Below are 57,671 nucleotides of genomic sequence, written 5' to 3'. Positions count from 1 at the left end.
CGGGCCCGAGCGGTTCGGCGGCGCGTTTGTACGGACCGGTGACCTCTGGTTCTGTTTGTCGCGAATGAGGTGTGACTCGGGCCACGCGAATTGGGCGTAACACTCCTCGAAACAGTGCGATGACTTAAGAGGTGACCGCCGCGGAAGGAATACAGCAGCCACGAAGTGCGCTGTGCAGTTCTGAGGCCAAGCCCGCGCCGTCGGCGACATCCCCAGCCGACGGTCGTCGGTTCCAGCTCTCTCCAGGGCCGGGCCGGAAGCCGTTTCCATCGTTCCGAGAGGTTGTTCGTGTCGGCCAGCACATCCCGTACGCTCCCGCCGGAGATCGCCGAGTCCGAGTCTGTGATGGCGCTCATCGAGCGGGGAAAGGCTGATGGGCAGATCGCCGGCGATGACGTGCGTCGGGCCTTCGAGGCTGACCAGATTCCGCCAACCCAGTGGAAGAACGTTCTGCGCAGCCTCAACCAGATCCTCGAGGAAGAGGGTGTGACGCTGATGGTCAGTGCCGCGGAGTCGCCTAAGCGCGCCCGCAAGAGCGTCGCAGCGAAGAGCCCGGTCAAGCGCACCGCCACCAAGACAGTCGCGGCCAAGACGGCTGTGACGAGGACCGTCGCGGCATCTGCCGCCCCGGCGGCCGAGAGCGCGGACGTGACGGCCGACGACGCCGTTGCCGCTCCTGCGAAGAAGGCGGCAGCCAAGAAGACGGTTGCCAAGAAGACCGCCGCGAAGAAGACGGCGGTCAAGAAGACCGCCGCGAAGAAGACCGGCAAGCAGGACGACGAACTGCTCGACGGCGACGAGGCGGTCGAGGAAGTCAAGGCCGGCAAGGGTGAGGAAGAGGAGGGCGAGGGCGAGAACAAGGGCTTCGTCCTCTCCGACGACGACGAGGACGACGCACCTGCGCAGCAGGTCGCCGTCGCCGGCGCCACGGCCGACCCGGTCAAGGACTACCTGAAGCAGATCGGCAAGGTCCCCCTCCTCAACGCCGAGCAGGAGGTCGAGCTCGCCAAGCGCATCGAGGCCGGTCTCTTCGCCGAGGACAAGCTCGCCAACTCCGACAAGCTCGCACCGAAGCTGAAGCGTGAGCTGGAGATCATCGCCGAGGACGGCCGCCGCGCCAAGAACCACCTGCTGGAGGCCAACCTCCGTCTCGTGGTCTCGCTGGCCAAGCGCTACACCGGTCGCGGCATGCTCTTCCTGGACCTCATCCAGGAGGGCAACCTCGGCCTGATCCGCGCGGTGGAGAAGTTCGACTACACCAAGGGCTACAAGTTCTCCACGTACGCCACGTGGTGGATCCGCCAGGCCATCACCCGCGCCATGGCCGACCAGGCCCGCACCATCCGTATCCCGGTGCACATGGTCGAGGTCATCAACAAGCTCGCGCGGGTGCAGCGCCAGATGCTCCAGGACCTGGGCCGTGAGCCCACCCCGGAGGAGCTGGCCAAGGAACTCGACATGACCCCCGAGAAGGTCATCGAGGTCCAGAAGTACGGCCGCGAGCCGATCTCTCTCCACACCCCGCTGGGTGAGGACGGGGACAGCGAGTTCGGAGATCTCATCGAGGACTCCGAGGCTGTCGTGCCCGCGGACGCGGTGAGCTTCACGCTGCTCCAGGAGCAGCTGCACTCGGTGCTCGACACGCTCTCCGAGCGTGAGGCGGGCGTGGTCTCGATGCGTTTCGGTCTCACCGACGGCCAGCCGAAGACGCTGGACGAGATCGGCAAGGTCTACGGAGTGACGCGTGAGCGTATCCGTCAGATCGAGTCCAAGACGATGTCGAAGCTGCGCCACCCGTCGCGCTCGCAGGTGCTGCGCGACTACCTCGACTAGATCGGGGACGGACATGGGCCGGGCCCGGAACCTGAAGAGGTTCCGAGCCCGGCCCATGTCCGTCCGCGTGCGGCAGGCGCCGCGGAGCATGACGCTGAGTGGGCACTGTTCACCTCGGCGTCAGGAGCTCCCATGCCCCGTGTTCCCGTCCGTGCCCTCCCCGCTGCCCTCACCCTGGCGCTCGCCACGGCCGTGATACCCCTCGGTGCCTCGGCACCGGCCGCAGCGGACAGCATCATCGTCGGAGGGAAGCCGGTCGCCGTCGCGGACAGTCCCTGGGTCGTCGCCCTGTCGAGCCGTGACCGGTTCGGAGGAATCCGCGCGGGCCAGTTCTGCGGCGGGGTTGCGATCGCGCCCACCAAGGTTCTGACGGCCGCGCACTGCCTGAGGGAGGACGTCCTGGGGGCCGCCGTCCCGGAGATCCGGGATCTTCGGATCATCGCCGGACGCGACGAGCTGAGCGGGCCGGGTGGCCAGGAGATCCCCGTACGGTCGACGTGGGTCAATCCGGGCTACGACCCGCACACGAATGCCGCAGATCTCGCGGTCCTCACTCTGGCCCGGGCGCTGCCGAAGGGGAGCGTGATCCCGATGGCCGGGGCCGCGGACGAGGCGTACGAGCCGGGTACCGCGGCGAAGGTGTACGGCTGGGGGGACACGACCGGGTACGGCGCCTACGCCTCCGGGCTGCGTGCCGCCTCCGTGCGGGTGCTGCCGGACAACGACTGCCGCCGGGCGTACCCCGGCGGCACACAGGGCGCGTACGACGCCTCGTCGATGCTCTGCGCCGGTGAGAGCGCGGGAGGGCGGGATGCGTGCCAGGGGGACAGCGGAGGCCCGCTGGTGGCCCGTGGGCGCCTCGTCGGGCTCGTCTCGTGGGGGAGCGGCTGCGGGAGCCCCGGAAGCCCCGGTGTGTACACGCGGGTGTCCGCGGCGATCGGGTGGATGGCCGCCGCCGGCAGCTGACCCCGGCATCACCTCGAGATGTGAGAACGGGCGGCTTTCCCCTCGGGGGAGGCCGCCCGTCGGCCGGTCCTGGACCGTGCCCTTGGCTCGTCGTGGATGCGAGGTGTCAGTGTTGTTCCTCGTCGGCGGCACTGGCCTGCACGGCAGTGAGCCGATCTGTCTCATCCTGTATTTCCGCGGCGATCTTCTTGAGTTCCGGCTCGAACTTGCGCCCGTGGTGGGCACAGAAGAGCAGTTCACCGCCGCTGATCAGGACGACGCGCAGATAAGCCTGGGCGCCGCAACGGTCACAGCGGTCTGCTGCGGTCAGCGGGCTCGCGGGGGTCAGAACAGTAGTCACGTCGCCTCTTCTCTAGCTCGACGAGCTGTCGTACCAGGGTCAACATCCAACCAGGCCGAAAACGTTCCCGCTCGTGGCATTTCTTCGAAACTTCTTCTCAGGATGGCTGTCTGTTGCCGTTTGGCGGCGAATGTGCCGTATTGCGTAGCGCTACGGTTTCGCGTTGCTTGTGTGGGCCGGTCCCCCCGGCTGGCTTGCCGGTTGTTCATGAGGACGTGCCCGGAGCCTAAATGGTTCATGCCTCGAAGGGAACGTGATGTGCACGTCACCCCAACGAATGATCGAACGTGTATGCGAGGCTGGACTACCATAATGATTCCCCCTGGGTGGCGTTACAACCGCTCTACCAGGCCTCGGTAGGCTCTCAGCGGCTACCGAGGCCGAGCCCGCTACCCACTGGGCCCCAAATGAAATTCAGCGAGGAGCGAACCGCGTGACCGCCGATTCCGTGCCGTCCACTGCGCTGCTGACCGGAGCAGGCGGCGCAGACAGGGACAGCTCCAACTACACCGCGCGGCACCTTCTCGTCCTCGAGGGGCTCGAAGCGGTTCGTAAGCGCCCCGGAATGTACATCGGGTCCACGGACAGCCGCGGACTCATGCACTGCCTCTGGGAGATCATCGACAACTCCGTCGACGAGGCTCTCGGGGGGTACTGCGACTCCATCGAGGTCATCCTCCACGACGACGCGTCCGTCGAGGTCCGTGACAACGGCCGGGGCATCCCGGTCGACGTGGAGCCCAAGACCGGGCTCTCCGGCATCGAGGTCGTCATGACCAAGCTGCACGCCGGCGGAAAGTTCGGCGGCGGGTCCTACGCCGCGTCGGGCGGCCTGCACGGCGTCGGCGCCTCCGTCGTGAACGCCCTCTCGGCCCGGCTGGACGTCGAGGTCGACCGCAACAGTGCGACCCACTCCATCAGTTTCCGGCGCGGTGTGCCGGGCATGTTCACCGAACAGGGGCCGGACAGCCCCTTCGACCCCGCCAACGGCCTCCGCAAGGGCAAGCGAGTCCCCAAGACCCGCACGGGTACCCGCGTGCGGTACTGGGCGGACCGGCAGATCTTCCTCAAGGACGCGAAGCTCAACCTGGAGACGCTGTACCAGCGGGCACGCCAGACCGCGTTCCTCGTGCCCGGCCTGACCATCGTCGTCCGCGACGAGCGTGGCATCGACGGTGAGGGCAAGACCGAGGAGACCTTCCGCTTCGACGGCGGAATCAGCGAGTTCTGCGAGTACCTGGCGCAGGACAAGGCCGTCTGCGACGTCCAGCGCCTGAGCGGTACGGGAACGTTCAAGGAGACCGTGCCGGTCCTCGACGACCGCGGGCACATGACGGCGACCGAGGTGACCCGCGAGCTGGGCGTCGACATCGCCCTGCGCTGGGGCACCGGCTACGACACCAACCTCAAGTCCTTCGTGAACATCATCGCCACCCCCAAGGGCGGCACCCACGTCTCCGGTTTCGAGCGCTCCCTCACGAAGACGGTGAACGAGGTCCTGCGGTCCGCCAAGCTGCTCCGCGTCGCCGAGGACGACATCGTCAAGGACGATGCACTGGAAGGCCTGACCGCGGTCGTCACCGTACGGCTCGCGGAACCTCAGTTCGAAGGGCAGACCAAGGAGGTGCTGGGCACCTCCGCGGCCAACCGGATCGTGGCCAACGTGGTCGCCAAGGAGCTCAAGGCCTTCCTGACCTCCACCAAGCGCGATGCCAAGGCCCAGGCCAGGGCGGTGCTGGACAAGGCGGTGGCGGCGGCCCGCACCCGTATCGCCGCGCGCCAGCACAAGGACGCGCAGCGCCGCAAGACTGCGCTCGAGTCCTCCTCGCTGCCCGCGAAGCTCGCCGACTGCCGGAGCGACGACGTGGAGCGCAGTGAGCTCTTCATCGTGGAGGGCGACTCGGCCCTGGGCACGGCGAAGCTGGCCCGGAACAGTGAGTTCCAGGCTCTGCTGCCGATCCGCGGAAAGATCCTCAACGTCCAGAAGTCGTCCGTCTCGGACATGCTCAAGAACGCCGAGTGCGGCGCCATCATCCAGGTCATAGGAGCGGGCTCCGGACGCACCTTCGACATCGACGCGGCACGCTACGGCAAGGTCATCATGATGACGGACGCCGACGTCGACGGTTCGCACATCCGGACCCTGCTGCTCACCCTCTTCCAGCGGTACATGCGGCCGATGGTCGAGGCGGGACGGGTCTTCGCGGCCGTACCTCCGCTGCACCGGATCGAGCTCGTCCAGCCCAAGAAGGGCCAGGACAAGTACATCTACACCTATTCCGACAACGAGCTCCGTCAGAGCCTGCTGGAGCTCCAGCGGAAGAACGTCCGGTTCAAGGACTCGATCCAGCGCTACAAGGGCCTCGGCGAGATGGACGCGGACCAACTGGCGGAGACCACGATGGATCCGCGCCACCGCACCCTGCGGAGGATCAACATCGGCGACCTGGAATCCTCCGAGCAGGTCTTCGACCTGCTGATGGGCAACGAGGTCGCCCCCCGCAAGGAGTTCATCACCAGCTCGGCTGCCACCCTGGACCGCTCGCGCATCGACGTCTGAGCCTCTCCAGCCGTGGGTGGAGACATCTTCTCCACCCACGGTCAGTCCGTGAGCCGATCCCCTTGATCACCGCGTCTCCGGGGCGTCGAAGGCATCGAATCCTCACGCCCTCGGAGGCTGCCGTGTCAGAGCTCCTGAACGTTCGGGTGATCGTCGCGGTTGTCGCACTCGTCGTCGTGCGTCAGTTCTCGGCCCAGCGGGTCGGCGAGCGGAGGCGGTGGTGGCTGCTTCCCGTGATCCTCCTCATCGTCGCCCTGCGCAGTGACGGAGCGCTCGACCCCCGTCACGAGACGTTCTCGGGGGTGATGCCGGGCGCGGGCCTCGTCCTGGGTCTGGCCACCGGGGCTGGATGGGGACGGACCGCCCGGATGTGGCAGGGGCCGGACGAATCCGTCTGGAGCCGGGGCACCAGGGCCACGCTCCACGTACGGGTGGGCGGGATCGCGCTGCGTGTCGATGGCTGACGACGGTGATCACCACGGGCAGCCTGTGTCTGGGTAGGACACCTACTGCGGCTCGATGCCGAGGCCCGGGGCAGCTCGCGTCGGCTCCTCGCCCAGGAGTGGGCCGCGCGGGAGGCGGAAGCCGGTGCGGCCGCGCCGGCCGAGAGGTCCAGGATCGCCCGCGAGATCCGCGACGTGCTCGCCGGGCCACCTGACCAAGGACGCCCGGGGCGAGGAGATCGCCCAGGCCATCGAGGCCGTGATGTCCGGAGATGCGGGGCTCTCGCCGAAGGTGCGGAGCCGGCTGCTGGAGCGGGTCACCGCCCACGCCGTCGAGACCGGGGCACCGCTGCCCTCGGAGCTGCCCGACGGGCTCACTCCCCGGGAGGGCGAGTGCAGGCCCTCATCGCGGACGGTCTGTCCCACACGGAGATCGGGCGGACCCTGCGCATCTCCCGGGCCACGGTGAAGACCCACGTCAACAACCTCTTCGCCAAGACGGGGGCGCGCGACAGAACCGGGACCGTCCGCTATGCCTACGGCGCGGGGATCGCACAGCCGCCCGGCACTTCCGTCACCTGAAATGGTGAAGCAGCGCGAATGAAGTGCCCGGGATCTTCCCGATCTGCCCATTCTTGGCTACGCGCCGAAAAGGCTCGTGGACAAGGGAGTTGTTGGTGGAGAAGGAAGCAGGGCCGGGCGTCGCAGCGGTGCGGCTCGACGACCCGTGGTACGAGGCGCCGGCCACCGGGTGGGACGACCCGTACGGGGCAGGGGCCGACGCTGTCGAGGGGCGGCTCCGGACGGTGGAGCGGCGCAGCACCAGCGCTGCCGAGATCTATCTGGAGGTGCAGAGCAGCCCGGCGTTCCGCGAGGTGCGCCGCCGCTACCGGAGGTTCGTCGTGCCGGCGGCGGCCGCCTTCCTGCTCTGGTACCTCGCCTATGTCATCGTCGCCACCACCGCGCACGATCTGATGGCGCGTCCCGTGGCCGGTGTGCTGAACGTGGCCATGGTGGCCGGGCTCGGCCAGTTCCTCACCACGTTCCTGCTCACCTGGGCGTACGCGCGCCATGCGCGTCTGCACCGGGACCGTGCCGCTCTGGAACTGCGCTGGGAGACCCAGGAGATGACGAGAGGGGCCGGCCGGTGAGGGGAGATCACCAGACTCTGGCGCTGCTGCTCTTCAGCGTGTTCATCGCCGTGACGCTCGGCATCACCACGTGGGTCGGCCGTAACAGGCAGGGCTCCGCCGAGGAGTTCTACGCGGGCGGAAGGCTGTTCTCCCCCATGGAGAACGGATTCGCCATCGCCGGTGACTACATGTCCGCCGCCTCCTTCCTCGGCATCTCGGGACTGATCGCCCTCTACGGCTACGACGGCATGCTCTACTCGGTCGGCTTCCTCGTGGCCTGGCTCGTCGTCCTGCTCCTCGTCGCCGAACTCGTGCGGAACTGCGGACGGTTCACCCTCGCCGACGTGGTGGCCGCCCGCATGGCGGAGCGCCCGGTGCGTACGGCCCTGGGCACCTCGTCCGTCACCGTCTCCGTGTTGTACCTGGTGGCGCAGATGGTGGGCGCGGGCAGTCTCGTCGCGCTTCTCCTGGGCGGTACGAGCGACACCGCCCGGTCCTGGACCGTGGTCGGGGTCGGAGCGCTGATGGTCATCTACGTGTCGCTCGGCGGGATGCGTGCCACGACCTGGATCCAGATCGTGAAGGCGGTCCTGCTGATGGCCGGCGCCGTCGCGCTCACCGCCCTCGTCCTCGCCCGTTTCCACGGCGACGTCAACGCCCTGCTCACCTCCGCAGCCGAACGCAGCGGTAACGGCAGGGACTTCCTCTCGCCCGGGCTGAAGTACGGCGGGAGCTGGACGGCGCGCTTCGACTTCATCAGTCTCGGCCTCGCGCTCGTCCTCGGCACGGCCGGCCTGCCGCACATCCTGTCGCGCTTCTACACGGTTCCCACGGCCCGCGCGGCCCGGCGGTCCGTCGTCTGGTCCATCGGGCTGATCGGCAGCTTCTACCTGATGACCATCGTCCTCGGGTTCGGAGCGGCCGCACTCGTCGGCCCCACCGAGGTCCGGGCGTCCCACACGTCCGGGAACACCGCTGTTCCGCTCCTGGCGCTCGTCCTCGGGGGCGGCGAGGGCTCCACGGGCGGCACCGTGCTCTTCGCCGTCGTCGCCGCGATCGCCTTCGCCACGATCCTCGCCGTCGTCGCCGGGATCACCCTCGCCTCCTCCGCCTCCGTCGCCCACGACCTGTACGCCTCGTTCCGGCGGCCGGGTGCCGAGCAGTGGAGCGAGGTCGGTGTGGCGAGGGTGGCCGCGGCGGGTATCGGGGTGGTGGCCATCGCGCTCGGCCTCCTCGCCCAGGACCTGAACGTCGCGTTCCTGGTGGGGCTGGCCTTCGCGGTCGCGGCCTCCGCCAACCTCCCCGCGCTGCTGTACTCGTTGTTCTGGCGGAACTTCACCACCCGGGGAGCGGTCTGGGCCGTCTACGGCGGACTCGTCCCGGCCGTTGCGCTCGTACTGCTCTCGCCGGTCGTCTCGGGGAGTCCGACCTCGCTCTTCCCCGGAGTCGACTTCGCGTTCTTCCCCCTGGAGAACCCGGGCCTCGTCTCGATCCCCGCCGGTTTCCTGGCCGGCTGGATCGGCACGGTCACCTCACCCGAGCCGCCCGACCCGGCCAAGCACGCGGAGACGGAGGTGCGGTCGCTGACCGGCGCGGGCGCGGCGTAGGCGGCGCGGAGGGGCGGCGGCGGTTTCAGGAGCCGGTGGCCCAGGTGTACCGGTGTTCCGGGCGCCCTGTCTCGCCGTACTTGAGGGACAGCCGCACCCTGCCCGTGCGCTCCAGCAGCTTCAGATAGCGCTGGGCCGTCTGACGGCTCATTCCCGCGCTCTCCGCGATCTCCTGCGCGGAGAGCGGCCCGTCGGCGGCGCGCAGGGCCTGGCGGACCAGGTCCGCGGTCGTCGTCGAGTGCCCCTTGGGGAGATCGGAACCGCCCGTGGCCCACAAGGCCCCGAACAGCCGGTCCACCTCCGTCTGCTCGGCCTCGCCGCCGCCCTCGAACGTGCGGCGCAGTGCCGCGTAGGCCTCCAGTCTGGTGCGGAGCCCGGCGTAGGCGAACGGCTTCACCAGATACTGGAGGGCTCCGTGGCGCATCGCGGCCTGAACGGTCGCGACGTCGCGCGCCGCGGTCACCATGATCACGTCGGTGTGACGGCCGAGACCGCGCAGTTCCCGCACCACGGCCAGGCCGTTGCGGTCCGGCAGGTAGTGGTCGAGCAGGATCAGGTCGATGGGCATCCCGGCGATCCTGGCGAGGGCCTCGTCCGCGGAGTGCGCCAAGGCGGCCACCCGGAATCCGGGGACCTTGGACACGTAGGCCGCGTTGATGCGGGCCACCCGTACGTCGTCGTCCACGACCAGGACCTCGATCACGGGGCGTCTCCTGACGTGGCGGGGCGTACCGGGGCCGAGGAGCTGTGCGAGGCCGGGACGTCCGGCTGTTCCGGCCCGCCCGGGTCACGGCTGCTGGAGGGCGCCGGCGCGCTCAGTGCCTCCGGAAGGACGACGGTGAACACCGCCCCGCCGCCGGGGGAACCCGAGACGGACACGCTGCCGCCCTGCCGCTCGGCGAGCCGCCGCACCAGGGGCAGCCCCAGGCCGCGCTTGCCGTGGGCCGGGAGTTCCTTGGTCGACCAGCCCTCCATGAAGATGGACTCGTGGTCACCCGCCGGTACACCGGGACCGCTGTCGTGCACGCGCAGCACCACCGTACGGCTCTCGGCCCGCAGCCCGACCTCGATCCGCGCCCCGGTCGACCCCGCGGCCGCGTCCAGCGCGTTGTCGACCAGATTGCCGAGGACGGTGACGAGACCACGGGGGTCCACCAGCCGGTCCGGCAACAGAGTCTCCGGGGCCATCCGCAGGGCGACACCGCGTTCGGCGGCCACCGTGGCCTTACCGACCAGGAGCGAGGCCAGGAGGGGGTCGTGAACCTTCTCGGTGACCTGCTCCGCTGTTGCCCGGTGGACGCCGACGACCTCCGTCACGAACTCCACGGCGTCGTCGTGCATCTCCAGTTCGAGCAGCCCCAGGAGGGTGTGCAGCCGGTTGGCGTGCTCGTGGTCCTGGGCGCGGAGGGCGTCGATCAGACCACGGGTGGAATCGAGTTCGCGGCCGAGATACTCGAGCTCGGTGCGGTCGCGGAGGGTGGCCACGGCCCCGCCGTCGTCGGTGGGCATGCGGTTGGCGAGCAGCACACGGCTGCCACGGACGGTCACCAGGTCGTCGCCGACCACCCGTCCGGCCAGCACGTCCGCCGTCCGGCCCGCTCCGAGGGCCTCGTCGAGCCGCTTGCCCGCGGCGCCGGGCCCGAGACCGAGAAGGCGCTGCGCCTCGTCGTTCAGGAGCCGGATGCGCCCGGTGCGGTCGAGTGCGACGACCCCTTCACGGATGCTGTGCAGCATGGCCTCGCGCTCGGTGAGCAGCGCCGAGATGTCGGAGAACGCCAGGTCATGGGTCTGCCGCTGGAGGCGGCGGGAGATCAGATAGGCGGCCAGAGCTCCGACGGCCAGTGCCCCGCCCGCGTAGGCGAGCAGACCGGGGATCGCGGCGAGCAGCCGGGCGCGGACACTGTCGTACGCGATGCCGACCGATACGGCACCGACGACCCGGCCCGATCCGTCGAGCAGGGGGACCTTGCCGCGGGCCGAACGCCCGAGGGTGCCGCTGTCGATCTCCATCACGGACCTGCCGGCGAGCGCCGTGCTGGGGTCGGTGGAGACGACGTCGCCGATGCGGGAGGAGTCGGTGTGCGACCAGCGCACCCCCTGCTTGTCCATGATCACGACGTATTCGGCCCCGGTCGACCGCCTGATCCGTTCCGCCGCGGCCTGGACGGCACCGTCCGGGTGCGGATCGGTGCTGGTGAGCGAGTCGGCGATCTGCGGCTGTGCTGCCGTGCTCTGGGCGATCGCCAGGGCGCGCCGCATGGCCTGGTCGTCGAGCTGGGCGCTGAGCGGCGCCAGGAAGAGGCCCGTCACGAGGACGGTGACGCCGGTGACGATGGCCAGCTGCATCAGCAGGACCTGCGAGAAGACCCGTTTCGGCCAGCCGAACCGGCGCGGTCCCCGGGGGGTGGTCGGTGGGGCGCTCATCGTACGAACGGTAGAGGGCGAACCGTGCTGACCGAAATCACCGCCCGCCGCGGCCCGTGCGCCGGGGCTCTTGCCCTTGCGCCGTCCATCTGTGAGCGTTCTGTGGGTATCGAACACTCCGCAATCTTCTTGCGTTTCTTGCGCTAATCTTGCGTTCATGACGCGACGACTTGCTCAGGTTGCCCAGAAAGTTGGAGTCAGCGAGGCCACGGTCAGCCGCGTGCTGAACGGCAAGCCGGGAGTCTCCGACGCCACCCGGCAGGCCGTCCTCTCCGCCCTCGACGTGCTGGGTTACGAGCGTCCGACCCAGCTCCGCGGTGAGCGTGCCCGGCTGGTCGGACTGGTCCTGCCGGAGCTGCAGAACCCCATCTTCCCGGCGTTCGCCGAAGTGGTCGGTGGCGCGCTCGCCCAGCAGGGGCTGACCCCGGTGCTCTGCACGCAGACCAAGGGGGGAGTCTCCGAGGCCGACTACGTCGAGCTGCTGCTCCAGCAGCAGGTCTCGGGAGTCGTGTTCGCGGGTGGCCTCTACGCCCAGGCCGATGCCCCGCACGACCACTACAAGGTGCTCGCCGACCGCAAGATCCCGGTCGTCCTGATCAACGCTGCCATCGCCCACCTCGGCTTCCCCGCGGTCTCGTGCGACGACTCGGTGGCCGTCGAGCAGGCGTGGCGCCATCTCTCCTCCCTCGGCCACGAGAAGATCGGGTTCGTCCTCGGCCCGGCCGACCACATGCCCTCGCAGCGCAAGCTGGCCGCCGCCCGGGCGCTGGCCGGGCAGTCGGGGGCCACCGTGCCGGACGAGCGGGTGGCGCGGGCCATGTTCTCGCTCGAAGGCGGCCAGGCCGCGGCGATGCGGCTGCTCGACCAAGGAGTCACCGGCATCATCTGCGCGAGTGACCCGCTGGCCCTGGGGGCGGTACGAGCGGCGCGCCGCCGGGGGCTGTCGGTGCCCGGGGACGTCTCCGTCGTCGGCTACGACGACTCGGCGTTCATGAACTGCACCGAGCCGCCGCTGACCACGGTGCGCCAGCCGATCGAAGCCATGGGCAGGGCCGCGGTCGAACTGCTCTCGGTGCAGATCGGGGGGCGTACGGTCTCGTCCGACGAGCTCCTCTTCGAGCCGGAGCTCGTCGTCCGCGGGTCCACGGCCCGCCCGCCCCGCTGAGGGCTGTCCCGTGCCCCTGGCGTGCCCGACGACCCTTGGGGCCGGTGGGTTTTTGCGCAGGCTGTAGCTATTTTGCGGGACTCGACCCGAGGGTGGCGGTCCGGCTCGGGGACGGCAGCGGCCGGGGCGGGCGCGGGCCGGTGTACTGCCCGCTCGGCCGCATGCGCAGCGGCCGTTCGGCGTACTCCTCCATGGCGTGCGCGACCCAGCCCGCGGTGCGGGACACGGCGAAGACGGTCTCGCCCGCCTCGGCGGGCATCCCGCACGTGACCGAGAAGGCGGCCAGCGCGAGGTCGACGTTGGCGTGCAGCGGGGTGTGCCGAGCGGTGGTCGCGACCACGTCACGTGCCGCCGCCACCGCGGGGGCCGCCTGCGGCATCTCCTCCAGCAGGGCGAACAGCGCGCCCGCCCGTGGGTCCTCACCCGTGTAGAGGCGATGGCCGAGCCCCGGCACCCGCCGGCCGGCACGCAGGTGTTCCGCGACGACCGGAGCCGCCCCGCCCCGCCCGACGACCTCGGACAGCATGCGGTGCGCCGATCCGCTCGCCGCTCCGTGCAGCGGGCCCTCCAGCGCCCCCAGCCCCGCCGAGACCACGGCATAGGGGTGCGCGTGGGTCGACGCGGCGACCCGTGCGGCCAGGGTCGACGCCGCGAGATCGTGGTCGGCCAGCAGCCCCAGCGCGGTGTCGAGCACGGCCAGCGACGCCGCGTCCGCGGGCCGGTCGGAGAGCTTCGGCCACAGCCGGTGGGCGAGAGGGGCGCCGGCATCGGACTTCCCGTCCGCCGGAGGGGCCGCCGGAGAGGCCTCCCCGGCGGACGGCAGAGCGCCCACCAGCGTGGGCAGCAGGGTGCGGGCGCTGTTCAACACCCCCTCGGGAGAGAGGTCGAACCGCAGGGGATCGGCGGCAGCGGCGGCCGCGACGGCGGCCCGGAGCCGGTCCGTGGAGCTGCTGTGCCGCGGCAGCGCTGCCGCGGTGCGCCGCGCCGCGGCGAGGGACTCCGGCGCATCGGCGAACCGGATGCCCGGACGGAGCTCCCCGGTCCAGATCCACTCGGCCACCTCCTCGAAGCCGTACAGGCGCGCGAGCTCGGCGGCGTCGACCCCGCGGAAGAAGTAGCGGTCCGGCTCGATGAGCGTGATGCCGGTACGGAAGACCAGTTCGCCCGCGGTGGACGGCGAGGGGTCCCTGCGACCGGTGCGGCGGGCCAGGGCGTCCACCTCGGCGGCGTCGAACGTGCTGCCACGGCCCCCGGGGGTGCGCCTGCTGGTGAGCTGGCCCCGGCTCACGTACGCGTACACGGTCTCGGGCTTCACCCCGAGGCGCCCGGCCGCCTCACGGGTGGTGAGCCTGGGTGCGTCCGGAGCCCCCTCGGCACCCGCGTCTCGCGTGCCGGTCCCCTCTGCGAAGTCATGCGTCATGGCGCACACCGTATCCATATCCATGGCTCGTCCATGTCCTGCCGCATCCAGTAGAGCTTTTGTATTGACGCAATCAATATTGACACCTTTAAAGTCAACCATGGACAGTGGAATCAATATTCAGCTCATCGGTGGAGAAGAGACCTGCCATGCCTGCAACGCAGACGCACACCGCCCCGCTCGACGTACCCCGGGGCCTCTCCGGCGTGATCGTCACCGACACCGCGCTCGGAGACGTGCGCGGACGCGAGGGCTTCTACCACTACCGCCAGTACTCGGCGGTCGACCTGGCGCAGAGCCGCAGCTTCGAGGACGTCTGGTTCCTGATGTTCCACGGCGAGCTGCCCGGCCGGGCGGAGGGCGCCGCCTTCGCCGCCCGCACCGCGGGCCTGCGCGGGCTGCCGGCCGGGGTGCGGGCGGCGCTGCCCGCCATCGCACGCGCCGGGGCGGTCTCCGGACCGCTCGCCGGTCTCCGGACCGCGCTCTCGCTGCTCGGGGCCTCGGCGGGATTCCGTCCGGTGTACGACATCGACTCCGACCGCCGTCGTGAGGACGCGCTCGCCGTGTGCGCCGCGGTCCCCACGGTGCTGACCTCCCTGTACCGCCTGGGCCAGGGGCTGGAGCCGGTCGAGCCGCGCGACGACCTGCCGTTCGCCGCGAACTACCTGTACATGCTCACCGGCGAGGAGCCGGAAGCGGCACGGGTCGCCGCCGTGGAGCGGTACCTCGTCTCGACCGTCGACCACGGCTTCAACGCCTCCACCTTCACCGCACGCGTGATCGCCTCCACCGGCGCGGACGTCGCCGCATGCCTCGTCGGGGCCGTCGGCGCCCTCTCCGGGCCGCTGCACGGTGGCGCGCCCAGCCGTGCGCTGGACACGCTGGACGCCATCGGCACGCCGGACCGGATCGACGGCTGGATCCGTGAGCGGGTCCTCGCGGGGGATCGGATCATGGGGTTCGGGCACCCCGTCTACCGCACCGAGGACCCCCGCTCACGCATGCTCCGCGGGGTCGCGCAGAGCTTCGGCGGCCCCCTCGTCGACTTCGCCGTCGAGGTGGAGCGGCAGGTGGAGGCGATCCTTGCCGAGCTCAAGCCGGGACGCGAACTGCACACCAACGTGGAGTTCTACGCCGGTGTCGTCATGGAGCTCTGCGGACTGCCGCGCGCGATGTTCACCCCCACCTTCTGCGCCGCGCGCATGGTCGGCTGGAGCGCCAATATCCTGGAGCAGGCGGAGGACTCGAAGATCATCCGCCCGGCGGCCCGCTACGTCGGGACCCCGCCGCCGCACCCCGTGCCGGCACCCTGACCCACCCGAGGAAGGCCACCCGTTGACCGCGTCCCCCGCCCCGCAGATCCCGGTCGTCGTCCTGGCCGGCTTCCTCGGATCCGGCAAGACGACCCTGCTCAACCATCTGCTCCGCAACAGGGCGGGCAACCGGATCGGTGTCGTCGTCAACGACTTCGGCGCCATCGAGATCGACGCGCTGACCGTCGCGGGCCAGGTCGGATCCACGGTCTCCCTGGGCAACGGCTGCATGTGCTGCGCCGTCGACGCGAGCGAGCTGGACACCTACCTGGAGACGCTGACCCGGCCTGCCGCACGGCTCGATGTGATCGTCATCGAGGCGAGCGGTCTGGCCGAGCCCCAGGAGCTCGTACGGATGCTGCTGGCCAGCGACAATCCGCGCATCCGGTACGGGGGACTGGTCGAGGTCGTCGACGCCGCGGAGTTTCCCGCCACGCGGGAGCGCCATCCGGAGATCGACCGCCACCTCTCGGTCGCCGACCTCATCGTCCTGAACAAGACCGACCGGGTCGCGGAGGCGGACCTCCGGGCCGTCCGGGAGGCCGTCGTCACGGCGGGCGGCAGGGCGGCGGTCGTCCCCGCGGCGTACGGGAGGGTCGACCCGGAGCTGCTCATCGACCCCGTGCACCGGCCCGACGAGGACGATCCGGTCCGCCAGCTGACCTTCGAGGATCTGCTCCCCGAGGCGGACCGCATGCACGAGGAGCATCTGCACGCGGCGTACGAGAGCGTCTCCTTCACCGCCGACGTGCCGCTCAGCCCCCGACGGCTCATGGCGTTCCTCGACTCCAGGCCCGCGGGGCTCTACCGGATCAAGGGATTCGCCGACTTCGGGGCGGGCGACCCCGGCAACCGGTACGTCCTGCACGCCGTCGGCCGTTTCCTGCGCTTCGTGCCGGAGCCGTGGCCCCGCGACGAACCGCGGCGGACCCGGCTGGTGCTGATCGGATCCGGTATCGACACCGAGGCGCTGCGGAAGGAGCTCGAAGGCTGCCCGGACCCGTGGCAGGACGCCACCGAGGAGCTGGAGCGCAGCATGTGGGGCGTCCTGCGGTACGTGCGGCAGCCGGACGACGACGAGGCCTGAGGCCCGCGCCGTCGTCCGTACGGCGTCCTACAGAGGTCCGGCGACCACCGCGACCTGGCTCGTCAGCGGCGTGCCCGAACCGTCACGGCGAGGATCGGGGGCCGGCAGCTCGGCGGGCATGCCGTTCTTCTGCGCGGCCCGCGCGGGCGCCTCGCCCGCCCAGGCGAAGACCAGGACGTCCTCCCCCTTGAGGAATCGCTGGCAGCGCACCCCGCCGGTGGCCCTGCCCTTGCGCGGGTACTGATCGAACGGAGTGAGCTTCCACGTCCGCTCGGAGTCGTCCAGCGTGCCGTGCGACCCGGCGACGGTGAACACCACGGCGTCCGCCGCGGGGTCCACCACGGTGAACGACAGGACGGTCGAGCCGGGAGCGAGCTTGACGCCCGCCATCCCGCCCGCCGCGCGTCCCTGCGGACGCACCGACGCAGCCGGATACCGCAGCAACTGCGCGTCGGACGTGATGAAGACCAGGTCCTCCTCGCCCGTACGCAGCTGCGTGGCGCCGACGACGCGGTCACCGTCCTTCAGTGAGATGACCTCCAACTCGTCCTTGTTGGCCGGGTAGTCGGGCACCACGCGCTTGACCACACCCTGCAGCGTGCCGATGGCCAGGCCCGGTGCCTCCTCGTCCAGCGTGGTGAGGCAGACCAGCTCCTCGTCAGGCTCCAGCGTCAGGAACTCCGCGATCTGAGCCCCACCCGACAGGTTCGGAGCCGCGTGGGTGTCCGGCAGCTGCGGCAGGTCGATCACGGAGAGCCGCAGCAGCCGGCCCGCGGACGTCACCGCGCCGACGTCCCCGCGCGCCGTGGCGGCGACGGCCGAGACGATCGCGTCGTGCTTCGTGCGTTTGGCGTCCTCCGCCTGGACGACCGGCTCGGCGTTGGCCGTGCGGGCCAGGAGACCGGTCGAGGAGAGCAGCACCTGGCACGGGTCGTCGGCGACCTCCAGCGGCACCGAGGCGACCTGCGAGCCCGCGGACTCCAGCAGCACCGTGCGGCGGTCGGTACCGAACTTCTTCGCCACCGCCGCCAGTTCGGCCGATACGAGCTTGCGCAGCTCGGCGTCCGACTCCAGGATCGCGGTCAGCTCGGCGATCTCCTCGGTGAGCTTGTCGCGCTCGGTCTCCAGCTCGATCCGGTCGAAGCGGGTGAGCCTGCGCAGCGGGGTGTCCAGGATGTACTGGGTCTGGATCTCGCTCAGCGAGAAGCGCTCCATCAGGCGCTCCTTCGCCTGCGCCGAGTTGTCGCTGTCCCGGATGATGCGGATGACCTCGTCGATGTCGAGCAGTGCGACGAGGAGGCCCTCGACCAGGTGCAGCCGGTTGCGGCGCTTGGTCCTGCGGAACTCGCTGCGCCGGCGCACCACGTCGAAACGGTGGTCGAGGTAGACCTCCAGGAGCTCCTTGAGCCCCAGGGTGAGCGGCTGCCCGTCGACCAGCGCCACGTTGTTGATGCCGAAGGACTCCTCCATCGGCGTCAGCTTGTAGAGCTGCTCCAGCACGGCCTCGGGGACGAAGCCGTTCTTGACCTCGATCACCAGACGCAGCCCGTGGGCCCGGTCGGTGAGGTCCTTGACGTCGGCGATGCCCTGGAGCTTCTTCGAACCGACGAGGTCCTTGATCTTAGCGATCACCTTCTCCGGACCGACGCTGAAGGGCAGTTCGGTGACGACGAGACCCTTGCGACGGGCCGTGACGTTCTCTATGGCGACGGTCGCGCGGATCTTGAACGTGCCGCGCCCGGAGGCGTACGCGTCCTTGATGCCGCCGAGGCCGACGATCCTGCCGCCGGTCGGCAGGTCGGGTCCCGGCACGAAGCGCATCAGCGTCTCGAGGTCCGCGCCCGGGTGCCTGATGAGGTGGCGCGCGGCGGCGATGACCTCGCCGAGATTGTGCGGCGGCATGTTGGTCGCCATGCCGACCGCGATCCCGGAGGCACCGTTGACCAGGAGGTTCGGGTACGCCGCCGGGAGGACGACCGGCTCCTGCTCCTGACCGTCGTAGTTCGACTGGTAGTCGACGGTGTCCTCGTCGATGGACTCCGTCATCAGGGACGTGGCGTCGGCCATCCGGCACTCGGTGTACCGCATGGCGGCCGGCGGGTCGTCGTTGCCCAGGGAGCCGAAGTTGCCGTGCCCGTCGACCAGGGGCAGGCGCATCGAGAACGGCTGTGCCATGCGCACCAGTGCGTCGTAGATCGACGCGTCACCGTGCGGGTGCAGTTTGCCCATCACCTCGCCGACGACCCGCGCGCACTTCACGTAGCCGCGGTCGGGGCGGAGCCCCATCTCGTGCATCTGGGACACGATGCGGCGGTGCACGGGCTTCATGCCGTCGCGGGCATCGGGCAGCGCCCTGGAGTAGATCACCGAGTACGCGTACTCGAGGAAGGAGCCCTGCATTTCGTCGACGACGTCGATGTCGAGGATCTTCTCCTCGAAGTCGTCCGGCGGCGGGGTTTTCGTGCTGCGGCGGGCCATCGCGGCTGCGACTCCTTCACAGATTCTGTCGGGCAACCTCAGGTTCTGACGCCGACCATTGTGGACCGCCGTACCGACAACGCCGACCTCGACCCGTCCGAAGCGCTCCCGGGGCGCCCCCGGAGCCCCCGTTCACGGCAGTATCTACGACAACATTCACCCAACGGGAACTTCGCCAGGTGCCCGTGCGCTTGCTTAGAGTGGCAGGTCCGGCAGGAAATCCTGTACCGATCGAAGGGACGTACATGCCCATGGGTCACACGGCCACAGCCCAGGCCGGTTCCGGCGGCTTGACGGCGACCGAGCACCGCCTGGCCAACGGCCTGCGCGTGGTGCTCTCCGAGGACCATCTGACCCCCGTCGCCGCGGTCTGCCTCTGGTACGACGTCGGCTCCCGCCACGAGGTCAAGGGCCGTACGGGTCTGGCTCACCTCTTCGAACACCTGATGTTCCAGGGTTCGGGCCAGGTCAAGGGGAACGGGCACTTCGAGCTGGTGCAGGGGGCCGGAGGCTCCCTGAACGGCACGACCAGCTTCGAACGCACCAACTACTTCGAGACGATGCCCACGCACCAGCTGGAGCTGGCCCTGTGGCTCGAGGCCGACCGGATGGGCTCACTGCTCGCCGCGCTCGACGAGGAGTCCATGGAGAACCAGCGGGACGTCGTGAAGAACGAGCGCCGCCAGCGCTACGACAACGTCCCGTACGGCACGGCCTTCGAGAAGCTCACCGCCCTCGCCTACCCGGAGGGCCACCCGTACCACCACACGCCGATCGGCTCGATGGCGGACCTGGACGCTGCGACCCTGGACGACGCGCAGGCGTTCTTCCGCACGTACTACGCGCCGAACAACGCGGTGCTCTCCGTGGTCGGGGACATCGACCCGGAGCAGACGCTCGCCTGGATCGAGAAGTACTTCGGCTCCATCCCATCGCACGACGGTAAGCAGCCCCCGCGCGACGGCACCCTGCCGGACGTCATCGGCGAACAGCTGCGCGAGGTCGTCCAGGAGGAGGTTCCCGCGCGTGCGCTGATGGCCGCCTACCGGCTGCCGCACGACGGCACACGTGAGTGCGACGCCGCGGACCTCGCCCTGACCGTGCTCGGCGGCGGCGAGTCCTCCCGTCTGCACAACCGGCTGGTCCGCCGCGACCGCACGGCGGTGGCCGCCGGCTTCGGGCTGCTCAGGCTGGCCGGAGCGCCCTCCCTGGGCTGGCTGGACGTCAAGACGTCCGGCGGTGTCGAGGTGCCCCAGATCGAGTCGGCCGTCGACGAGGAGCTGGCCCGCTTCGCCGAGGAGGGCCCGACGCCCGAGGAAATGGAACGCGCCCAGGCGCAGTTGGAGCGCGAGTGGCTGGACCGACTCGGCACCGTTGCCGGCCGCGCCGACGAACTGTGCCGGTACGCCGTCCTGTTCGGCGACCCGCAGCTCGCCCTGACCGCCGTGGGCCGGGTGCTGGACGTGACGGCCGACGAGGTCAAGGCCGCCGCCCGGGCGCACCTGCGTCCCGACAACCGTGCGGTCCTGGTCTACGAGCCGGTCGAACCGGCCGACGAGCCGGACGGCACCGACGCGCACGAGGGGGCCGACAAGTGACCGACGCCGCCGTGACTGGAGTAGCGATGGAGTACCACCCGCAGCCGACCGCCGGCGAGGCCAGGCCCTGGGCCTTCCCCGCGCCCGAGCGTGGCGCCCTGCCCAACGGGCTGACCGTGCTGCGCTGCCACCGCCCGGGCCAGCAGGTCGTCGCCGTGGAGATCTTCCTCGACGCACCGCTGGACGCCGAGCCCGAGGGGCTGGACGGCGTGGCGACGATCATGTCGCGTGCCCTGTCCGAGGGCACGGACAAGCGCTCCGCCGAGGAGTTCGCCGCGGAGCTGGAGCGCTGCGGGGCCACGCTGGACGCCCACGCGGACCACCCGGGGGTCCGCGTCTCCCTGGAGGTCCCGGTCTCCCGGCTGGCCAAGGCCCTCGGCCTGGTCGCCGAGGCGCTGCGGGCCCCGGCCTTCGCGGAGAACGAGGTGGAGCGCCTGGTCGTCAACCGCCTCGACGAGATCCCGCACGAGCAGGCCAACCCCGCCCGGCGGGCCGCCAAGCAGCTGTCCAAGGAGCTCTTCCCCTCCACTGCACGGATGTCGCGTCCGCGCCAGGGGACCGAGGAGACCGTCCGGCGGATCGACGCGGCGGCCGTGCGCGCCTTCTACGACGCCCATGTCCGCCCGTCCACGGCGACGGCGGTCGTCGTCGGCGACCTCACCGAGGTGGACCTGGACGCGCTGCTCGCCGACACCGTCGGGGACTGGTCGGGCAACGCCGGTCAGGCACGCCCGGTGCCCCCGATCACTGCGGACGACACCGGCCGTGTGGTCATCGTCGACCGCCCGGGGGCCGTCCAGACGCAGCTGCTGATCGGCCGGATCGGCGCGGACCGGCACGACAGCGTGTGGCCCGCCCAGGTCCTCGGCACGTACTGCCTGGGAGGCACGCTCACCTCGCGGCTGGACCGCGTGCTGCGCGAGGAGAAGGGCTACACCTACGGCGTCCGGGCCTTCGGGCAGGTGCTGCGCTCGACGGCGCCCGCCTCCCCGTCCGGCGCGACGGGCGCCGCGATGCTCGCCATCAGCGGCTCCGTCGACACGGAGTCCACCGGGCCCGCACTCGACGACCTCTGGAAGGTCCTGCGCACGCTGGCGGCAGAAGGGCTCACCGACGCCGAGCGCGAGACCGCCGTACAGAACCTCGTGGGCGTCGCCCCGCTGAAGTACGAGACGGCGGCCTCGGTCGCGGGCACCCTGGCCGACCAGGTGGAGCAGCACCTGCCGGACGACTACCAGGCCGAGCTGTACGCGCGCCTGGCGGCGACGGGCACGGTCGAGGCGACCGCGGCCGTGGTCAACGCGTTCCCGGTGGACCGGCTGGTCACCGTCCTGGTCGGGGACGCCGCACAGATCGCGGAGCCCGTGAAGGCGCTCGGCATCGGTGAGGTGTCGGTCGTCACCGGCTGACATGACGGGACATCAGGGACCCCGGCGGGGCGCACTCGCCGGGGTTCTGTCATTTGTCTGATTTAAGTGGAAGATGCGTGTTCATCCTGTGGGATGTGCGACAAAAGCCCCGTTCCGTTTGGCGGGGGAAAGCGGCCCGTTCTAGCGTCGGCCCGGCTGTCCGCCAGACGAATGCCGCATCCGTGGCGCCGGGCAGTCATCGCCGAGTCCCCGTCAGGCGCGAGCCTGGGGAGCCGGGGACCCACGAAGTCCCTGGGGTGAATCGGATCCCTGCCCCTCGTGCGAGGCTCAGGGGCCCGTAGGAGACCTTCCTGCTCCGAACCCGTCAGCTAACCCGGTAGGCGAGAAGGAAGGAAAGGACCAGCCCCTCCATGGCGTTCATCCGTGCCACCGGGAAGCACCGTGCCCCGAGCCGCCTGACGCGCAAGAGCGCCGAGGTCGCCGGCATCGCCGCCCTGGCCACCGCCGGCGTCATCGGCGCCACCGCCTCCCCGGCCCTCGCGGCGGACTCCGAGGCCGTCACCGCCTCCTCCGGCGGCCTGGCCCAGACCGTCGCCCTCGACACGACCCTCGCCGCCCAGATCGACGCCCAGGCGAAGGCGCAGGCGCACCAGGCCGAGGTCGCCGCGAAGGCGGAGGCCGCGGCCAAGGCCAGGGCGAAGGCCGAGGCCGAGGCGAAGCGCAAGGCCGAAGCCCGCGCCAAGGAGGCCCGCGAGGAGAAGGCGCGCGCCGCCCGCGCCGCCGAGCGTGCCCGGCTGAACGCCTTCCACCTCCCCGTCGCCGGCTCGCACGTGACCACCGGCTACAAGTCCGGTGGCGCGCTCTGGTCCTCCGGCACCCACTCCGGCGTGGACTTCCAGGCGGCTTCCGGCACCTCCGTCGTCGCGGTCGGCGCCGGCACGGTCGTCGAGGCCGGCTGGGGCGGCGCGTACGGCAACAACATCGTGCTGAAGATGAAGGACGGCACGTACACCCAGTACGGCCACCTCTCCTCGATCGGTGTCTCCGTCGGCCAGAGCGTCGGATCCGGTGAGCAGATAGGTATCTCCGGGTCGACCGGCAACTCCACCGGCCCGCACCTGCACTTCGAGGCCCGGACCACCCCCGAGTACGGCTCCGACATGGACCCCGTCGCCTACCTCCGCGCGCACGGCGTCCAGGTCTGACCCCACGCCGCACCACACCGCTCCGGCGAAGGCCCCGGCATCCGCCGGGGCCTTCGCCGTGCATCCGGACCGGGGTGGCGCGGAGACCCCCGTGGAACTGCTCCCTGGCCAAAAGATATCCATGGATTCCACCCCGCCATCGGAAATTCCCGCCGGTTGCAATAGAGTCACAGAACAGGCGTCGATCAGCCGCGTTTCGCGGGGATTAAGGCGGAGGTTCGGACATGCGCATTCCCGCGCATTCGGTATGCACGGCAATCCGTGACGACATCGTCTCCGGTGTCTTCGAGCGCGGCAGCCGCCTCACCGAAGAGGTGCTCGCGCGTCGCTACGGCGTCTCCCGCGTCCCCGTGCGCGAGGCGCTGCGCACCCTGGAGTCCGAAGGGTTCGTCGTCACCCGCCGCCACGCCGGCGCCTGTGTCGCCGAGCCCACGGAGCAGGAGGCGGCGGACCTCCTGGAGATCCGGATGCTGCTGGAGCCGCTGGGGGCGGCACGTGCGGCGCAGCGCCGTACGGAGTCGCACCTCAAGGTGCTCCGCGGCCTGGTCAGGCTGGGGCAGGAGCGGGTCCGCCGGGGCGAGGGGGAGGACCTGCGCTCCCTGGGCGGCTGGTTCCACGAGACCCTGGCGCAGGCCTCGGGCAGCCCCGCCCTCATCGCGCTGCTCACCCAGCTCCGGCACAAGATCACCTGGATGTACGCCGTCGAGCAGCCGGCCCGCCCCGCGGACTCCTGGGCCGAGCACGGCGCTCTCGTCGACGCCGTGGCGCGCCGTGACGCGGAGCGGGCCAGGGCACTGGCCACGCAGCACGCCGAGCGGGCCACCGCCGCCCACCGGCTGCGCCGCACGGACCGGCCGGGCAGCACGGGGGGCGCCCGGGTGAGGACTTCGCAACACCCCGTAAACACCGCGGGAGCCCGTCATTAACAATTGCGCCGTATACAAAGAGGGTAATTCCCGGACGGCTCCCTTTCTGCTGCCCTGATTCGGAATTTACGGGACCTTGTCCTGCCGTGTTCCGGAAACAGGAAAGCCGCGGCTCCCGGTCGGGGGTGCCGCGGCTTTCCCGCAGAAAGAATCCGGTTCGGATCGGCCGGAATCAGACGGTCTCCGGGAGCTCCTCGAGCCCTTCGGCGACCAGCTTCGCCAGACGGTCCAGGGCGGCCTCGGCGTTGTCCGCCTCGGACGCGAGCACGATCTCCTCGCCGCCCTGGGCGCCCAGGCCGAGCACCGCGAGCATGGAGGCGGCGTTCACGGGGTTGCCGTCCGCCTTGGCGATCGTCACGGGGACGCCGGAGGCCGTGGCGGCACGGACGAAGATGGAAGCGGGGCGGGCGTGCAGGCCCTCGGCCCAACCGACGTTGACGCGGCGCTCAGCCATGGTTCTGCCCTTCACGTATCAATGGGTTGTCTAGACCAGTCTCTCATGTGGTGCGCACTGCTGTGCCCGGCGTCGGGGGCCGGCCGCCCACCGCCCGCCGGCTCCCTCAGCGTGCCCCTGCCGCGAACCCGCCGCGACCGGTGTGCCGGGTCGTAGGCTTTGCCCATGGAGCCCACTGGGGAGCAGAGTCCGCACCACGCGTACCCCGACCACTGGGAGGCGGACGTGGTGCTCCGCGACGGTGGCACCGCGCGCATCAGACCCATCACCACGGACGATGCCGACCGGCTGGTCAGCTTCTACGAGCAGGTGTCCGACGAGTCGAAGTACTACCGCTTCTTCGCCCCGTATCCGCGCCTCTCCGCCCGGGACGTGCACCGCTTCACCCATCACGACTACGTCGACCGGGTGGGACTGGCCGTCACGATCGGCGGCGAGTTCATCGCCACCGTGCGCTTCGACCGGATCGACGAGCGCGGCCGGCCCGCCTCCGCCCCCGCGGACGAGGCCGAGGTCGCCTTCCTCGTCCAGGACGCCCACCAGGGCCGCGGCGTCGCCTCGGCCCTGCTCGAACACATCGCCGCGGTGGCCAGGGAGCGGGGCATCCGGCGCTTCGCCGCGGAGGTGCTCCCCGCCAACAACAAGATGATCAAGGTGTTCCGGGACGCCGGATTCACCCAGCAGCGCAGCTTCGAGGACGGCTCCGTCCACCTCACCCTCGACCTCGAACCCACGGCCGAGTCCCTCGCCGTGCAGCGCGCCCGCGAGCAGCGGGCCGAGGCGCGCTCCGTCCAGCGCCTGCTGGCCCCCGGGTCCGTCGCGGTCGTCGGCGTCGGACGTGCGCCCGGGGGCGTCGGCCGGACCGTGCTCCGCAATCTCCTCGCCTCCGGCTTCACCGGACGCGCATACGCGGTCAACACGTCGTTCGCCGAGGACCAGGGCACGGTCGAGGGGGTCCCCGCCCACCGCTCCGTGGGCGGGATCGGCGAGCAGGTCGATCTCGCGGTCGTCGCCGTCCCGGCCGACCGGGTGCCCGAGGCCGTCGCCGACTGCGGGGAGCAGGGGGTCCAGGGACTCGTCGTCCTCACCGCCGGCTACGCCGAGCGCGGTACCGAGGGCCGGGAGCGGCAGCGGGAGCTGGTGCGGCAGGCCCGCTCGTACGGCATGCGGATCATCGGGCCGAACGCCTTCGGCATCATCAACACCTCCGACGCGGTCCGGCTCAACGCCTCCCTCGCCCCCGAGTCGCCCAAGGCCGGGCGCATCGGGCTCTTCACCCAGTCCGGCGCCATCGGGATCGCCGTCCTGTCCGGTCTGCACCGCAGGGGCGCCGGCCTGTCGGCGTTCATCTCCGCGGGCAACCGGGCCGACGTCTCGGGCAACGACCTCCTGCAGTACTGGTACGAGGACCAGGGCACCGATGTCGCCCTGCTGTACCTCGAATCGCTCGGCAACCCCCGCAAGTTCACCCGCCTCGCCCGCCGGACCGCCGCCGTGAAGCCCGTGGTCGTCGTGAAGGGCGCCCGGCACAGCGGATCCAACCCGCCGGGCCACGCCGTCCCCGTCAGCCGGATTCCCGACGCGACGGTGTCCGCCCTGATGCGGCAGGCCGGCGTGATCCGCGTCGACACCGTGACCGAGATGGTCGACGCCGGTCTGCTCCTCGCCGGCCAGCCCCTGCCCGACGGACCCCGGGTGGCGATCCTCGGCAACTCGGAGTCCCTCGGCCTCCTCACCTACGACGCCTGCCTGGCGGAGGGGCTCCGCCCGCGCCCGCCCCGCGACCTCACGACGGCGGCGGGTCCCCGGGACTTCCGGAACGCGCTGGCGGAGGCCCTCGCCGACCGGACGAGCGACGCCGTGATCGTGACCGCGATCCCCTGGGTGGGGGAGAACGGCGAGGCCGAGACAGGGGACGGCGAGGTGCTCGCGGCGGCGCTGCGCGAGGCGGCGGCCACCGGCCCCGCCAAGCCCGTGGCGGTGGTGCACGTGGAGATGGGCGGCCTGGCCCAGGCCCTGGCGGCCGCCACGAGCACGGCCGCGCGACCCGAGTCCCGGCCGGCCGGCCCCGCCCCTGGTCCGAATCCGGATCCGGGCGCCCCGTCCGCCGCCCCGGCGGGTGGCGGCGGCCGGAGCGAGGACCCGGCACCCGGCACGCCCGCGACGGACGAGCACGTGAACGGCCCCGCGGGGCCGGCCGCCGGACGCATCCCCGCCTACCCGGCCGCCGAGCGAGCCGTCAGGGCGCTCGCCGAAGCGGTGAAGTACGCCCAGTGGCGGCGCCACGCGGCCGCCCCCGGCAAGGTGCCCGCCTTCCTGGACGACACCATCGACGAACACGGGACCGCCGGGCTGATCGGGACGCTGCTGGGCCCCGATCCCGACCCGCGCGGCCGCCCCCTCCCCCATGACGAGGCCCGCGAACTGCTCGCCCGCTACGGCGTGACCGTACGGGCGGCGCTCCCCGCCCCCGATCCGGAGGCGGCCGTCGCGGCCGCCGCGAAGCTCGGTTACCCGGTGGCGCTCAAGACGACCGCGCCCCATCTGCGCCATCGCGCCGACCTCGGTGGCGTCCGGCTCGACCTCGCCAACGAGAACGCCCTGCGCCGGTCGTACGACGAGCTGACCGATCTGCTCGGCGCGCCCGCGGAACTCCGCCCCGTCGTCCAGGCCATGGCGCCCCGGGGCGTCGACACCGTCGTCAGGGCGTCGATCGACGCGGCCGCCGGTGCCGTCCTCTCCTTCGGGCTGGCCGGAGCGCCCTCCGAACTGCTGGGCGACACGGCCCACCGCCTGGTGCCGGCGACCGACCGCGACGCCGCCGAGCTGATCCGCTCCATCAGGGCGGCGCCCGTGCTGTTCGGCTGGCGCGGCTCCGCGCCGGTGGACACGGCGGCGCTCGAAGAGCTCCTCCTGCGGGTGTCCCGGCTCGTCGACGACCACCCCGAGGTGGTGTCGGTCGCCCTGGAACCCGTGGTCGTGGCCACGGACGGGCTGACGGTGCTCGGAGCGAGCGTCCGTCTCGCCCCACCGCCGGCCCGCAGCGATCTCGGCCCGCGCCGGCTTCCCAGCTACTGACCGCCCCCGGACCCGCGCAGGGCGTCCCCGGCAGCCACCGGCCCCCCGTAGGATGGTCCTCATGGCAAAGACCGGTACGACGACCCAGGGGCTGCGCGCGGCGATCGAGCGCAGCGGCTACTACCCGGCCCTCGTGGCCGAGGCGGTGGAGGCCGCCGTCGGCGGGGAGCCGGTCGCTTCGTACCTGGTGCACCAGGAGACCACCTTCGACTCCAACGAGGTCCGCCGCCATGTCACGGTCCTGGTCCTGACGGACACCCGCTTCATCGTCAGCCACACCGACGAGCAGGCCGCCGACACCAGCTCCCCGACGCCGTACGCCACGACGTCCACGGAGTCGGTCAAGCTGGACCGGATCTCGTCCGTCGTGGTCAGCCGCGTGGTCGCCAACCCGGAGAAGTACGTGCCCGGCTCGCTGCCCCGCGAGGTCGTCCTGACCATCGGCTGGGGCGCCGTCTCCCGTATCGACCTCGAACCCGCCGCCTGCGGGGACCCCAACTGCGAGGCCGACCACGGCTACACCGGCAGTTCCACCGCCGACGACCTCAGCCTGCGCGTCAGCGAGGCCGGCGACGGCCCGGACACCGTGCGTCAGACCCTCGCGTTCGCCCAGGCCCTCTCCGAGGCCACGGCCGTGACCGCGCCGCCCGCCCGCTGATGGCCCAGCCCGCCTGGCAGGACCCCGTCCTGCTCGCACCCGAGAGCGCGCCCGTACCCGAGTACGGCTCCGGCTCGCTCGCCGATCTGCTGCCGACGCTCGTGGCGGGCCAGGGCGTACCCGGCTTCGAGGCGACCATCCCGGAGCTCACCCCCGCCGACCGGAACTGCGTCTTCCTCATCGACGGGCTCGGCTGGGAGCAGATCAAGGCCCACCCGGACGAGGCCCCCTTCCTGTACTCGCTGCTGCCCACTTCCCGCGGTGGCACCGGCCGGCCGGTCACCGCGGGCTTCCCCTCGACCACCGCGACCTCGCTCGCCTCGGTCGGCACCGGCCTGCCCCCGGGCCGCCACGGCCTTCCCGGCTACACGGTGCGCAACCCGGCGACGGGCGCGCTGATGAACCAGCTCCGCTGGAGGCCGTGGACCGACCTCAGGGCCTGGCAGCCCTACCCCACCGTCTTCACGCTCGCGGACGCGGCGGGCGTCCGCACGGCCCAGGTCTCCGCCCCCGGCTTCGAGCAGACCCCGCTGACCAAGGTCGCGCTCAGCGGCGGCTCCTTCCTCGGCAGGCTCACCGGTGAGGAGCGGATGGACGTCGCCGCCGAGCGGCTCGCCGCCGGTGACAGGTCGCTCGTCTACACGTACTACAGCGAGGTCGACGGCCAGGGACACCGCTTCGGCGTCGACTCCGACGCCTGGCGGGGACAGCTGATGTACGTCGACGGACTCGCCCGGCGCCTGGCCGAGCAGCTGCCGCCCCGCTCGGCGCTCTACATCACCGCGGACCACGGCATGATCGACGTGCCGTTCGACGAACAGTCCCGGATCGACTTCGACGAGGACTGGGAGCTGAGCGCCGGCGTCGCCCTGCTGGGCGGCGAGGGCCGTGCCCGCCACGTGTACGCGGTCCCCGGGGCCGAGGCCGACGTCCTGACCGTCTGGCGCGAGGTGCTCGGCGAGCAGTTCTGGGTGGCGAGCCGGGACGAGGCCGTCGCCGCGGGCTGGTTCGGCCCGCAGGTCGACGAGCGGGTGTACGGCAGGATCGGCGACGTCGTCGCGGCCGCCCACGACGACGTGGTGATCACCGCTTCGGTCAACGAACCCCATGAGTCCGCGATGGTGGGGATGCACGGATCGCTGACCCCCGTGGAGCAGCTCGTCCCGCTCCTCGAGGTACGCACGTAGGCTCGTCGCCCTCATCCCCCCTCCGCACACACGCACGCACCCCGAAAGGCGCTCGACTTCTCATGCCCGAGCTCGCGTTCTTCTCCGGAACGATGGACTGCGGAAAGAGCACGCTGGCGCTGCAGATTGGTCATAACCGGTCAGCAAGAGGGCTTCAAGGTGTCATTTTCACGCGTGACGACCGGGCGGGGGAGGGGAAGATTTCGTCCCGGCTCGGCCTGGTGAGCGAGGCTGTCGAGGCGGAGCCGGGGCGGGACCTGTACGCGTACGTGGTCGATGAGTTGTCCCGCGGCGGGAAGATCGACTATGTGATCGTGGACGAGGCGCAGTTCCTCGCGCCGGAGCAGATCGACCAGCTGGCGCGGATCGTGGATGACTTGAAGCTGGACGTCTTCGCCTTCGGGATTACGACCGACTTCCGTACGAAGCTGTTCCCGGGTTCGCAGCGGTTGATCGAGCTGGCGGATCGGATAGAGACGCTGCAGGTCGAGGCGATGTGCTGGTGTGGGGCGCGGGCCACGCACAATGCGCGGACCGTGGGCGGGGAGATGGTCGTCGAAGGTGCTCAGGTCGTGGTCGGTGACGTGAACCGGTCGGCTGAAGACATCGGGTACGAGGTGCTGTGCCGGCGTCACCACCGCAAGCGGGTGACGAGCGCGACGGCGCGGTCGGCGGCACTGTCGCCGGACGTGCTGCCGGTTGTTCAGGGTTGATCGTTTTTGGGGCGGCTGGTCGGGGCGTACTGCGCATCAGCGCGGGAACTCCCGGGAAATCTCAGGTCAGGTCCGTGAAGGCGGACTGGCCGGCCTGTGCGCCGGGAGACAACGCGTCTTGTTCTCCGATGTTGAGGGAGCGTACTGCGGCAGGCTCATACCCGGTCGGAGTCCCGGAGGCACGGTGCGGAGCCGGGGCGGCGGGAAGGGCGTGAAGGGGCAGCCGGCGCTCGTCAGTCACGGCGCACCACGCGAAAGCCGGTGTTGCCGCTGGAGCTGTCGGGGGTGTTTCCCATGCGGGCCGAGGTGCGGTAGCGCAGACAGTACGACTCGTGGCACATGTGCGAGCCGCCCTTGAGTACGCGGGCCTGGCCGAACGCCGGGCCGGCCGGGTCGATGCGCGGGCCCCGCTTGTGGAAGCCTGGGCTGAACCAGTCGGCACACCACTCCCATACGTTCCCGGTGGTGTTGAACAGTCCGTAGGCGTTGGGCTCGAAGGCGTCGACAGGGCAGGTGCCGGCGTACCCGTCGGCTGCAGTGTTGCGGCCCGGGAAGGTGCCGCGCCAGATGTTCATCCGGTAGTCGCCGCCCGGGTCGCGCTCCTGGCCCCAGGGGTACGGCATGCTCGTCAGCCCGCCACGGGACGCGTACTCCCACTCCGCCTCGGTCGGCAGCCGTGCCCCGGCCCAGCGGCAGTAGGAGAGGGCATCGGCGTACGAGACGTGCACGACAGGGTGGTCCCACCGGTTGTCGCGGCGGCCGCGCCTGCCCAGATCCGATCCGGGGCCTTCCGGCTGCCGCCAGTGCGCACCATGGACCTGGCGCCACCACGGGGTCGCCGCCGCCGCCCGCGTCGGCGGGAAGTCGCGGGGCAGGAAGCCGCCGAAGACGAAGGACCAGCCGAACCGTTCGGCGTCCGTCGTGTGACCGGTGGCGTCCACGAAGGCGGCGAACTCCGCAGCGCTGACCGCGGTGGCGCTGATCATGAACGGGCCGACGGTGATCTCACGCACCGGTCCCTCGCCGTCCGCCGCGTACGGGCCGTCTGCGCAGCCCATCAGGAACGCACCGGCCTCCAGCGCACACCAGCCCCCGTGCGGCACCGACACCGTGTCAGCGGGCGTCACAGCACCCGCGGATATGCCCAGGAGCGGTGCGGACACCGCGATGTCGTCGGCGTCGGTCCCGCCGCTGCGATGCCGCTGCGGGGCACAGCAGGCAGGTCGTTCCTTGGGTTCGATGGTGCTCACGTTCCTCTTTCTGGTGCCCAGCCGCGGAAACGGGGGCCGATCTCAGTAAGGCAGTGATCGCCGCCGGCCCCAGCGGATGGTATGGAGCGGCTGACTGTCAAGCGCGCGGGCTGCGAAACGACAGGTGCGGCCTGGCTGGCTGGTCGATGCCAATGGGGCGCGCCGTAAGGCGGTCGAGCGTGCGGTGTTCGCGGAGGCGGCGGGCGGCTCGCGCGGTGCGAGGGTCAAGGCATCCCTCTTGCGCCGGCCGGCCGACTCGGTGAACGTCGCCCGCGCGATTGTCGATGGGTGCAGCGGCGCGTTCACCCGGGCCCGGGCCGCTCACGAAGCCCAGCGCTGTCGCCGGGGGCGACCGTGGCCGTGTCGGCGGTCAGGGTCGCGACCTGTACCTCTCCCCCGGGCCAGGTGATGCGCACCGCCGGGCCGTTGACCTGTACGTCGGGGAAGGCCGGGGCCGTACCGGGACCCGTTCCCGACAGGGAGGCGCAGCACACGAAGAGGCCGTCGCCGACCGTGCCTTCGGCGACGGGCATGCGGGTTGCCTCCGCGTAGGCCGTGGGGCCGCCGGGGACAGAGCCTGCCGGGCCGTCGAAGCCGTACACAGGGTGCAGGGCGGAGACCGTGCGGTTGCCGTCCACGGCCCAGCCGGACGCGCGCACACGGGTGCCGGGGGCGGCACCCTCGACACGGTGGATGCGCACCTCCGCCGCCCCCCGTGCAAGTGTCATCGAGGCGAGACGTGCCGTGCCGGCGGGAGTCCGCTGGACCGAGGCCGTCCAGCCGTCCCCGGAGCCCAGCGGGGTGATCCGGCCGCGCCGGGTGATCCGCCCGTCCTCGACCAGTCCGAAGTGATTGTCCGGTGCGGCACCCGGCTCGGTCGGGCCGGTGTGCGTGGAGTAGGCGAGCCGGGCGTACAGCGGATCGTCGCGCTCCGGGTGGACGATCTGCCCGTCGCTGCCGTGGTTGTGCACGCGGACGACACCGTCGGCCGCCGTGGCCTGCACCAGCCAGCCGGGTGCCGGCAGCGCAGTGACCGAGTCCCCGGCCTCGACGGGAGCGGCACGCTCGACGGCCGTCCACTCGGGGTGGTCCGCCGGCAGGAGCAGACCGACGAAGGCCTTGGCGGCCCAGTACGGGGACGCGGGTCCCGAGTACTCCTGCACGACAGGTGGGTACGGGCCGTGCCAGCCCATGGAGAGCAGCCCGTCGTCGGCTGCGTCCCGGTCGGTGAAGTAGCGCAGGGCGCCCGAGGCGATCCGCCGGGTCGCGCCGGCGGCGAGCGGGGTGTGACCGGTCAGGGCGCCCGCCCAGAGCGCGGAGGCGGTGGCGAAACGGTAGGTCAGGGAGCGCCCGATGGGCAGCGGCGAGCCGTCGGCGGCGAAGAGGCGGGAGTAGTCCGCGAGGAATTCGCGCAGCCGGCCTCCGTACCGCGCGAGCATGTCCCCGTCGTTGCTCAGCCGTGCGTGCAGCATCGGGTAGAGATGCATCGCCCAGCCGTTGTAGTGGTCGAAGGACCGCTCCGGGCCGTCGGTGTACCAGCCGCCGCCCTCGTACCACGTCTCGATCTTCGCCAGGCCGCGCTGGATCGCGGCGCGGGACGCCTCCTCGTGGTGGCCGGCCTCGGCGAGGAAACCGCCGACGGTGAGCGGGAAGAGCCACCAGTTGTTGTTGACCGGGGGAGTGCCGAGCGCCTCCGACATCCAGTCTGCGGCGCGTTCTTGTACGTCCTTGTCCAGACGGTCCCAGAGCCACGGGCGGGTCAGGCGCAGGCCGAGCGCGATCGAGGCCGCCTCCACCCAGGCCTGGCCGCACTCCGAGGGGCGCGGCCAGGACTCGGCGTCGTCGCGGCCGGGGGTGCGGGTGCCTGCGGCGAGGCCGTCCGCGTAACGCGACAGCATCCCGTGCGGGTCGTCGCCGCCCGCACCGGTGACACGGAACGCGGCGAGCAGGAACGTACGGGCGTAGCCCTCCAGCCCGTCCGAGCGCGGGCCCGACGAACTGGCCGGCCCCGGAAGAGAGATCAGTGCGCCACCGGGCGAGGCGTGCTCACGCACCGCGGCCAGCAGACTGTCGGCGACGGCCTCCCAGTGGGCGCGGGTCCAGCCGGTGTAGGGGCTTGTCGTGCGGTCCTCGGGCGGCAGCTGCCACATGCGGTGACTCCAGGAAGGATCGGCGGACAGCGACCCGGTCGTATGGGAGAGGCGCCGTCCGTCGTGAACGGTGGCGGGTGGGCCTTTTGCTCAGACCAGACGCAGGCTCGCGCGGGCCTGCGTCGCACTGCTGCTGCCGGCGTACACATCGATACGGCCGCGCTCCAGTACGTACGTCCCGGACGGGTCGTTCGTCCAGAAGCCCAGGTCCTCGGCTCCGAGAGGGAAGCGGACGATGCGCTCCTCGCCCGGCTCCAGCGTCACCCGCTCGAAACCGCGCAGCTTCCGCACCGGCTGCGTGATGCTCGCCGCGACGTCGTGGACGTACACCTGGACCACCTCGTCACCGGTCAGCGACCCGGTATTGGCGACCCCCACCGTGACCTCGACGCTCTCGCCGCGCTCGAGTGCGTCCACCGAGATCTCCTGGTGGCTCAGCTTCGGCTCGCCGGTCGCGAACGTGGTGTAGCTGAGCCCGTGGCCGAAGGTGAACTGCGGGCCGTCGGGCAGGTCCAGGTACTTCGAAACGTACTTCTCGACCTGGTCGTACGGCCGACCGGTGGACTCGTGGTTGTAGTAGATGGGGATCTGGCCGACGTTCCGCGGGAAGGAGACCGGCAGCTTGCCGCCGGGGTTGACCTTGCCGAAGAGCACATCGGCCACGGCGTGCCCGGCCTCGATGCCCGCGTGCCAGGCCTCCAGGACGGCGGGCGCGCGGTCCACCCAGCCGCCGATGGTGAGCGGGCGGCCGTTGACCAGCACGACCACGAAGGGCTTGCCGGTCGCGGCGACCGCCTCGATCAGCTGCTGCTGCCCTGCGGGCAGGTCGATGTCGCTGCGGGCGGCGGCCTCGCCGCTGATCGCGGAGTCCTCGCCGACCACGACGACGGTGAGGTCGGCGGCCCACGCGGCGGCGGCCGCCATGGCAGGGTCGGGACCAGAGTGCCGGATGTCGGCGTCCGGTGCGGCTTCGCGGATCGCGTCGAGGATGCTGACCGACTCGAAGTGGAGCCGGCCGGGGCCGGCCCAGGTGCCGTGCTGGTCGACGGAGTCGGCGTGCGGCCCGACGACCGCGATCGAAGAGGTGGCGGCGTCGAGCGGCAGCACCGCGCCGTCGTTCCCCGGGAAGCCGTCGTTCTTCAGGAGCACCATCGAGCGGGCGGCGGCGTCCCGCGCGGCCGCGCGGGACGCGGCGGTGGGCTGTGTGATCTCCATCGCCGCGTCGGTGTACGGGTCGTCGAAGAGGCCGAGCGCGAACTTGAGCCGCAGGATGCGCGTGACCGCATCGTCGAGGCGGTCCATGGAGATCCGGCCGTCGGCGAGCAGCTCCTGGCCGTGGTCGAAGATGTGGGTGGAGACCATCTCCATGTCCAGGCCGTGGTTCAGGGACAGCTCGGCGGCGTGCGCGGCGTCCTCGGCGAAGCCGTGCGCGACCAGCTCCATGACGCCGGTGTAGTCGCTGACCACAAAGCCGTCGAAGCCCCACTCCACCTTGAGGATGGAGTTCATGGTGTGGTTGTTGGCGTGTGCGGGGACGCCGCCCACTGTGTTGAACGCGGCCATGACGGTGGCCGCACCGGCGTCGAGCGCGGCCTTGAACGGCGGCAGGTAGTGGTTGCGAAGGCGCTGCTCGGATACGTCCACGGTGTTGTAGTCGCGGCCGCCCTCGGCCCCGCCGTATGCAACGAAGTGCTTGGCGCAGGCCGCGACATGGTTCTTGGAGGTGAGGCCCGAACCGTCGGGCGGACCCTGGTAGCCGCGCACCTTGGCCACCGCGAGTGCGGCGTTGAGGTACGGGTCCTCGCCACAGGACTCGGCGATACGGCCCCAGCGCGGCTCATGGGTGACGTCCATCATCGGCGAGAAGGTCCAGCGCACACCCTGCGAGCGGGTCTCGACGGCGGAGATGCGCGCGTCGGTCTCGGCCACGGCCGGGTCGAAGGCGGCGGCCTGCGCGAGTGGGATCGGGAAGGTTGTCCAGAAGCCGTGGATGACGTCGAAGCCGAAGAGCAGCGGGATGCCGAGCCGGGACTCCTCGACCGCGAGGCGCTGGAGGTCGTTGGTCCACTTCGCACCGTGCAGGTTCAGGACCGAACCGAGCTTGCCCGCACGGGCCGACGCTTCGATCTCCGCGGTCTGGCCGCCGCCCGGACCGGTGGCTCCGGTCCACGTCAGCTGCTGGACCTGGCCGAGCTTCTCCTCGGTCGTCATCCGGCCGAGGATTTCCTTGACCTTGTCGTCGTGCGTGCGGAGCATGTCGCGTCCTTCGGGGGCCGGGGTGCAGTGGGCCGGGGGCCATTGCCGGATGGGGACCGTGAAGTTAGTGTTTCCGCAGCAAAATGTAAGCGCATTCAGGCGAGGGGATCAAGTGGCCGTCACCACCTCGTTGCACAACCCGGCCCGAGCCTGCCGGCGGGCCGGAGAAAAGGAGGTGCCCCATGGGCGGAGACGCCGTAGGCGGCAGTGCGCTGCGGATCATGAGCTTCAATCTGCAGGTCGACTGGGAGGGGGCGCCACACCCGTGGAGTGCGCGCCGGGAGGCGGTCATCGCCCTCCTCCGTCATGAGCGGCCCCATCTGCTGGGCACCCAGGAGGGGTTGTACTCGCAGGTCGGCGAGGCACAGGAGGGTCTCGGTCCCGAGTACGCCCGGATCGGCGAGGGCCGTGAGGGCGGCGAGAGGGGCGAGCACATGGCCGTCCTCTACGACCGGAACCGCCTCGAATCCCTGGAGCACGGTCACTTCTGGCTCTCGGACACCCCGCATGTACCGGGTTCCGAGACCTGGGGCGGCGGCTGCCCGCGCATGGTCACCTGGGTCCGCTTCCGTGATCTCGTCACCGGCGGTGAACTCTTCGCTGCCAATACGCACTTCGACCATGAGAGCGCTTACGCACGGGCGCGTTCCGCAGCCCTCCTCGCTGAGCGCCTGGACGCCCTGGCCTCAGGCGTCCCCCGCCTGATAACCGGCGACTTCAACACCCCGGCGGGCGACCCAGAGGTGCACGCCGTGCTCTCCGCGCAGGCCGGCCTGGAGGACACCTGGGACAACGCCGAGCGGCGCGGCCCTTCGTACGGCACCTTCCACGGCTACGGCCCGCTCCGGCCCGACGGCGCGCGCATCGACTGGATCCTCGCCTCGCGCGGCACTCGGGTGCACGGGACGTCCGTCGGGCTGCCCGCGCCGGACGCCGTATGGCCGAGTGATCACCTTCCGGTACGGGCAGTCGTCGAGCTGTCCTGCTGAACGACCCCGTCTCGTGGAACGAGGTTCTCCCGCTGAACGAGACCGACCCATCAGACCCATCAGACCCCTCAGCCCCGTCAGCACTATCAGTCGCAGCCGGTCCGTCCGGATCGCCGACGCCCTCAGGGAGTCCCATGCCATCCCGCCGTCCCGCCACCGAGTGGCTCGCCGACGCCGTGCTCTACCAGATCTATCCGCAGTCCTTCGCCGACTCCAACGGCGACGGTATCGGCGACTTCGCCGGCATCGAGGCGAAGCTCGACCACCTCGAGTGGCTCGGCGTGAACACGGTCTGGTTCAACCCGTGTTTCGCCTCGCCGTTCGACGACGCGGGTTACGACGTGGCCGATTACCTCAACGTCGCCCCGCGCTACGGCACCAACGAGGACCTCTCCCGGCTCACCGAGGCCGCAGGACGCCGCGGCATCCGGGTCCTTCTCGACCTGGTCGCGGGCCACACCTCCGACCAGCACCCCTGGTTCAAGGCCTCCGCGAACGACCCGTCCGACCAGCGCTTCATCTGGGCCGGGACCGACGAGTCCCCCGAGGGCTTCGTCGCCTCGCCCGGCAGCCGGTACGGCTTCTACCAGCCGAACTTCTTCGAGTCCCAGCCCGCCCTCAACTTCGGCCACGCGCGCATGGACCCGGCGGAGCCGTGGCGCCTTCCCGTCGACGCCGAAGGTCCTCGAGCCAACCGCCAGGCGCTGCGCGACATCATGGACCACTGGCTGGGCCTCGGCCTTTCCGGCTTCCGCGTCGACATGGCCGCCTCGCTGGTCAAGGACGACCCGGGCCAGGTCGAAACCGCCAAACTCTGGCGCGAGCTGCGCGACTGGCTGGACGGGAAGCACCCGCAGGCCGCACTGCTCTCCGAGTGGGGCGATCCGCAGGTGTCCGTCCCGGCCGGCTTCCACTGCGACTTCTTCCTCCAGTTCGGCCCGCGCAGCGACGGGGCCGCACTGAAGTCCCTCTGGAACAACGGTGAGGGCACCGTTCACGAGGCGTGGGAGCCCCTTGAGCCGTACTTCGGCGCCGAGGGCGAGGGCACTACGGCTGTCTTCCTCGAGGCCTGGCGCGAGGCGACAGAGATCATCGGCGACGCGGGCTTCATCTCGCTCCCTACCGCCAACCACGACTTCTCCCGCCTGTCCACCGGCCCCCGCACCGCCGAACAACTCCCCGCAGCCTTCGCCTTCCAGCTCACCTGGCCGACGCTCCCCGCGATCTACTACGGCGACGAGATCGGCATGCGCTACGTCCCCGGCACCCCCACCCGCGAGGGCAGCCGCCTCGGGCCACGCTACGACCGCGCGGGCTCGCGCACCCCCATGCAGTGGGACGACACCGTCAACGCGGGCTTCTCCACCGCCCCCGCCGAGGACCTGTACCTTCCCCTCGACCGGGACCCGTCCCGACCGAACGTCGCCGCCCAGCGCGCCGACGAAGGCTCCCTGCTCCACCTCGTCCGCCGCCTGATCGCGCTCCGGAAGACCACGCCCGAACTCGGCTCGTCCGGTAGCACGGAGATCCTGCACGAGGGCTACCCCCTGGCCTACATCCGCGGCGACCGCTACCTCGTCGTCGTGAACCCGCGCCGCGAGGCAGCGCGGATCGACGCTCCGGACGGCACCGTTGCCACCCCGCTGGAAGCCGCGGGCGTCACTGTCGCCGACGGCCGCATCCGTGCCGAGGGCTTCGGCTACGGCGTCTTCCTGCTCGAAACGCCCGACGCGCACTGATCCTTCCGGACGCCGTTCGGCGCGAATGCGAAGGAAGGGGCCGTCCCGCAGCCGCGGGAGGGCCCCTTCGTCGTGTGCCGGATCAGCCCTTGCGGACCGTGAACTCCCCGCGCCTCACCCGCAGTACGGTACGGCCGCCCTCGGACGTGACCTTCGCCCTCTCGGCGCGGGCCGGGCCGTCGATCGCGACGACCGCCTCGTCACCGAGCGTGCGGAAGGAGACCTCGCCGTCCTTCGCCCCGACGATCTCGGCCGTCGCGTACGCAATCCGCATGCCGCCTGCTTCGAGGCCCAGCGGCAGGACGGCCGAGCTGCGGCCCGCCAGGTGGAGCTTCTCGCCGCCGAAGAGCGGCTTGCCCTTCTCGGTCACGGTGAAGGACTCGCCGTACCCGGAGGTCAGGTTGAAAGCGTGCATCACGCGGCCGTTCTCCCCCTTGCTGGTGAGCAGCAGGACGGCGGGTCGGGTGGCGGAGTGCCTGATCGCCGGCTTGGCCTCGAGCGCGGTCATCGCCTTGCCCCAGAACTCCAGGTCACCGCGGTAGTTGCAGGTCACGACGACGGCCCGGCCCTTTCCGACGGGGATGTCGAAGCCGCAGCCCTTCTTCGTCGTGTACTCGCGCAGGACGGTGGTTCCGCGCTCGGCCGTGCACAGCTGGGTCTTGTCGAGGCGGATCTCGGCGATGCCGTCCGCCCAGCCGTGCGCGGTGACCGAGAGCCGGAAGCGCTCGGCGCCGGTGAGGGCCTTCTCGGGCTTCAAACCGAGGGCGTCGCGCAGAGCGGTGTACTCCGAGCCGTCCATGTCCTTGCCGGGGACCAGGCCGGACAGGAGCAGCTTGCCGCCCGCCTTCAGGTACGCGACCAAGCGGTCCTGAACCTTGCGGCCCAGGTACTCGCCGGTGGCCAAGGCGATGAGCGGCCGCTTCGCCGGGTCGAGCTCTGTGGCCTGCAGGTCGATGCTGTCGTAGCGGAAACCGCCGAAGAGCAGCGAGCGGGACAGGGCCGCGCGCGGGCCGAAGCCGCGGATGCTCTGCACGTCGGCGAGCACGGCGTCGACGGACTCGCGCTGCGGCGGGTGGTACTCGGTGAGGTAGTGGTCGGGGACGAAGCCCAAGGTGACCGGGTCGTGTTCGGGCTTCATCGTCGCGAGCAGCGGCGCGAGCGCCCGTACCGAGCGCGCGCTCGCCTTCGTCGGCTCGAAGCTGACGCCACGCCGCCCCTCGGGATCGACGGGCGCGGCGAACCCGTGCCGCTCGCCCGTGTGCCCGATGCGGTCGTTGCCGTTGCCGACGGGCTTGTCGAACTTCGGGTTGAAGCCCCCGGTGAACAGGTAGTAGTTGAACATTTTTACGCCCTGGGCGAGGCACAGGCTGGTCTTGAGCCAGGTGCTCTCGGCGTCCGTCTGGTTGGCGTTGTCGTTGCCGTAGTCGGCGTGGCCCGCGTCGAACTCCAGGACGGACAGCGGCTGTTCGCTGCCGCTGACGGCCGTAGTGAACGCGTTGATGAGGTAGAGATCGGTGACGTTCTTGACATCGAGGCTTCCGAGGTAGAAGTCGGAGCCGGGGATGATATCCGGCTTGCCGCCGAAGGTCTCCATCAGCTGGCTGACGCCGATGGGGTACTGAAGGGCGTTGTTGCCACCGGTGCCGTGGATGTTGATCAGGAACGGGATGCCGGTCACGCCGCCGGCCTCGGCGTACTTCTTCAACTCGGCGGTGTAGCGGGCGAACCGGCCGCGCATGAAGGTGCCCAGGTCGTGCATGAGGGCGGCGGCGTACGCGTCCTCCGGCTTGCGTATCGCCGGGTTGCGGTCCTCGGCGGCCTTGCCCGCGAAGGGGTAGCGGCTGCCGAGCTTGTCGCCGTAGGTCTTCTCCAGCCAGGCGTTGAAGTCGCCGAGGAGGTGGTCGGTGAGGTCGGGGCCGTTGCTGACCCAGGCCAGCATGCCGATCTCGTTGCACAGCTGGTAGGCGATGACGCCGGGCTTGTCCTTGGTGTGCAGGCGTTCGGCGATCACCGGGTTCACGGCGTCGTACCAGCGCTTGGCCTCTTCGAGGAAGGCGGGCGCGAGGTAGTCGACCGTGGGGGTGGTGGCCTTGCGGTCGTCCCAGCCGGTCGAGGTGATCTCCGGGTGCTCCTGGCGGGCCCGCTCGGGCACGCCCTCGCCCTCCAGCTCGCCCATCGTGAACGGGCCGGGCCGGGCAATGATCATGAAGCCGTTCTCGCGGCACAGGTCGAGGAAGGCGCCCAGGTCGCGCTCGGGGCGGGTCGTCCCGGTGAGGTCGATATCGCCGTCGGAGGTCTCGTGCCACATCCAGGGGATGTACGTGGCGATGGTGTCCAGGCCGGCTTCCTTGGCGCGGTCGAGACGCGACTGCCAGTCCTCCTTCTTCAGGCGGAAGTAGTGGATCTCGCCGGCCATGACGACGGTCGGCTCGCCGTCGATGAGGATCTGGCGGTCCCGGAAGGTGACGACTCGGTCGGCGGCGGGCGCGGCCGGTGAGCCGGCGGGCGTGGCGGCGGTGGCGGGCTTCACCGCGCCGAGGACGCTACCTGCTGCGGCTATGGCGCCCCCGGCCGCGAGAACGGTTCTGCGGCTCGCGCCGCTCGGGGTGGCTGTGGCCTCGTGCGTCATGTGGGGCTCCAGAGGTCAGGAGTGAGGGGGATCCGGATACGGCTCACCCGCCCCGGTCGCGGTGGACCGGGGCGGGAAGGGGCGTGCGGTGGTGCCGGGGTGGGCTCAGACGTGCTCGGGCTTGTCCCCGTAGTGCAGTTGGAGCGCGGTCAGCTGCTCGGTGAGCTCCTTGACGAGCTCCGCGTACGCCGGGTCCGCGTACCGGTTGTGCAGCTCGTCAGGGTCGATGACCAGGTCGAACAGCTCCCACTCGGGCGTGCGCGTCTCGTCCTTCGCGCCGACCTGACCCGAGCCGTGACCCGGGTAGTGGATCAACTTGTGGGTGTGGGTGCGGATGCCGTAGCTGGCCTGGACGTTGTGGCAGACGTCGAGATGCTCGAAGTAGCGGTAGTACATCGCCTGCCGCCAGTCCTCCGGCTTCTCGCCCGCGAGCAGCGGCTTGAGGCTGCTGCCCTGCATCCGTGGATGCGCTTCCACACCCGCCATATCGAGGAACGTCTGCGCGTAATCGACGTTGACGACGAGCTCGTCGCAAGAGCTGCCGGGCTGTGTGACGCCCGGCCAGCGCACGACGAGGGGGATACGGAGCGACGGGTCGTACATGAAGCGCTTGTCGAACCAGCCGTGTTCACCCAGGTAGAAGCCGTGGTCCGAGGTGTAGGCGACGGCTGTCTCCGACTCGAGACCGGTGACGTGGAGGAAGTGGAGCACCCGGCCGACGTTCTCGTCGAGCGCTGCGATGACCCGCAGGTACTCCTTGATGTAGCGCTGGTAGCGCCACTCGCGCTCCTCGCGCTCGCTCAACCCTTCGGGGACCGGGGCCTTGAGGTCGTGCCGCTGCAGGTCGCGCATCCGCATCTCTGCCTCGGCGGCGGCGTGGGCGCGGTCGCTGTAGTCGTCGTGGAGGGTGGCCGGGGCCGGAATGTCCACGTTCTCGTACAGGTTGCGGTGCCGCTCGGCGGGTTCGAACGCGCGGTGCGGGGCCTTGTGCTGGATGAGCAGCGCGAAGGGCCGGTCGGGGTCGCGCTTGTCGAGCCAGTTCAGGGCGAGGTCGGTGATGAGGTCGGTGACGTAGCCGGTGTACTGCTTCTCGCCGTCCCGCGTCACGAAGGACGGGTCGTGGTAGACGCCGTGCTCCGGCAGGACCTCCCAGTAGTCGAAGCCGACCGGGTCGGACTTCCCGCCGTGGCCCAGGTGCCACTTGCCGACGATCGCCGTCTGGTAGCCCTCCGCCTGCAGCATCTCGGGGAAGGACGGCTGGGTGGCGTCGAACTTCTGGCCCTGCTGCTCCAGGGTCGTCATCCCGTTGACATGGCTGTAGGTGCCGGTCAGGAGCGACGCGCGGGCGGGCGAGCAGATCGAGTTGGTGCAGAAGGCGTTGTCGAAGCGCATGCCTTCGGCGGCCAGTCTGTCCACGGCGGGCGTCTCGTTGATGACGCTGCCGTAGGCGCTGATGGCCGGGACGGCATGGTCGTCGGTCATGAAGAAGACCAGGTTGGGACGCTGGTCGCGGGCCGCACTCACAGGCCGAAGTCCTCCTTGGCGAGCGTGGTGTTGAGGCGGCGGGCACCCGCGCCCTTCATGAAGGGGCGCTGAAGCAGCCCCGGCTTGAGGACCTGAGCGAAGGCGGCAGCGGCCATGCCCTGATCGAGCGAGAGCATGCGGTCGCTGACCTTGCCCGTGCCCACGTTGACGGAGTCGTAGAAGCCCATGCCGTCCTCGTAGGAGTCGAAGTCGCGGGCGATACGGCGCAGGTTGTCCATCGCGTCCTTGGGGCGGATCATCAGCGCCATCGCGCCGGCGTGCGGGGTGACGACGCCGTTGGTGTACGCGGATGGGGCCGGCATCGGCTCGCCGTACGGGACGTAGGTCCGGTCGGTGTTGGAGCAGTAGCCCTCGGGCGAGATGCCGAGGAACTGCACGCCGTACTCCTGGTAGCCGCCCTCGGGGACGTTGCACGGGGAGAAGCCCCAGTAGCCGTACTCGGCGTCGATCAGGCCGTGGTCGCGCTGGCCGAGGACGTGGTGGGTGAGGGTGGTGCGCCAGGAGGAGTTGAGCTTCGCAGAGGGGACGAACAGCTCGGGCATCAGCTGGCCGAACATGTCGCCGCCCCAGCCGGGGACGACGTTGCGGCCGCGGTAGGTGTAGTGGCCGTTGAAGTAGCGCACGCCGTCGCGGGTGACCCACTCACCCTTGGGCGGCATCTCCTGCTGCGCGTCCGGGGCGAAGGTGCGCAGCATGTGCCAGTAGTGGCTGCTCGGCGCGGTGCCGTCGGTGATGCCCAGGTAGCCGGCCATGCGGGTCTCGGAGACCAGCGCACCATAGTGGTACGGAGTGAGGGTGTTCTCTTCGACCTTGAAGCCGGTGTGCATGAGACCGGGGTGGGCGACCGGGTCGGCGGCGTCGTAGGCGTTGTAGAAGAAGGACCAGTCGATGCCGGCGCGCAGCTTGCGGATGCGGGCGGCGAGGGCGGGCTCGGCGGCGTACTCGGCGATCCGCAGGCCGACGTCCAGCCAGGCGTTGTCGACGGTGGAGAGCAGCAGGTTGACCTTGGCACCGCTGCCGGGCCACTCGTGCAGGACCTCACCGGTGAACGTGTTGTACCAGTTCACCCAGAAGCCGTGGAAGCGCTCCATCTTCTCGACGGTCGTGATCGTACGGGTGAGGCGGCGCTGCATCTCGCCCTCGGTGATCACGTCGAGTCCCGCGGCGGCGACGGTCGACCACATCCAGCAGCCGATGTTCGTCGTCGAGGTGTTCTCGGTGAGCACCGGCTTGTCGCCGCTGAGGTTGATGTTGTCGGCGGGCAGGCCGCTCTCCGGGACCATCGCTTCGAGGGAGCGGTAGGTGTCGGCGAACCAGCTGCGCAGCTGCGCCTCGGTGTCCAGGCCGCGTGCCAAGGCCATGGAGGGGGCGCTCAGGGCGAGGGCGGCGGAGGTGCCGGCGGTGGCGGCCAGGAACGTACGTCGTTTCACGGCTGATCAACTCCTGTGGTGGGAGGACGGGTTCGTGGGAGGACGGGATCGCAGAGGAGGAACGGGATTTTCAGGCGCGGGTGAGGCGCAAGGTGCGGACGCCCGGCATGGGCAGCACGAGAGAGGTGTGAACGACGCCGTCGTCACCGACGCGCAGGTTGTGTTCGCGCGCCGGGTCACCGGCGTGAACGCGATAGCGCGCGCCGGGCTCGAGACCGGAGACCTCGACGGTCGCGTGTCGTTCGAGCAGCGGGACCGGCGCGGACCCCGTACGGTCCGGGGCCGTGTTCACGAGGAGCACCTCGAACGCGCCCTCGCGCCGGTCGGCAGTCGCCTTCACCAGGGCACGCGCCCCGTCTCCGGTGACGTGGACCGCACGCGGGTCGCCGACGTCGACGGCGACCCGCACGGCAGCCGGCCTGCTGCCCCGCGCGAGCGCGCAACCGCGCACGGTGTCCGGCAACGGCGGCTGTGTGCCGCGGGCCGTCCAGGGTGCGATCCGGTACCAGTAACCGTGGCCCGCCTCGACGTGCGTGTCCGCGTACGGCGGGCGCGGTACGCCTGTCACGTGCAGCGGGGCGTACGGGCCTTCGTACTGGTCGGCGCGGTGCACGAGATAGCCGAGCGCACCGGCCACCGGCTCCCAGTCGAGCAGCACATGGCCCGTGCAGTCACGGGAGCGCAGCACCGTGTGGTGCGGGGGCATGGTCAGCCTTTCGGAAGCCGGTGTCAGACGGGCGTCACTTGAGGCCGGAGGTGGCGATCCCCTGCGTGAAGTGGCGCTGGAGGACGACGAAGACCGCGACCACCGGGAGTACCACCAGGAAGGCTCCGGCCATCATCACGCCGTTGGATCCGTCGGCCAGGGTGGGGTCGGTCGCGAAGGTGGCGAGTGCGACCGGCAGCGTGTACTTGTCCGGGTCGTTGGTGGCGACCAACGGCCACAGGAAGTTGTTCCACGAGCCGAGGAACACGAAGATCGTGAGCGTGGCGAGGGCCGGCTTGACCAGTGGCATCACGATCCGCCAGAAGATGTACCACTCACCGGCCCCGTCGATCCGGGCTGCTTCGAGCAGCTCGTCGGGGATGGCCATCATGAACTGCCGCATCAGGAACACCCCGAACGCGCCGGCCGCGAACGGCAGGATGAGCGCCGCGTAGGAGTCGAGCAGCTCCATCTTGCTCATCATCACGAACTTCGGCAGCAGCATCAGATTGCCGGGCACCATCAGGGCGCCGAGCACCACGGCCAGCACGAACCGCTTGCCCGCGAAGTTCAGCTTGGCGAGCGCGTAACCCAGCATCGAGCAGAACACCAGGTTGCAGGCGGTGACGGAGATCGCGACGATCGCCGAGTTGGCGAACGCCTGGCCGATGTCCATGAGGTCGAGCAGCTTGCGGAAGTTCGCGAGGGTCCACTCGGCCGGTATCCACACCGGCGGGCTCGCGCCCAGATCCTTCTGTGTCTTGAAGGCGGAGATCCCCATCCACAGGAAGGGTGCGGACATCACGAGCAGGCCGATGCCCAGGAGCGTGTACGTGAGGGCGGAGCTGCCCGGCGTCCGCGAGGTGGCCGTTCGCCCCTTGCGGGACGCACGGGCGTCTTCGAGCTCGGTGGCGCTCATCGGGTCTTGTCCTTCAGCAGGCGGAACTGGAGCAGCGTGACGGCCAGGACGATCGTGAACAGGACGTACGCCATGGCGCTTGCGGAGCCCATGTGGAAGAAGCTGAAGCCCTGCTCGTACATGTGCAGCGACACGGTCAGGGTGCTGTCGCCGGGGCCGCCGTTGGTCATCACGAACGGTTCCTCGAATACGTTCAGGAAGCCGATGGTGGTCATCACCGCGACGTACAGCATCGTCGGGCGGAGCAGCGGGACCGTGATCCGGCGGAACTCCTGGAACGCTCCCGCGCCGTCGAGCTTGGCGGCCTCGCGGACATCGGTCGGGATGGCCTGCAGGCCGGCCAGGAAGAGGACCATCGCCGTGCCCATGTTGCGCCAGACGGCCATCATGATCAGGGACGGCATGGCGAGCGTCTCGGATCCGAGGAAATCCGGGGTGGAGAAGCCCAGTTGGGTGCCGAGCCCGGCGATCAGACCCTCCGACGGATCGAGCACGAACCGCCAGATGACGGCCACGGCGACGATGGCGGTGACGACCGGGACGTAGAAGCCGACCCGGAAGAAGGTACGGAAGCGCTCGATGCCGGAGTTGAGGAGCACGGCCGCGACCAGGCCGCTGCCGATGGTCAGCGGGACGCCGAGCACCACGAAGTATCCGGTGTTGAACAGCGCCTTGACGAACTTCTCGTCGTCGGCGAGCGCGGTGTAGTTCTCCAGGCCGACGAACTCGGCGTCGAAGGGGTTGGTGACGTTGCGCAGGCCGAAGTCCGTGAAGCTCATCAGGAGTGTGGCCACGATGGGGAACGCCATGAAGGTCAGGAAGAGGACCAGGAACGGCGTGGAGTACAGCCAGCCCGCGAGGTTCTGCCGGGAGAGCCGGTCGGGGCGGAACTCGTGGCCCGCCCCGGACTGCTTCCCGTTGGAGCCGCCGGCCGGGGCCGGGGACGCGGCCGGGCGCTGGGCCCGGTCGTCGGCCCCGGCCTTGGTGGCGGCGGTGCTCACGGGTTCATCAGCCCTTCGGTTGCCGTCTGGAGCTTCTTCGCCTCGGCGGCCGGGCCGCCACCCTGGGCGATCTTCTCCAGGGTGCCCTCGATCGCCGCGGCGATCTCGTTCCACTTCTCCATCGGCGGGACCTCCTTGGCGGTGTCGAGGGTCTTCTCGAACACCTTGAGGCTCTCGGCCTCCTTGCTGTCCTTGAGCTGGGGCTGCTCGAACGCGGCCTTGTTGGCCGGGATCGACTTGGCCATCTCGTACCACTTGCCCTGCATCTCGGGCGTGGTCAGGTACTTGGTGAACGCCTCGGCCGCGGCCTTGTGCTCACTGTCCTTGAAGGTCACGAGTGAGGCGCCGCCGACCCACGAGACCGAGCCCTTGGGCCCGGCCGGCAACGGCGCGACCTTCCACTTGCCCTTGAGCTGCGGCTGCTGGTCATTGAGGTTCTGGACCATCCACGGGCCGGACATGAACGTCGGTTCGTCGCCGCTGGCGAAGGTCTTGGCCACGTCGGCGCCGACCACGAAGTTCTTCTTGGCCAGGCCGTCCTTGAAGTAGCTGCCCCACTTCTCGAAGGCCTGCACGGCCTCGGGGGAGCCGAGCGCGGACTTGCCGTCCTTGTCGACGATGTCGCCGCCCTCGCCGTACAGGAACTGCAGGTAGCTCTGCCAGGCGCCGGTGTTGCCGGGCTGGAGGGCGGTGCCCCACTCGGAGCCGTCCTTCTGGTATGCCTCGGCGAGCTTGTGGTGATCCCCCCACGTGGTGGGGGCCTTCTTGATGCCGGCCTTCTCGGCGAGGTCGGTGCGGTAGTAGAGACCGCGCACATCGGCGTACCAGGGCACGCCGTAGGCGGTGCCGTCCGCCACGTTGTTCTCCCAGGTGGCGGGGAAGAAGTCGGACTTCTTGAAGGCCTTCTCGTCGACCGGCTCCAGGGAGTCGAGCGCGATGAACTGGCCCATCATCGTGGAGCCCATCTGCGCCATGTCCGGGAGCGTCCCGGCCGCCGCGGCAGATGTCATCTTCTGCCCCACGACGTCCCAGCCGACCGGGGTCACCTTCACGGTAATGTTCGGATTGTCCTTCTCGAAGTCTTTGGCGACCTCGGAGAGCCGCTTGGCCTCCTCGCCCATGCCCCAGACGGTCAGTGTCTGCTTTGCGTCGGCGGATTTCTGCTCGTCACTGCCGCCGCCGCAGGCGGTCAGGCCGAGAGCGGTCACCACCGTGACGGCAATGCCGACAACGGGCTTGGCCAGGCGTGCCATACGGCTCCTCCTAGAGCTCCATGTATGCGCTCCCTGAAAGCGCATACATGACTCTGCAACACGCGGTGGTTCCACTCAAGAGGAATGTGCGTAACGCTTGCGTAACGCGGGGGTGGCTCCACCCTTCGGTGCGACCGGCCTGGGCATCGGCGTCGTACGGCGCATCTGTGTCATGCGGACCTGCCGCCCGCGAACTGCTCGGCATCGCGCCGGGCCGGACGGCGGCAGGCGCAGGCGACCCACCTGCGGGTGCCCGGACGCATGGCGAAGGGCGTCAAAGGCTGCTGTTAACTCCGGGAACTGCCTACGCGGCCGGGCCCGGCGGGCACCCGCAGCTCTCGCGGTACGTCGCCGACACCGGCAGCACCCTTGCCTCCGTGGGGCGGTCGCGCTGCTCGAGCCGTGCCACGAGTAGCTCGACGGCCGCCACGCCCAGCTGCCCCATGGGCTGGCGTACCGTCGTGAGTGTCGGCCTGACGAGGCTGCTCAGCGGAATCCCGTCGAACCCGGTCACGGCAAGATCGCCCGGTACGGAGATACCGCGCGCGTCGAGGGCGTGCAGCGCCCCCACCGCCATCTGGTCGTTGGCGAACACCAGACCTTGCGGCCGCGGCCCGGGTCCGGGCGCGCCGAACAGCTCCTCGACCGCCTTGCGCCCTGCCGCCTGCGTCAGGTCGCCGCGCGCGTCGGGGTGCTCGGGCAGGGGGAGGTCGGCCTCCAGATGCGCCGCCTGGAAACCGCGGAACCGGGCCTCGCCGTCGGGGGAGTCGGGCGGTCCGCCGATGAACGCGAGTCGCTGCAGCCGATGCGTCGTGAGGAGGTGCCGGGTGACCTCGAGGAGGCCGTCGAAGTTGGCCACCTGGACGTGGTCGAGGCCTTGCGCCCGGTGGCCGGCGAGCAGGGTCACCGGCAGCCGGCGCGCCACCATGTCCAAGGCCTCGTCGGGCATGGACTGGGCAAGGACGGCGAGCCCGTCCACGCGGCTGGCGACCTCCGCGAGGCGCGTTCCCGCGTCGTCGGCGTGCGCGGCGGCGATGAGCAGTGCGTAGCCGTGCCGACGCGCCGCCCGCTCCATACCCCTGATGACCTCGTCGGAGTAGAGCGTCACCTCGCCGGGATCAGCCTCCGGCGCGCTGTCCGCTTCGGAGTCGTGGAAGTCGGGATAGCACAGGCCGAGGACGCCCGTGCTGCGGCTGGCCAGGCCGCGCGCGTTCCCGCTGGGGACGTATCCGAGCTCCCGCGCGCTGGACAGGACCCGCTCCCGTGTCTGTGCGCGTACCGAGTCGGGGCTGCGGTAGACACGCGACACTGTCGCGATGGAGACTCCCGCTTGCTCGGCGACGTCGTACACCGTGGGCGCGCTCATCGCGTCGCATCACCTCTTTCGTCTGATGTCGTAATACTCCCACGCGGGCGCCCGCTGGCTGAAAGCGCATTCAGGGGAGGTTGCGACCGGGTGCCGAGGCAAGGCGGCGCCGTAGGAGTGGGTCGTGAGGCCGCCTACCGTGGACAGGGTGCGTGTTGCACCTTAACGGTCGTTCAACGGGAAGCAGAGGGCTGCCAGTTGTCCGGACGAAGGGAGGGATTTCGTGCATCGTAAGGGTTCCGATGTCGGTCAATGCGGCACTCCTCAAGAGCGCTCCGGACCGTCGTCCGGACAAGCTGGAACAACCCCTGCCGGGGATCGAATGGAGGAGTGCTCTCGCGGACGAAACGGATCGGACTCCGATCCTGGCCCTGCGCGTCCGGATGACCTGCGAAAGAGCCGCAGACACCGCGGGCACCGCGCCCTGCCGCAGGCGGTGTTCAGGGCACGTTCGACTTTCTGGCTGAGCGGTACCGGTGGCGACGCAGGCGGCGAAGGGTCCGCGCAGTTACGACCTGTGAGCGAGGTAGCAAGGCAATGGAAGCGGGCGCCCGCGAGGTTGAACCATGCTGCCGGTCGCACTCCAACGCGGAAATGGCGAGTGCACGAGCAAAAGCACACTCGCGCTGCAGATCGCGCACAACCGGTCGGCGCGCGGGCTGCAGGGTGTGATCTTCACCCGCGACGACCGGGCGGGGGAGGGCAAGCTGTCCTCCCGGCTGGGTCTGGTGACGGAGGCGGTCGAGGCTTCCCCGGGCATGGATCTCTACGGTTATCTCGTCAGCCGGATGTCCAAGGGCGACAAGGTCGACCATGTGATCGTGGACGAGGCCCAGTTCCTCGCCCCCGAGCAGATCGACCAACTGGCCCGTGTGGTCGACGACCTCGGCCTCGACGTGTTCGCCTTCGGCATCACCACGGACTTCCGCACCAAGCTCTTCCCCGGCTCGCAGCGGCTGATCGAACTGGCGGACCGGATAGAGACACTGCAGGTCGAGGCGATGTGCTGGTGCGGTGCCCGTGCCACGCACAATGCCCGCACCGTGGGTGGCGAGATGGTGGTGGAGGGCGAGCAGGTCGTCGTCGGCGATGTGGACCGGCCGGCCGGGGACGTGGGCTACGAGGTGCTGTGCCGGCGTCACCACCGCCGCCGCGTGACGAGCGCCGCCGCACATGCAGGCACCCTCTCTCCGGACGTCCTGCCGGTCGCCCCGGCCTGAGCATCGACTCGCCACAGAACCGTGGCGGGCGCGGGGCGTCCCGAGGGTCCCGGAGCCGATCCTGCTGTCAGATCGCGATCGGGAGTTCCTCGATCCAGCAGTCGACCGACTTCTCGGTGATCACGGCTCGGGCCTCTTCGGTGTCCGACGGGAGCGCCGTCCCCGCGTTCACGTCGCCATGACGCGGGATGGTGGTGTTCTCCTCGGCCGGCAGCGAGCGAAGAGTTCCCGGGCCGAGGCAATGGTCGGGGACCCAGGCCGATGTGCGCGCTGCTCGCCGACCGGGTGCCCTGGATAGGATTCCCTCCGTGCCCTGACCAGCTGGATGGCACAACGAGCCCCAGAACCAGTGGACTTCGGGCCGGTCAGCCGAATGCGGCAGAGCTCCGGACGGCGACCGGAACGCCAAACGAGTGGAGAGCCATCATGCGTGGAGGCAGCATCGCCGTGGTCGGCGGCAGCATAGCGGGGTGTGCCGCGGCCCTGGCCGCGTCACGCGGGGGAGCCGGTGAGGTCACCGTCTTCGAGCGTGCCGACGCGGAACTCCGTGACAGGGGCGTGGGCATAGCCCTGCAGAGCGACCGCTACGACGAGTTGAGGGACGCCGGGTACGTCGCCCCCGAGATGCCCTGGGCGCCGCTGACCCACCGGGTGTGGAGCGTGCGCGAGGGCGACGCGGAGCACGGCCGCGCCGTCGGCGAGCAGCCGTTCCCCTTCCGCGCGTACAACTGGGGCTCCCTGTGGAGCGAGTTGCGCCGCCGGATACCCGAGGACGTCAGCTACCGGTCCGGCGCCGTGGTCACCGCCGTGGAACCGGATGCCGAGGGAGTGACGCTGCGTCTGGCCGACGGCCACCAGCAGAACTTCGACCTCGTGATCGGCGCCGACGGATACCGCTCCGTCGTTCGCGAGGCCATGTTCCCCGGCGCCGGCGCCTCGTACGCCGGATACATCGGCTGGCGCGGCACCTCACCGGACGTCGAGGGCCTGCCCCTGGACGGCCGCTCCGCCCACAACATCGTCTTCCCCGGCGGCCACTGCATGCTCTACCGCATCCCGGACGGCGGCGGCGGTCACCGGCTCAACTGGGTGCTCTACACCGCGCCCCCGCAGACGGACGCCCTCCAGCCCGACCTGCGGACCCCGACCTCGCTGCCGCCGGGGCGTCTGAACGCCGAACTCACCGCCCGTCTGCGCGCGTTGGTCACCGACAACTTCCCGCCGTACTGGGCGGCCAGGGTCCTTCGCACGCCCGCCGACGACACCTTCATCCAGCCGATCTACGACCTCGAGGTGCCGCACTACACCTCGGGACGGATGGTGCTCGTCGGTGACGCGGCGAGCGTCGCCCGGCCGCACATCGGCGGCGGCAGCGTGAAGGCGCTCCAGGACGCCACCGCCCTGGAGGCCGCCTGGGTGGCCGGGGGCACCTGGAAAGAGGTCCTGGAGCGGTACGACACGAGCCGTGGACCGGTCGGCGCGGCCATGGTCGCGCTCGCCCGGAGGATGGGCCGAGCACAGGTCGAGGAGACACCGGACTGGTCCGCCATGGGGCAGCCGGAGTTCGACGTGTGGTGGCGGGACCAGAACAGCGGATCCGACCGGCGCAGCGGCTTCGGCGGACACAGCCTGAAGGCCGGCCGGCCCTGAGCGCGGCGGACGGCGGCCGTGGTCCCGTGGGCTCAGGGGACCGTCGGCGTGAGGTCGAGCGCGGCGTGCAGAGCGCCGTCGTCGGCACGGACGTCCTCGCCGTCCAGACGGAGCGTGGTCCGTCCCGAGGTGAGAACCGTGAGCGCGTGCGCGCACTCGGCCGCCCGGGCCGGACTGGGGGAGACCAGCAGGACGGCGATGCCCTCGCCGGCCAGGGTGGTCACCAGTTCGTGGACCTGACGGACGAGCGCGGGAGCGAGCCCTTCGGTCGGCTCGTCGAGCAGCAGCACACTCGGCGAACCGAGCAGTGCGCGGGCCAGGGCCAGCATCTGCTGCTCTCCCCCTGACAGATCGGCCCCCCGGTGGCCCAGGCGCTCTCCCAGCCGGGGAAGCAGTTCCAGGACCCGCGCGGGGGTCCACACGCTCGGGCGCGCGGTGTCGCCCCGGCGCGGCGGACGGTGGGACAGCCGCAGGTGCTCGCCGACGGTGAGGCCCGCGAAGACCCGGCGGCCCTGCGGGACGAGGCCGATGCCGGCGCGGGCCGTCCGGTGCGTGGGACGGCCGGTCACGTCCCGGCCCCCGAGGCGCACGGTGCCTGCGCCGGGGCGCATCAGTCCGGCCACCGTGTGGACGAGGGTGGTCTTGCCCGCGCCGTTGTGGCCGACGACGGCGTGGACCCTTCCGGCGGGAACGGACAGATCGAGACCGTGGAGCACGGTGCCGCCGTCGTAGCCCGCGGTCAGGCCGGTGATCTCGAGCATCGTGGGACGTGTCATCCTCTCGCGTCGGTAGACGGGCCGGTGACGGCGTGCGGGGCGTCGGGCGACGCCCCGGCCGTCGTGCCGGTGCCGCGGTAGGCGTCGCGGACCTCGGGGTGGGCGAGGGCCTCCCGGGTCGGTCCGGTGACCAGGACCCGCCCGGCCACCAGCACGGTGACGGACGTGGCCAGTTGGGCGACGACCTCGACATGGTGTTCGACCAGGACGAGTGCGACGCTGTCCGGCAGACCGCCGAGGACGGAGAGCAGCCGTCCGATGTCCCCGTCGGTCAGGCCGGCCGCGGGCTCGTCCAGGAGCAGCAGACGCGGCTCGCCCGCCAACGCGGCGGCGAGGTCGAGCATGCGGCGCTGTCCGTGGGAGAGCGCCGCCGCCTGCCGGTGGGCGAGGTCCGCGAGGCCGACGGTCTCCAGATGACGGCCCGCGGCCTCGGTGTGCAGCCGGTAGCGGGACGGGCGCCGCCAGGCGCCGCGGCGCTCCGGGTGGTGTGTCCAGCCGGCCAGGACGACGTTGTCCAGCACGGTCAGTTCGGAGATCACCGACGGCTGCTGGAAGGTACGGGAGACACCGAGGCGGCTGCGCCCGGCGGTGGCCGTCCGGGTGATGTCCGTGCCGTTCAGGGTGATGGTGCCGTGGTCGGCCCGGTCCGTACCCGCGACGAGGTCGAGCAGGGTGGTCTTGCCGGCGCCGTTGGGGCCGATGACGGCGTGCCGGGCACCGGCGGGGAGCCGCAGACTGACGTCGTCGACCGCGGTGAGGCTGCCGAATCTGCGGGTGAGCCGGTGGAGGTCCAGCGCGGGGGGTGCCGCTTGCTCGGCGTTCGCGGACGTCATGGGGAGACCTGCCCGGCCGGGGACGGGGTGGACAAGGGCGTGAGCGGGGGCGTACGCGGAGCGCCGCGCAGACCGGCCAGGCCGCGCGGCAGCAGGTACACGGCGGCGATGAACAGCGTCCCGAGCAGCAGCGGCCCGTGGCCGGGCCACGAACCGGCGACCCAGTCACGGGTGAAGACGATGAGGCCGGCGCCCAGCAGGGCGCCTATCACGGACGTCGAGCCGCCGATGACGGCCGCCAGCAGGGCGAACGCGGCGATCTCGAAGCCGACATCGGCGGGGGAGAGGTACTGCTGCACGCTGACCATCAGCGAGCCGCCCACGCCGGCCAGCGCACCGGCGCAGACGTGCGCCACCAGCAGATAGCGGCCCACGGGATGTCCCGAGGCACGCATCCGCGCCTCGGCGCCCCGGGCCCCGGTGAGCAGCTTCCCGGCCGGGGAGCGCAGCACGAGCAGGGCGACGGAGACGGTGACGACGGCGACCACCAGGGCGTAGGCGTAGAGCTCGCTCTCGTCGGTCATCCCCTCACGGCCCCACAGCAGCCGTGTGGCGGGGAAGCCGACGAGACCGTCGGCGCCTCCGGTGACGGACTTGACCTGGTTGATGACGGCGCCGGTCAGCTCCCCCACGGCGAGCGTGATCATCAGGACGGTGGTGCCGCGGGCCCGGATCACCGCGGGCCCCGTCACCGCGGAGAACACCGCCGCCGCGACGGCCGAGAGGACGATCTGCACCGGGCCCACCGTCCATCCGGCGTCCGCCAGGTTCGCGGTGGCGTACGCGCCGACGGCGAAGGGCGCGGTCTGCCCGAGTGTGGGCAGCCCCGCATATCCGGTGAGGACGGTGACACTCACCGCGAGAAGCCCCAGAGCGAGTGCGGAGCCGGCCAGGGAGAGGCTGTACGGGTCGAGCACCCCCGGCAGCGCGATCAGCAGGACGAGCAGGACGAGGAGCGGCGCCGCCCGACGCCACGCCGTCCCCCGTACCCACGCCCCGGCACCGGCGGGGGGCACGGGGACGGTGACCGCCTTCGGTGAGGACGTCCCGGACCGCGCTCCGGGACGGGCCGCGAGAAGGCGGCGCAGCTTGGCCACCGGGTCCGCCGGCGGGGCCTCGGGGCCGTGCACGGCAGCGGGTTCGGCGAAACGGGAGCGGAACACCAGGACCGCCGCCATGGCTGCGAAGAGCAGGTACGGCGCGAGGTCCGGCAGCACCGAGACACCCAGCGTCTGGACCTCACCCACGCCGATCGCCGCGAAGAAGGTCGTCCAGAGCGAACGCAGCCCGCCGAGGACGACCACCACGAGGGAGAGCATGAGCACGGTCTCGGACGTGCCCGGCCCCGGACCGATGATCGGCGCCCCGAGCACTCCCGCGGCGCCGGCCAGGGCCCCCGCCGCCGCGAGCACGCCCGTGTGCACCGCCCTGGGGCCCCGGCCGGTGGCCGCGAGCATCTGCGGATCGTCGGCGCAGGCCCGTACCGCCATCCCCATACGGGTCCGCGTCAGCACCCACGTACCGAACGCCGCCAGAGTCACGGCCATCACGATGAAGCAGAGCCGGTACGCGGGGTACCGGTGGCCCAGCAGCGTCACCGAGGTGTCGAGCGCCTCGGGGACGCGTACCGGCAGGTCGTCCGCCCCGAAGATCTGGATGAGCAGATCGCCGCCGACCAAGGCGATGCCGAACGTCAGCAGCGCCTGCGCGAGATGCCCACGCCTGGCGAGCGGAACGGTCGCGGCGGACAGCCCCGCCCCCGCGAGGGCCGCCGCCACGGTTCCGGCGGCCAGCCCGAGGGCGAGGCCGCCCCAGGTTCCGTCGCTCAGCTCGGCGCCCGTGTAGGCGCCGATCGCGTACAGCGTGCCGTGCGACAGGTTCAGCACACCGGCGGTCCCGAACGCGAGACTCAGGCCGGCGGCGACCACGAACAGCAGCAGCCCGTAGGCCACCCCGTCCACCGCCGGCACGAGGTGGGCATCGAGGAGCTCCATGTCAGCCGCCGAGCGTCGCCAGGTCCTGGACCATGACGTTGGCCAGCCGGCTGCCGTCCGGCCTCACCTGACGCAGGTACCAGGTCTGCACCGGCGAGTGCCCCTTGTCGCCGAACTCCCAGGCTCCGCGCGGGCTGTCGATCTGGCCGAGCCCGGCGATGGCCTCGTTGATGGTCTTCGACGTCACCTCACCCTCCTTCGCGGCGTCCGCGATCGCCTTGTCCAGCACGGCGGCCGCGTCGTAGGACGACATCGCGTACGTGGTCGGCTGCGTGTCGTACTCGGCCGTCCAGTCGGCGGCGAACGTGCGGTTGGCCGCGTTGTCGAGGTCGGGCGCGTAGTTCAGGACCGAGTAGATGTCCTTGGCCGCGTCGCCCTGGGCCTGGAGCACACTGCCCTCGGTGACGAAGGCCGTGTACAGCGGGAGGTCGGCGACATCGGACTGCGCGTACTGCTTGGCGAAGTCGATGGCCGCCTTGCCGGCGTAGAAGCAGTAGACCGCCTTGGCGTCCGTCTCGGCGATGTCCGCGAAGTACGGCATGAAGTTGGTGGTCTTCGGGAAGGGCGTCCAGGTGGTCTTGCCGCCGGGGTTGGCGAGCTTGCCCTTGACGCGCTTGAACTCGTCGGTGAAGCCGCGCAGTTCGTCGTAACCGCCCTGGTAGTCCGGTCCGATCGCGTAGACCGGCCCGTCCACCTTCTCCTTGACGTAGGGGGCGATGGCCTTGCCCGGCTCGTCGGACATGAAGCTCGTCGTCCACACGTACTCGAGGTCCTTGACGGGCGGCCGGGCGTTCGACCCCAGGAACGGGATCCTGGCCTGGTTGACCAGCGGCAGCACCGCGTTGACCGAACCACCGCTGACGAGGCCCGTCAGCACGTCGACCTTGTCCTTCTTGACCAGCTTGGTCGCGGCGGGAACGGCGGTCGGCGGACCGTCGCCCTCGTCCGCCACGATGAGCTCGACCTCGCGCCCGCCCAGCTTGTTGCCGTGTGTCTTCAGGTAGAGCTCGAAGCCGGCTCGCAGGTCGGTTCCGACGGGCTTGTAGGTGCCGGACAGCGAGGCCACGAGGCCGACCTTCACGGTGTCGGCGTCGGTGCCGCTGTCGCCGCTGCACCCGCTGACGGCCGCCAGACCGAGTGCGAGGGCGGCAGCGCCCAACGGACGGAATCTGCGGTGAAGCGGACCGGATATGTCGAAGAACATGAGAGCTCTCATCGGGAGGAATGGGCAGAACGGGCTGGCCCCGCCGCCGGGAGGGCCGGCGGACGGGGTTGGTGCGGCGGTGGGGAACCGCCGGCGCTCAGCGACCGGGCGATCCGCTCGGGGCGCGGAGGTGGGGAGACAGCGCGTCACCGACCTGGTTGATCAGTTCGGACATCGTGTAGCTGACCTCGCCGATGTCCGCGTCCCTGGTGGTGGTCACCAGGAGGGACGCGCCGCTGGACACGGCCATCGAGAACAGGTAGCCGCCCTCCATCGCTGTGAGGCTGTGTTCGACGGGGTCGGTGTCAGTCACCTGTGCTGCGGCGGAGAGCAGGTTGACGACGCCGGAGGCGAGGGCCGCCAGCCGGTCGGCGTCGTCACGCTCCACACCGGTGTAGGCCAGCGCGAGTCCGTCCACGGACACGGCTATCGCCCGGGTGACTTCCGGGACGCGTCCGGCGAAGTCGCTCAGGATCCAGCTCAGGTCGGTGGGTGAGGTCATTTCTCGGTCCGTTCGGTGTCGTCGTCGGTGGCGGAACGCCTGCGGGGGGTCGTGCTCCGGTTGATCCCCTGGGCGTAGGCCGCGAGGACGTCGGAGACCTGCCGGGAGTCCCGGCGGCGGGGGGACGGCCGGGGTGCGGTGGCGCCGGACCGTTGATCGGAACCGCCCCGCTTGCCCGGGGCGGGGCGATGCTGGGGCGCGTTGCGCTGCCGCAGAGGCAGCCCGGAGGAGCTGACCCCGGCGACGCGCGAGACGGGTTCGTCGGGCACGGGACGCGGGGCGGGGGAGGCGGTGCGCCCGC

44 protein-coding genes, 2 pseudogenes and 1 riboswitch are annotated in these 57,671 nt (G+C 70.8%); of the genes and pseudogenes, 22 read left to right on the top strand and 24 right to left on the bottom strand.

Annotation, left to right across the window (positions count from 1 at the left end):
- Positions 1-288 precede the first annotated feature (288 nt).
- Both B9S57_RS12370 and B9S57_RS12365 read left to right on the top strand, forming a co-directional pair.
- Positions 289-1,833, top strand: a complete 1,545-nt coding sequence (locus B9S57_RS12370; RefSeq protein ID WP_103515666.1) for an RNA polymerase sigma factor — start codon at positions 289-291, stop codon at positions 1,831-1,833.
- 132 nt (positions 1,834-1,965) lie between these two features.
- Positions 1,966-2,799, top strand: a complete 834-nt coding sequence (locus B9S57_RS12365) for a trypsin-like serine protease (RefSeq protein ID WP_103515604.1) — start codon at positions 1,966-1,968, stop codon at positions 2,797-2,799.
- A gap of 106 nt (positions 2,800-2,905) precedes the next feature.
- Here the strand turns inward: B9S57_RS12365 and B9S57_RS12360 are convergent, their stop codons facing one another.
- Positions 2,906-3,139 carry a hypothetical protein gene (locus B9S57_RS12360; RefSeq protein ID WP_014153643.1) on the bottom strand — a complete coding sequence of 78 codons (234 nt, stop codon included), beginning with the start codon at positions 3,137-3,139 and terminating at the stop codon, positions 2,906-2,908.
- Between the two features lie 433 nt (positions 3,140-3,572).
- Here B9S57_RS12360 and B9S57_RS12355 point away from each other — a divergent pair, with 433 nt between their 5' ends.
- Both B9S57_RS12355 and B9S57_RS12350 read left to right on the top strand, forming a co-directional pair.
- Positions 3,573-5,699 carry a type IIA DNA topoisomerase subunit B gene (locus B9S57_RS12355; RefSeq protein WP_103515603.1) on the top strand — a complete coding sequence of 709 codons (2,127 nt, stop codon included), beginning with the start codon at positions 3,573-3,575 and terminating at the stop codon, positions 5,697-5,699.
- 122 nt (positions 5,700-5,821) lie between these two features.
- Positions 5,822-6,163, top strand: a complete 342-nt coding sequence (locus tag B9S57_RS12350; protein ID WP_146057750.1) for a hypothetical protein — start codon at positions 5,822-5,824, stop codon at positions 6,161-6,163.
- A gap of 42 nt (positions 6,164-6,205) precedes the next feature.
- Here the strand turns inward: B9S57_RS12350 and B9S57_RS36220 are convergent, their stop codons facing one another.
- Positions 6,206-6,463 (bottom strand): hypothetical protein, encoded by a 258-nt coding sequence (locus tag B9S57_RS36220; RefSeq protein WP_308457396.1) that lies wholly within the window; start codon positions 6,461-6,463, stop codon positions 6,206-6,208.
- On the opposite strand from B9S57_RS36220, the pseudogene B9S57_RS36355 reads away from it, so the two are divergent.
- The 3 genes and pseudogenes from B9S57_RS36355 to B9S57_RS12335 all read left to right on the top strand — a co-directional run.
- Positions 6,348-6,724, top strand: a pseudogene (locus tag B9S57_RS36355) (response regulator transcription factor); the annotation flags it as partial. The gene B9S57_RS36220 and the pseudogene B9S57_RS36355 overlap by 116 nt on opposite strands.
- 95 nt (positions 6,725-6,819) lie before the next feature.
- Entirely contained in the window at positions 6,820-7,293 is a 474-nt protein-coding gene (locus tag B9S57_RS12340) for a DUF485 domain-containing protein (protein ID WP_103515601.1), read from the top strand.
- On the top strand, positions 7,290-8,882 hold the full coding sequence (locus B9S57_RS12335; protein WP_103515600.1) for a cation acetate symporter: 1,593 nt from the start codon (positions 7,290-7,292) through the stop codon (positions 8,880-8,882). The genes B9S57_RS12340 and B9S57_RS12335 overlap by 4 nt, the downstream gene beginning before the upstream one ends.
- Positions 8,883-8,907: 25 nt before the next feature.
- Here B9S57_RS12335 and B9S57_RS12330 read toward each other — a convergent pair whose 3' ends face one another.
- Entirely contained in the window at positions 8,908-9,585 is a 678-nt protein-coding gene (locus B9S57_RS12330; RefSeq protein ID WP_103515599.1) for a response regulator, read from the bottom strand.
- Positions 9,582-11,306 carry a sensor histidine kinase gene (locus tag B9S57_RS12325; protein WP_103515598.1) on the bottom strand — a complete coding sequence of 575 codons (1,725 nt, stop codon included), beginning with the start codon at positions 11,304-11,306 and terminating at the stop codon, positions 9,582-9,584. Before B9S57_RS12325 ends, B9S57_RS12330 begins: the two co-directional genes overlap by 4 nt.
- Before the next feature lie 157 nt (positions 11,307-11,463).
- Between B9S57_RS12325 and B9S57_RS12320 the strand changes: the two genes are divergently transcribed.
- A complete protein-coding gene (locus tag B9S57_RS12320; protein WP_103515597.1) occupies positions 11,464-12,471 on the top strand; it encodes a LacI family DNA-binding transcriptional regulator in 1,008 nt (335 codons plus the stop codon).
- Positions 12,472-12,538: 67 nt separating this feature from the next.
- On the opposite strand, the gene B9S57_RS12315 is transcribed toward B9S57_RS12320, so the two are convergent.
- Positions 12,539-13,891, bottom strand: coding sequence for a citrate/2-methylcitrate synthase (locus B9S57_RS12315; RefSeq protein ID WP_103515596.1), 1,353 nt, complete (start codon positions 13,889-13,891; stop codon positions 12,539-12,541).
- Between the two features lie 149 nt (positions 13,892-14,040).
- On the opposite strand from B9S57_RS12315, the gene B9S57_RS12310 reads away from it, so the two are divergent.
- Positions 14,041-15,204, top strand: coding sequence for a citrate synthase/methylcitrate synthase (locus tag B9S57_RS12310; protein ID WP_103515595.1), 1,164 nt, complete (start codon positions 14,041-14,043; stop codon positions 15,202-15,204).
- Positions 15,205-15,226: 22 nt separating this feature from the next.
- Complete coding sequence (locus tag B9S57_RS12305) at positions 15,227-16,291, top strand: GTP-binding protein (protein ID WP_103515594.1); 1,065 nt, start codon at positions 15,227-15,229, stop codon at positions 16,289-16,291.
- Between the two features lie 27 nt (positions 16,292-16,318).
- Here B9S57_RS12305 and B9S57_RS12300 read toward each other — a convergent pair whose 3' ends face one another.
- Complete coding sequence (locus tag B9S57_RS12300) at positions 16,319-18,769, bottom strand: DNA topoisomerase (ATP-hydrolyzing) subunit A (protein WP_103515593.1); 2,451 nt, start codon at positions 18,767-18,769, stop codon at positions 16,319-16,321.
- Between the two features lie 245 nt (positions 18,770-19,014).
- On the opposite strand from B9S57_RS12300, the gene B9S57_RS12295 reads away from it, so the two are divergent.
- The 4 genes from B9S57_RS12295 (at position 19,015) to B9S57_RS12280 (ending at position 23,868) form a co-directional block, all read left to right on the top strand.
- Entirely contained in the window at positions 19,015-20,367 is a 1,353-nt protein-coding gene (locus B9S57_RS12295; protein WP_103515592.1) for a pitrilysin family protein, read from the top strand.
- A 26-nt stretch (positions 20,368-20,393) separates the two neighbouring features.
- Positions 20,394-21,776: a pitrilysin family protein gene (locus tag B9S57_RS12290; RefSeq protein ID WP_103515591.1), complete on the top strand. Its 1,383-nt coding sequence runs from the start codon at positions 20,394-20,396 to the stop codon at positions 21,774-21,776.
- A 190-nt stretch (positions 21,777-21,966) separates the two neighbouring features.
- Positions 21,967-22,135: riboswitch (cyclic di-AMP (ydaO/yuaA leader) on the top strand.
- Positions 22,136-22,147: 12 nt separating this feature from the next.
- Positions 22,148-22,942 (top strand): M23 family metallopeptidase, encoded by a 795-nt coding sequence (locus B9S57_RS12285; RefSeq protein ID WP_103515590.1) that lies wholly within the window; start codon positions 22,148-22,150, stop codon positions 22,940-22,942.
- A gap of 224 nt (positions 22,943-23,166) precedes the next feature.
- Positions 23,167-23,868, top strand: a complete 702-nt coding sequence (locus tag B9S57_RS12280; RefSeq protein WP_103515589.1) for a GntR family transcriptional regulator — start codon at positions 23,167-23,169, stop codon at positions 23,866-23,868.
- Between the two features lie 172 nt (positions 23,869-24,040).
- On the opposite strand, the gene B9S57_RS12275 is transcribed toward B9S57_RS12280, so the two are convergent.
- Entirely contained in the window at positions 24,041-24,322 is a 282-nt protein-coding gene (locus B9S57_RS12275; RefSeq protein ID WP_018520603.1) for an HPr family phosphocarrier protein, read from the bottom strand.
- Between the two features lie 165 nt (positions 24,323-24,487).
- Here B9S57_RS12275 and B9S57_RS12270 point away from each other — a divergent pair, with 165 nt between their 5' ends.
- The 4 genes from B9S57_RS12270 to B9S57_RS12255 all read left to right on the top strand — a co-directional run bounded on the left by B9S57_RS12270 (position 24,488) and on the right by B9S57_RS12255 (position 29,958).
- Positions 24,488-27,400 (top strand): bifunctional GNAT family N-acetyltransferase/acetate--CoA ligase family protein, encoded by a 2,913-nt coding sequence (locus B9S57_RS12270; protein WP_103515588.1) that lies wholly within the window; start codon positions 24,488-24,490, stop codon positions 27,398-27,400.
- 61 nt (positions 27,401-27,461) lie between these two features.
- A complete protein-coding gene (locus B9S57_RS12265; RefSeq protein ID WP_103515587.1) occupies positions 27,462-28,058 on the top strand; it encodes a DUF5998 family protein in 597 nt (198 codons plus the stop codon).
- Positions 28,058-29,245 (top strand): alkaline phosphatase family protein, encoded by a 1,188-nt coding sequence (locus B9S57_RS12260; protein WP_103515586.1) that lies wholly within the window; start codon positions 28,058-28,060, stop codon positions 29,243-29,245. The genes B9S57_RS12265 and B9S57_RS12260 overlap by 1 nt, the downstream gene beginning before the upstream one ends.
- 62 nt (positions 29,246-29,307) lie before the next feature.
- Positions 29,308-29,958, top strand: coding sequence for a thymidine kinase (locus tag B9S57_RS12255; RefSeq protein WP_103515585.1), 651 nt, complete (start codon positions 29,308-29,310; stop codon positions 29,956-29,958).
- Between the two features lie 233 nt (positions 29,959-30,191).
- Here B9S57_RS12255 and B9S57_RS12250 read toward each other — a convergent pair whose 3' ends face one another.
- The 3 genes from B9S57_RS12250 to B9S57_RS12240 all read right to left on the bottom strand — a co-directional run bounded on the left by B9S57_RS12250 (position 30,192) and on the right by B9S57_RS12240 (position 35,614).
- The gene (locus B9S57_RS12250) at positions 30,192-31,085 is read right to left on the bottom strand and encodes a formylglycine-generating enzyme family protein (RefSeq protein WP_374935932.1); all 894 of its coding nucleotides are present in this window, start codon (positions 31,083-31,085) and stop codon (positions 30,192-30,194) included.
- A 425-nt stretch (positions 31,086-31,510) separates the two neighbouring features.
- Positions 31,511-33,358, bottom strand: a complete 1,848-nt coding sequence (locus B9S57_RS12245) for a DUF2264 domain-containing protein (RefSeq protein ID WP_103515584.1) — start codon at positions 33,356-33,358, stop codon at positions 31,511-31,513.
- A gap of 90 nt (positions 33,359-33,448) precedes the next feature.
- Positions 33,449-35,614: a glycoside hydrolase family 3 N-terminal domain-containing protein gene (locus tag B9S57_RS12240; protein ID WP_103515583.1), complete on the bottom strand. Its 2,166-nt coding sequence runs from the start codon at positions 35,612-35,614 to the stop codon at positions 33,449-33,451.
- A gap of 182 nt (positions 35,615-35,796) precedes the next feature.
- Here B9S57_RS12240 and B9S57_RS12235 point away from each other — a divergent pair, with 182 nt between their 5' ends.
- Both B9S57_RS12235 and B9S57_RS12230 read left to right on the top strand, forming a co-directional pair.
- The gene (locus B9S57_RS12235; RefSeq protein ID WP_103515582.1) at positions 35,797-36,603 is read left to right on the top strand and encodes an endonuclease/exonuclease/phosphatase family protein; all 807 of its coding nucleotides are present in this window, start codon (positions 35,797-35,799) and stop codon (positions 36,601-36,603) included.
- 134 nt (positions 36,604-36,737) lie between these two features.
- Entirely contained in the window at positions 36,738-38,342 is a 1,605-nt protein-coding gene (locus B9S57_RS12230) for an alpha-amylase family glycosyl hydrolase (RefSeq protein ID WP_103515581.1), read from the top strand.
- Between the two features lie 82 nt (positions 38,343-38,424).
- Here the strand turns inward: B9S57_RS12230 and B9S57_RS12225 are convergent, their stop codons facing one another.
- The 8 genes from B9S57_RS12225 to B9S57_RS12190 all read right to left on the bottom strand — a co-directional run bounded on the left by B9S57_RS12225 (position 38,425) and on the right by B9S57_RS12190 (position 49,191).
- Positions 38,425-40,971 carry a beta-galactosidase gene (locus B9S57_RS12225; RefSeq protein WP_103515580.1) on the bottom strand — a complete coding sequence of 849 codons (2,547 nt, stop codon included), beginning with the start codon at positions 40,969-40,971 and terminating at the stop codon, positions 38,425-38,427.
- A 105-nt stretch (positions 40,972-41,076) separates the two neighbouring features.
- A complete protein-coding gene (locus B9S57_RS12220; protein WP_103515579.1) occupies positions 41,077-42,495 on the bottom strand; it encodes a sulfatase in 1,419 nt (472 codons plus the stop codon).
- The gene (locus B9S57_RS12215) at positions 42,492-43,946 is read right to left on the bottom strand and encodes a glucoamylase family protein (protein ID WP_103515578.1); all 1,455 of its coding nucleotides are present in this window, start codon (positions 43,944-43,946) and stop codon (positions 42,492-42,494) included. Before B9S57_RS12215 ends, B9S57_RS12220 begins: the two co-directional genes overlap by 4 nt.
- 70 nt (positions 43,947-44,016) lie before the next feature.
- The gene (locus B9S57_RS12210) at positions 44,017-44,652 is read right to left on the bottom strand and encodes a hypothetical protein (RefSeq protein ID WP_103515577.1); all 636 of its coding nucleotides are present in this window, start codon (positions 44,650-44,652) and stop codon (positions 44,017-44,019) included.
- Positions 44,653-44,686: 34 nt separating this feature from the next.
- On the bottom strand, positions 44,687-45,571 hold the full coding sequence (locus tag B9S57_RS12205) for a carbohydrate ABC transporter permease (RefSeq protein WP_103515576.1): 885 nt from the start codon (positions 45,569-45,571) through the stop codon (positions 44,687-44,689).
- Positions 45,568-46,572 carry a carbohydrate ABC transporter permease gene (locus B9S57_RS12200; RefSeq protein WP_103515575.1) on the bottom strand — a complete coding sequence of 335 codons (1,005 nt, stop codon included), beginning with the start codon at positions 46,570-46,572 and terminating at the stop codon, positions 45,568-45,570. Before B9S57_RS12200 ends, B9S57_RS12205 begins: the two co-directional genes overlap by 4 nt.
- Positions 46,569-47,825 (bottom strand): extracellular solute-binding protein, encoded by a 1,257-nt coding sequence (locus B9S57_RS12195; RefSeq protein ID WP_103515574.1) that lies wholly within the window; start codon positions 47,823-47,825, stop codon positions 46,569-46,571. The genes B9S57_RS12200 and B9S57_RS12195 overlap by 4 nt, the downstream gene beginning before the upstream one ends.
- A gap of 304 nt (positions 47,826-48,129) precedes the next feature.
- Entirely contained in the window at positions 48,130-49,191 is a 1,062-nt protein-coding gene (locus B9S57_RS12190; protein WP_164493643.1) for a LacI family DNA-binding transcriptional regulator, read from the bottom strand.
- Between the two features lie 566 nt (positions 49,192-49,757).
- Between B9S57_RS12190 and B9S57_RS12185 the strand changes: the two genes are divergently transcribed.
- Both B9S57_RS12185 and B9S57_RS12180 read left to right on the top strand, forming a co-directional pair.
- On the top strand, positions 49,758-50,411 hold the full coding sequence (locus B9S57_RS12185) for a thymidine kinase (RefSeq protein WP_103515573.1): 654 nt from the start codon (positions 49,758-49,760) through the stop codon (positions 50,409-50,411).
- 426 nt (positions 50,412-50,837) lie between these two features.
- A complete protein-coding gene (locus B9S57_RS12180; protein ID WP_103515572.1) occupies positions 50,838-52,061 on the top strand; it encodes an FAD-dependent monooxygenase in 1,224 nt (407 codons plus the stop codon).
- Between the two features lie 32 nt (positions 52,062-52,093).
- Here the strand turns inward: B9S57_RS12180 and B9S57_RS12175 are convergent, their stop codons facing one another.
- The 6 genes and pseudogenes from B9S57_RS12175 to B9S57_RS12150 all read right to left on the bottom strand — a co-directional run.
- Positions 52,094-52,822, bottom strand: a complete 729-nt coding sequence (locus B9S57_RS12175) for an ABC transporter ATP-binding protein (protein ID WP_103515571.1) — start codon at positions 52,820-52,822, stop codon at positions 52,094-52,096.
- A gap of 11 nt (positions 52,823-52,833) precedes the next feature.
- The gene (locus B9S57_RS12170; protein WP_103515570.1) at positions 52,834-53,670 is read right to left on the bottom strand and encodes an ABC transporter ATP-binding protein; all 837 of its coding nucleotides are present in this window, start codon (positions 53,668-53,670) and stop codon (positions 52,834-52,836) included.
- Positions 53,667-55,664, bottom strand: a complete 1,998-nt coding sequence (locus B9S57_RS12165) for an ABC transporter permease (protein ID WP_103515569.1) — start codon at positions 55,662-55,664, stop codon at positions 53,667-53,669. The genes B9S57_RS12170 and B9S57_RS12165 overlap by 4 nt, the downstream gene beginning before the upstream one ends.
- A gap of 1 nt (position 55,665) precedes the next feature.
- Positions 55,666-56,868 carry an ABC transporter substrate-binding protein gene (locus B9S57_RS12160; protein WP_103515568.1) on the bottom strand — a complete coding sequence of 401 codons (1,203 nt, stop codon included), beginning with the start codon at positions 56,866-56,868 and terminating at the stop codon, positions 55,666-55,668.
- Between the two features lie 97 nt (positions 56,869-56,965).
- Complete coding sequence (locus B9S57_RS12155) at positions 56,966-57,370, bottom strand: roadblock/LC7 domain-containing protein (RefSeq protein WP_103515567.1); 405 nt, start codon at positions 57,368-57,370, stop codon at positions 56,966-56,968.
- Positions 57,367-57,671: pseudogene (locus B9S57_RS12150) on the bottom strand (histidine kinase); the annotation flags it as partial. The gene B9S57_RS12155 and the pseudogene B9S57_RS12150, both read right to left, overlap by 4 nt.

Source organism: Streptomyces sp. SM10 (assembly GCF_002910915.1).
In the GTDB taxonomy this organism is placed as follows: Bacteria; Actinomycetota; Actinomycetes; order Streptomycetales; family Streptomycetaceae; genus Streptomyces.
The sequence above is the reverse complement of the archived record's forward strand: the minus strand, read 5'-3'. Positions and strand labels throughout refer to the sequence as shown.

Coding starts and splice junctions, on each gene's coding strand:
- B9S57_RS12365 (WP_103515604.1), top strand. CDS start 1,966: ATGCCCCGTGTTCCCGTCCGTGCCCTCCCCGCTGCCCTCACCCTGGCG.
- B9S57_RS12325 (WP_103515598.1), bottom strand. CDS start 11,306: ATGAGCGCCCCACCGACCACCCCCCGGGGACCGCGCCGGTTCGGCTGG.
- B9S57_RS12320 (WP_103515597.1), top strand. CDS start 11,464: ATGACGCGACGACTTGCTCAGGTTGCCCAGAAAGTTGGAGTCAGCGAG.
- B9S57_RS12315 (WP_103515596.1), bottom strand. CDS start 13,891: ATGACGCATGACTTCGCAGAGGGGACCGGCACGCGAGACGCGGGTGCC.
- B9S57_RS12310 (WP_103515595.1), top strand. CDS start 14,041: ATGCCTGCAACGCAGACGCACACCGCCCCGCTCGACGTACCCCGGGGC.
- B9S57_RS12300 (WP_103515593.1), bottom strand. CDS start 18,769: ATGGCCCGCCGCAGCACGAAAACCCCGCCGCCGGACGACTTCGAGGAG.
- B9S57_RS12295 (WP_103515592.1), top strand. CDS start 19,015: ATGCCCATGGGTCACACGGCCACAGCCCAGGCCGGTTCCGGCGGCTTG.
- B9S57_RS12290 (WP_103515591.1), top strand. CDS start 20,394: ATGGAGTACCACCCGCAGCCGACCGCCGGCGAGGCCAGGCCCTGGGCC.
- B9S57_RS12285 (WP_103515590.1), top strand. CDS start 22,148: ATGGCGTTCATCCGTGCCACCGGGAAGCACCGTGCCCCGAGCCGCCTG.
- B9S57_RS12280 (WP_103515589.1), top strand. CDS start 23,167: ATGCGCATTCCCGCGCATTCGGTATGCACGGCAATCCGTGACGACATC.
- B9S57_RS12275 (WP_018520603.1), bottom strand. CDS start 24,322: ATGGCTGAGCGCCGCGTCAACGTCGGTTGGGCCGAGGGCCTGCACGCC.
- B9S57_RS12270 (WP_103515588.1), top strand. CDS start 24,488: ATGGAGCCCACTGGGGAGCAGAGTCCGCACCACGCGTACCCCGACCAC.
- B9S57_RS12265 (WP_103515587.1), top strand. CDS start 27,462: ATGGCAAAGACCGGTACGACGACCCAGGGGCTGCGCGCGGCGATCGAG.
- B9S57_RS12260 (WP_103515586.1), top strand. CDS start 28,058: ATGGCCCAGCCCGCCTGGCAGGACCCCGTCCTGCTCGCACCCGAGAGC.
- B9S57_RS12255 (WP_103515585.1), top strand. CDS start 29,308: ATGCCCGAGCTCGCGTTCTTCTCCGGAACGATGGACTGCGGAAAGAGC.
- B9S57_RS12245 (WP_103515584.1), bottom strand. CDS start 33,358: ATGTGGCAGCTGCCGCCCGAGGACCGCACGACAAGCCCCTACACCGGC.
- B9S57_RS12240 (WP_103515583.1), bottom strand. CDS start 35,614: ATGCTCCGCACGCACGACGACAAGGTCAAGGAAATCCTCGGCCGGATG.
- B9S57_RS12235 (WP_103515582.1), top strand. CDS start 35,797: ATGGGCGGAGACGCCGTAGGCGGCAGTGCGCTGCGGATCATGAGCTTC.
- B9S57_RS12230 (WP_103515581.1), top strand. CDS start 36,738: ATGCCATCCCGCCGTCCCGCCACCGAGTGGCTCGCCGACGCCGTGCTC.
- B9S57_RS12225 (WP_103515580.1), bottom strand. CDS start 40,971: ATGACGCACGAGGCCACAGCCACCCCGAGCGGCGCGAGCCGCAGAACC.
- B9S57_RS12210 (WP_103515577.1), bottom strand. CDS start 44,652: ATGCCCCCGCACCACACGGTGCTGCGCTCCCGTGACTGCACGGGCCAT.
- B9S57_RS12205 (WP_103515576.1), bottom strand. CDS start 45,571: ATGAGCGCCACCGAGCTCGAAGACGCCCGTGCGTCCCGCAAGGGGCGA.
- B9S57_RS12195 (WP_103515574.1), bottom strand. CDS start 47,825: ATGGCACGCCTGGCCAAGCCCGTTGTCGGCATTGCCGTCACGGTGGTG.
- B9S57_RS12190 (WP_164493643.1), bottom strand. CDS start 49,191: ATGAGCGCGCCCACGGTGTACGACGTCGCCGAGCAAGCGGGAGTCTCC.
- B9S57_RS12185 (WP_103515573.1), top strand. CDS start 49,758: ATGCTGCCGGTCGCACTCCAACGCGGAAATGGCGAGTGCACGAGCAAA.
- B9S57_RS12180 (WP_103515572.1), top strand. CDS start 50,838: ATGCGTGGAGGCAGCATCGCCGTGGTCGGCGGCAGCATAGCGGGGTGT.
- B9S57_RS12175 (WP_103515571.1), bottom strand. CDS start 52,822: ATGCTCGAGATCACCGGCCTGACCGCGGGCTACGACGGCGGCACCGTG.
- B9S57_RS12170 (WP_103515570.1), bottom strand. CDS start 53,670: ATGACGTCCGCGAACGCCGAGCAAGCGGCACCCCCCGCGCTGGACCTC.
- B9S57_RS12165 (WP_103515569.1), bottom strand. CDS start 55,664: ATGGAGCTCCTCGATGCCCACCTCGTGCCGGCGGTGGACGGGGTGGCC.
- B9S57_RS12160 (WP_103515568.1), bottom strand. CDS start 56,868: ATGTTCTTCGACATATCCGGTCCGCTTCACCGCAGATTCCGTCCGTTG.
- B9S57_RS12155 (WP_103515567.1), bottom strand. CDS start 57,370: ATGACCTCACCCACCGACCTGAGCTGGATCCTGAGCGACTTCGCCGGA.